Genomic DNA, 47,459 nt, shown 5'->3' with positions numbered 1-47,459 from the left:
TTTCGTTCTCCTCAGACAGCGAAGCCAGTCGCTTTTCCATCGCTTTAATTTCGTCTGGCGATTTACCGGATTGAGTTTTGGCCTGGCCCTGGATCCACTTATGAACGGTTGAATAGCCAATGCCATATTCTCTGGCCAGTTGGGCGGCTGATTCGCCTTGCTTATATAGGTTGATAATGTTTGGTTTGAATTCTTTGTCGTAACGAGTTGGCATGTAAAAATTCCTTCCTTTTGAGAGACGATTTATTCATTATACGCTCTCTTAAAAGTTGTCTCAGGAATCAGCTTACATCCAAACCTGAATGTCGATGAACGGCTGAAACAATTTGCCCGAAATCTGGATCCAAAGCAGGTCAAAGAAGTCTTTTTGTTTGGGACTTCCGGCAGTCTGTTTACGGTTGGTAAGCAGTTGACGAAGATTTTGGATCAAAGGGACATTAAGGTTGCCAAGGATCATCTGTATCTACATGGATTGATGCCGAAGATGGGCAACATTAATCAGCATCAGCAAGCTGAGATTAAGGGATTTGCGAAGGAAACTGTTGTTGAGTGAGGATTAGTACAAAATTTTAGTGCCGGTCGTATAATAGTTTCATTTAAACCTTATCAAAATCGAAAATTAAACAGTGACAGAACAAAGGCGATTCTGCAGCAGATTAGCTGTTGAGAATCGCCTTTATTTTTTGTTAAAAAAGTTTTGTTTCCAAATGTTTGCTTTGATACAGGCCCAAGAACGAGATTATACACCTGGTACGTAGTCCTGGTCAATAATCATGACCGGTTTGATAACCGACCCGTCATTTGAAGCCTTGTTAGCTTCGTTGACTTGATCAAAAGTGTAGAATTTTTCAAGCTTATCAAATGGGAATTCGCCTGCCTGCCAGAAATCAATTAAAGTCTGAATCCCGATTTGTGGAATTGCATCGCCCATTAAAACACCGTCAATGTGTTTTTGGAGAGCAGTAATTTCATTTCATGGCATGAATTCCAATGTCTTGGCCGTCACAGCAATGGGAGCCAGGTGGCCGCCTGATGCCAGGGCAGTAATCGCCTGGTGCATAATGGCCGAAATGCCAGTGGTATCGATTGTGAAGTCGACACCTTCACCATTGGTGATTTCATGGACTTTATCAACCCAGTCCTCGTTCAGACTGTTGATGGTATCGGTAGCGCCAAGTTCTTTAGCCATTTCCAAACGTGAATCGTGGATGTCGACACAGATAATCTTTGAGCAGCCCTTAATTTTGGCAGCCATCAGAGCAGCTGAGCCCACGGCACCGGTTCCGACAATCGCAATAGTGGTGCCTTCTTTCGGGTTTAAGCCGTTAAAGACGGTTCCCGATCCGGTTGCAAAACCGCAGCCGAGAGGGCCGACCTTCCGTAGATCAATATTCTTGTTGATCACCGTAACATTACGTTCTTGAACCAACGTCTCAGTAGTAAATGAGGATTGGTTAAAGAAATTATGAATTGGTGAGCCATCTTCACGGGTAAATGCGACTGAGCCATCAGGACGGACACCATCCATGTTTAGTTTCGCCCAATTAACACAAGAAGATGGATGCCCCGTCAAGCAGTGGCGACAAGTCCCATCGTAATCATATGACAGGATAACGTGTCGCCTTGTTTAACAGTTGTGACCGATGAGCCAATTTTCTCGACAATACCGGCACCTTCATGTCCTACAACTCCGGGATATGGGTATTCACCGGCAGACCCATTCCGAACGGCTTCATCAGAGTGACAAATGCCGCTTGCAACAATATGAACCAATACTTCATGTGCTTTTGGCTGATCATCGACTTCAAGGGTTTCCAACTTAAACGGTGCGTTTAATTCTTCAATCACCGCACCAGTAATTTGTCGTGACATAATAAAAACTCCTTCCGAAAATAACCTGGCTGTCTCTAATCAATTCGTGTAAGCCCTTCCATGGTTGAAGAATACTACGGATTTTATAAGCATTCAAGGAAGATAACTTATTATTTTATACACAAATAAGAAGAATAATCGAAGGAGTATTCGTTGTAGTGCTAATTGCTATTTTCGGTCGGCCTTATCATTCGAACAACCGCATTAATGTTATTGTCATTGGCAATTTTGGCCGCTGATTTCTCAATCTGATCAACTTTTCGGCCGCCTTGATTGGAGACTTCAATGGCAATTAGTGAAGTGGTGTGATTGGCTTTATCTTGAACCTGACCCACGAAAACGTTATTGATCTGTTTTGGATATTGTTTAATGATGTCGTTTTGGACATTGGCTAACGACTCATTATTGTTCGAATTAACGTTATCCATATTGCCATTGGTGTTTGATTGTTTCATATAATCTTGAAATTCCCTGGGCGTGATGTAATTTCCCTTGGTCAGCTGGGTGAGTGATAGCTGGTAATTGCCAAGATGATAATCCTTCAGCGACTGCTGCAGCTCGTTAATTTGCTTTGTGTTCAAACGTTGGCCGATGACTGAGATCGAAATGGTCTTATCGTTGACAGTTTGTTTGGCAATGTATTGATTACTCAGCTTTTCGTTGATAAATTGTGAGAGTTGTGTGTCGACGAAGGATTGGTGGACAATGTTGTAGGCTGAGATTGAACTTGGGATAACGACAATGATTGAAATGATCACGATCAGTACCTCTTGACGCAGAGACACATTCAGCCGTTCCCCGCTGCGGACACGGAAAAAGATGGTTCCAACCGCGGTGGCCAAAGCAATGAAAAAAGCGTTAATCAAAAACAGGTAGCCTGCTCCCAGAATAAACGACAGATCAAGGTGACTAATGCCATACCCAACCGTACATAGCGGCGGCATTAATGCGGTGGCAATGGCAACCCCGGGAACAACATTGCCGCCATCTTTTTTCGCCGAGCTGATGACGCCGGCAAAACCACCAAAAAAGGCTACCAGTACGTCAAAAAGCGTCGGTTCTGTTCGGGCAAGCAACTGGGATCCAGCAGTATTTAGCGGCGAAATGAAAAAATAAATCGTCGCCCCGGTCACCCCGATGATGACCTGAATCAAGAATAGTTGAGTGGCCTTAGATAACAGCTTGGGATCACTATTTCCTAAGCCGTAACCAATCCCGACAATCGGGGCCATTAATGGTGAGATCAGCATTGCGCCAATAACTACGGGGGCTGAATCCACGTTGAGACCAATGCAGGCAATGATGATGGCGCAGAAAAGAATTGCTTGGGTGGACCAAGTAAAGTTTAGCCCTTTTTTGACGTTTATATTTAAAGTGTTCGTGGAAATCTGTTGCATTGTCCTCACCCATTTCTATAAAATTTCAATTTTAGAATAGCATAAATAAAGGCTTTTCTGATGAATTTTGTCGTCGACAGCTGGTGAAGGCAGATTTTGATCTGGGGATGATTAAAGACAACGCCACATTTTTTTCGTATACTATATTATGCGACTAATTTGAAAAGAGGACTGAACAGGTTGACGCCCGAAAAACTATTAAAAACTAAATTTGGCTATGACAGCTTCCGGCCTGGACAACAGACCGTTATTGATGATATTTTGGCCCACAAAAACGTTTTGACGATCATGCCGACCGGTGGTGGAAAATCGCTGTGCTATCAGATTCCGGCAATGCTTGAAGATGGCTTAACCCTCGTTGTTTCGCCATTGATTGCCTTGATGAAGGATCAAGTGGATGCACTAAATGAAAATGGCATCCCGGCGACTTTTATCAACAGTAGTCTAGATTTTGACGAAGTCGACCAGCGGTTTGAACTGGCGCGCAATGGCGAAGTTAAGCTGTTGTACGTTTCGCCGGAACGCTTGGACTCTGGGGCCTTTAACCGTTTAGCCGGCCTGCCAATTGATTTGGTGGCGGTTGATGAGGCTCACTGTATATCCCAGTGGGGTCACGACTTTCGGCCGAGTTATTTGGCATTGACTGATCGGCTTCATGACTTGCCAACTAGGCCGACAATTGTTGCGCTGACAGCGACTGCAACGCCGCAAGTGGCCGAGGACATTAAACAACGCCTTGATATTCACGAAGAAGTTAAGACCGGCTTTGCCCGGGATAACCTGGCCTTTAAGGTAATTCAAAATCAAGATAGCGATCGATATATGCTGGATTATCTAAAATTGAATGCCGGTGAATCAGGGATCATTTATGCCAGTACCCGTAAAGAAGTGGAGCGGGTCGTAAAGCTGCTGGACAAACATAAGTTTTCGGCGACTATGTATCACGGTGGTATGAGTAAAGATGAACGTCGGAAAAATCAGGACGATTTTCTCTATGATCGGGCGCTGGTGATGGTTGCTACCAATGCCTTTGGAATGGGGATTGACAAGAGTAACGTTCGTTTCGTGATTCATGATTCGGTTCCCGGCAGTTTGGAAGAATACTATCAAGAAGCTGGTCGAGCTGGACGAGATGGATTGCCAAGTGAGGCCATTTTGCTGTTTAAGCAAAAAGATGTTCAAACCCAGCATTTCTTTATTGATCAATCAGGGCGTGATGAACAAAGCAAGCATCAAGCGTACAAAAAGCTCCAGGTAATGACTCAGTATGCGAATACCCAGAAATGCCTGCAGCAGTTTATTTTGAACTATTTTGGTGAGCAGGACGGACACCCCTGTGGTCGTTGCAGCAGTTGCCTTGATACCAGAGAATCCCAAGATATCAGCGTTGATACTCAAAAGGTTCTATCCTGTGTTCTCCGGATGAAAGAACGTTTCGGCAAGAGTTTGGTGGCCCAAGTGCTGACCGGATCTAAAGTTCGAAAGGTGACGACTTTTCACTTTGACCGATTGTCAACTTATGGGATCATGAAAAGCGATTCACAAAAATCAGTTGTTTCATTGATTGATTACTTGACAGCTACCGGATTCTTGGCGGCATCCGGGGGCCAATTTCCTGTGTTAAAGGTGACTGAAAAGGGCGCAGCTGTCCTCCAAGGCGCAATGAAGGTTAGCAGAAAGATTTCCGCCAAGGCCACTAAGAGTCTTACTGAGAATAACGATTTGTTTGAGTCCCTGAGGCAGCTTCGTCGTGAATTGGCCGAGAAACAGAGTGTTCCGCCATTTGTCATTTTCTCCGATAAGACCCTCCATGAGATGAGTGCGGAAATGCCAACGACTGACGCACAAATGCTGGACGTAAAGGGTGTTGGAGAGAGCAAGCTTGAAAAATACGGGGAACAGTTCATGGATATAATTATGAATTATCAATCAGAATCAAAGGCTGAAGCCAAAGTTTGAAGCGCCAAGTAGATGAATAGAATTAGTAAATGGGCTTTCACTTGAATTGCGTAATTCAAGTGAAAGCCCATTTTTTTGTGATGAATGCCATGTTACCTGTAGGACCTTGATTGAAATGTGTTCTACAAGTCAGCTTGTTCCACACTCTTTTACCGCAAAACGCCGCTTTCCAAAAGCACATAAACGCCAATTGCGATGAAAACAAGCGGGATGACGATTTGTTTTGATCGCTCTAATTTATTTTTGATGATCGGTAGATTGGCAATTTGGTAACCAATGTAACACCAAAGACCTGTCATAAGTGAGAAGACCAGAACGGTGATTCCTAACTCAGCCGTGCCATATTCTGTAAAAAGGGGAATGTAGACGGTTAGATTGCCGGCACCGTTGGAAATTGTTATCAATGAGACTGCCAATATTTCTGGCTTGAACCATGTTTGTCGCCGCAATTTTCCTCGTTCGGCTTTTAGCTCTTGTTTGAGTTTGCTTTTAATATGGGCAGTCTCATGCGGCTCAATTAATCGATGTCGGTACTTTAGCCATTTGCGAATCCCTAAAATAATCGGCACCACGCCGAGCCAGCCAACTTGATCCGTTGGCAGAAAACTGAGCCCATATGCTGCGAACACACTAACCAACACCAGCAATTCAAATCCCAAGAACTGGCCGATAACGATATCCCTGCGCTTTAAAGAGCTGTCGGCCTGGGAGAACCAGACTGCCAGGACGAAGGTATCGTCAATGTTGGTTCCAACAAATAAGAAAATGCTGGTGATAATTGTTGTGAGCATCGAATCACCTCCGAAGGACAGTCGTTAGTGTTAGTATAACCGATTCACGGGTGTCATGGGGAAGGCTTTACGAGTGAGGTGAGACACAGATTGCGGTGGCGTTGGCATGGTCTTTAAAGTTAATAAAAAGGTCGTCAGATCCAACCTTTTTCCCGCATAGTGTTATAAATAAGACTGAAAGCTAAAGGAGGGATATTATAGCTGATAACACAACAAGTCAGGGGAAAAATTATTCGATTATTGCAGTGTTGGGGATGTTTTCATTTTTAACGGCATTGTCCGGCCCCAGCACCAACCTGGCAATTCCTAAAATTGCGATTGACATGGATATTTCAAGCAGTATGGCCACTTGGATCGTTCAAATTGGCTTGATTACAACCGCCATTCTGCTGGTCATGTTTGGCCACATTGGTGATATCTTATCGAAAAACGTGGTTTTCTTAGCTGGCGGGATTGGCTTTTTGATTGGGTCGGCGATTACTGGATTTGCACCGAATTTTTCAATCATTTTATTTGGCCGGGTGATTCAAGCCATTGGGGCGGCCATGATTATGGCTAACTCAATGGGAATTGTAACTCAGTATTTTCCTGATAAACGGCGGGCAGAAGCTTTGGCCGTCATTTCGATGTTTATTTCCGTTGGATCAATTTCCGGCCCCGGAATCGGTGGGCTGATCATTTCTGCGTCCAGTTGGCGGTGGATTTACTGGATTAACATCCCACTTGGAATTGTCATTCTTTGGCTGGGCTTTAAATTCCTACCAGTCCCCAAAGAATCGTGGTCCCATGTTCGCCAAGTCACCCGGGGTGCTAATTGGACCGGTCAAAACCTGTTTACCATTGGGATCATTATTTTCTTCTTAAGTGGTTCATTCTTTCAAGCAGGGCGTTCAAAGCTACTGACGGGAGTTATCTTCTTTGTGATTGGGGGGATCATTGCCGTATATGCTTTTGTTCAAGATGATAAGGCCAACCTACCATGGATTGCCCCGGAAGTTATTCACAACCGTGGCTTCATGACGTCAATTGCCGCTTTGGCACTGGTAATGCTGGTTAATTCAGTTTCAAACATTTTACTGCCATTTTATTTTCAAAGTTATAACGGTATGAGTGCCTTTTACAGTGGCTTGATTATCATGCTGCAGTCAGTCACGATGCTTTGCACAACACCGTTTGCCGGATACCTGGCCGATCGAATTAATCGAGAATTGATGACCGTCGTCGGCTTGGTCATTTTGATGGTTTCCCAGGTTGGTTATGCATTCTTCCCCAGTAATTTGGACATGTGGAAAATTATTCCACCAATTGTGCTAAACGGGATTGGGATGGCTATTTTCCTATCACCAAACAACGCTTTAACCATGGGATTAGTTGACAAACGGCTATCGGAAATTGCCGGATCATTAAATTCGTTTGCCCGAACCCTTGGAATGACGATTGGCATCAGCTTTGGTTCCTCCTTACTGTTCTTCCAGCTGCCGGGGGTCAAACGGGTTACCGCAAGTGTTGGGTTGCCATTCATTCACGCCTTTGCCAACGTCTTTTGGACAGCAACCGCGATTTCTGCAGTTGCGTTAGTGCTGGTATTGGTTCGTTATCTTGGCTCAAGGAGGAAACTGGCTGCCACTAAGGAGTCTGCTTAGGGGAAGGAGACGTCAAATGGCACGTTCAAAGATTAAACAGTTGAGTTTTTTGAGCGTCTTTTTGCTTGGAGTTGATGGAATCGTTGGCTCGGGGATCTTTTTGATGCTTAGCCGGGTCTATGCCAAAGTTGGCGACCTAAGTGCGGGGTTGATGCTGCTGGCGGGCATATCGGTACTCATGATTGCGCTGTGTTTTGCTAACCTCGCCAGCAAAATCCCCGGCGACGGTGGTGCGTGGTTATATACCTACACCGCATTTGGACGTTTTGCCGGATTTGAAATCGGCATTTTTACCTGGCTGTTGGGAATCATCACGATGGCAACGGAAATTTCGGCGTTTGTCACCAGTCTTCGAAGCGTTTTTCCAAGTTTAAATCAGCACAGCCACTATCTGGTGGTCGCACTGGGGATTCTGACAGCTCTGACGATTCTCAATTTACTTGGCCCCAATTTAATGGATTGGGTAGATAACATTTCGACGGTCGCTAAAATTGGTGTTTTGGTCGCTTTTGTTGTGATCGGGCTATTCTTTCTTCACCCGGCCAATTTGGCCAATTTCAGCAGCGGGGGTTCGATTGGATCATCCTTATTCAGCCGGATTAATGCTGGTTTTGGAATGGTCTTCTATATGTTTACCGGTTTTTCATTTTTGCCGATTGCGGCTTCCAAAATGAATCATCCTGAAAAAACATTACCCAAAGCGCTTATTAGTGTGCTGTTAACATCTGCCGTACTTTACATGATTGTTCAGTTAACGGCGATTGGGGTTTCCGGCAGTGGATTAGCCAATGATAACGTCCCGATTGCCGCTTCATTTTACCGGATTGCCGGCTCAATTGGGTATGATTTGGCGTTGGCGGGGATGCTGATATCGATTCTTGGAGTGGCTTTATCGGTGTCATTTTCCACGCCGACCATTGCCAGCTCACTGGCTTCGGAGCATCAGTTATTACCAAGAATGTTGGGCAGACAAAACAAGCGCGGTGTGCCAATTGTGTCGTTGCTGTTGTCCTGCGGTCTTTGCGCACTGATGCTGTTTTCCGGCAATTATTTATTCTTAGCCTCGGCAATCGTGTTTACGTCTTTTATTCAGTATGTGCCGACAATTTTAGCAGCGATCAAATTGCGCAACCACAGCAAGCTCCCACAGGGTTTCAGACTGTGCGGCGGTAATCTAATTCCAATTATTGCGTTGTTGGTGACCCTTTATTTGATTCTAAGCTTCTCGCTGGAATTAATTGTGGCTGGGGTCCTGGTCTTTTTACTGAGTGCTGTCTGGTACTTCTATGATGATCGGGACCGCCAGGCCAACGGGTTGCGACGCGATATTGTGGAGGGGGATAAGGCATTTTAGGAGTGTGGAGAAATAAGCTGCTAACTTCCCCACGATTCAGCTAAATAACAGTGAGAATAAAAGAGTGGTCTGAACAAAAATTGACTCGTTCTTGTTCAGACCACTCTTTTGAGTTTATTCAATTCGGCGGACAATCCCATTAGCTTCGTTGCGCCAGCCCGGGGCGTTCAGAGTTGAGACCCCCACGCCGCCGGTATCTGATTGACCATGGTCGTGTAAAAACAAATTATCTCCTAAGTAAATGGCAACGTGGGAGTTGACCTGACCGCGTGAATTGGAGAAAAAGAAAAGATCACCGCGCTTCATGTTTTGAAAATTCACCGGCCGTCCCATTTTGACCAGCGTGTAAGTGGTCACGCTATCCAGATTCCCCAGTGTGATGCCAGCTTGACTGAAACAGTAGCGGACGAATGATGAGCAGTCGAACTTGTGATTTTTGATGTCACTCAAATTTCGACCGCCACCGTAATCGTATTTGGATTTGCCGACGAGTTCAAGTCCGGCGTTGATTGCCGCTTCAATTTTAGGGTTATTGCCCTTGAGCTTGTTTAGGTTTCGAAAAGAAACATTTTGAGCACTTACCCAGTACGTTTGCTTATTTTGTCTAAAAGCAATGTAGCCCTCGGCACGCCTGTGGTTCAGATCGGCACGCTTTTGGCCCACAATTTGGCGGGACACATGATTCGATTTGACGGTCCCGACATATTTAGATCCCTTGGTGCCAGCGGGAGCGGTGTATAGTTTTACGTTTGAGTCAATTATTCGGAGGTCATAGGGATACTTGTATGATTCGAAAATTTGGTTAGGGAAGACGTCCTCCTTGACGGCAGTAACCGCATTCGGGGTCTTGTCCGGACTAAAGGTGGCCTTGACAAACACAAAAGCCATAATGGCGATTACGCTCAAAAGGCCAAGCGTTATGAATAATTTGCGATGATGTAACATAATTTCCCCCTGATTGAAGTTAATAATTTCATTATGAGCATCCCCGGACACAGATGCGCCGAGCAATTGATATTTTATCCGTTTCTTAACCAGTGGGAGCTCGATTGGTGAAAAATGAGTGAGTGGTTTCTTGACATTTTGGTTGAAACTTGTAGAATAAATGCCAAGTCAATTAAAAGTATTTTCTACTTTTACTTAAAGGTGAAAGATACTTTTATAGTAATTAAAAATAAAGGAGACAATTATGAAAACAGAACCGATTCATCGTACCAGTATGTGGAAATTTAAGTTAAGTGCGGCAACTATGACGCTCATTCCAGCAGCTGTTGGAATTAATTATGTTGCCAAAGCATTAGCCGAGGGGTTAAAGTTGCCTGTCTGGCTGGGGTCTTTAGGAACCTTTCTTGCCAGTATGCTCGCTGGTCCAGTTGCCGGTGCCATCAGCGGGTTCATCAATAATGTCATCTATGGATTGACCTTGTCGCCAATCTCGACAGTGTATGCGATTACCAGTATCGGCATCGGGATTGCAGTCGGGGTCCTGCATGCCAATGGGTGGTTCTCATCAGCACGACGGGTATTTGTTTCAGCTATTATTATTGCGATTGTTTCGGCGGTGATTTCGACCCCGCTCAACGTTATTTTTTGGGGTGGTCAGACTGGGATTGCTTGGGGTGACTCATTGTTTGCGGTGATGGTTGCCAATCATGCACCGGTGTGGCTGGCCTCATTTACGGATGAATTTGTCCTGGATATTTTGGATAAAGTCTGCGTGGCCTATCTGGCATTCTTTATTTATCGTCAGCTGCCGCAGCGGATGGTGCACTTTTTTAGGGATGATAAATGATGACTGATCAAACACTGATTTCCGGGACGCCACAGGTCAAACGTAAGTGGTATCAGGTGATCGATCCGATTACCAAGCTCTTATTTATCTTGGATATGACATTGTTGAGCTTTGCCAGTCCGAATTTATTGCTGCAGGTGGGGCTGATTCTGGTCGCCACACTGTTATTGTTGTTCTCCAAACTAAATTCGACGACTTTTAAAGCGCTGGGGTTTAGTCTCTTTTTGATTGTCACCATGCTGATCATTCAAGGGTTGTTCTACAGTCACAATCAAACGGTGTTATTTTCTGTGCTGGGGATCTCATTTTACAAGGAAGGACTCATCTACGCCACAATGCTTGGTTGTCGTGTATTGGTGATCATTTTAACCAGCGGATTCTTTATGGTGACGACGAGCATCTCAGAAAACGCCGCGTATCTGGAACAGTCTGGATTATCTTATAAAACTGTCTACGTCTTAATGTCCGTGTGCTATATTTTGCCGGAGATGATGCGCAATATGCGGAAAATTCAGCAGGCGCAGAAAGTTCGCGGAACCAATCCGCAGAAAACGCTGATTCAGAAATTAAAATCGGTGCTGCCAGTTCTAATCCCCTTAGTGATTAAGACTTTGGATCAATCGATGGCACGATCAATTTCGCTCCAGCTAAGAGGTTTTGATAATCCCAATCGTACCGTCAAGACCTCACAACAATATCATCTGTCACGAATGCTTCACATTAGTTTAACTGGATTAGCAATTCTATTGATTGGGTGGAAAATATGGACGAAGATAAACGGATTGTAGTTGATAACTTAACTAGCCGCTATCCTGGCACTACCCAGCCACAGTTACGCGGTATCAACGCGGAAGTTCAGGCAGGCCAAGTGGTTGGGATTATTGGCAATAGCCACTCGGGTAAATCAACCCTGTGCCGCGTGCTGGCTGGGGTGATTTCCAAGATTGTTTCGGCTGAGGTAGAAGGTCAGTGGCGTCTGTTCGGCCGGCGGGTGGACGATTGGCCGGCCTATAATGCCATGACAGGCGTTGTGCTGCAAAATCCCGCTGGTCAATTGAGTGGTTTGTCTGACACAGTTGCTGATGAAATCGCCTTTGACTTAATCAATCAAGGGCTCGCTGAAAATTTGATTCAAAAGCGGATCGAAAAAGTGGCAGCCCAAATGGGATTAAGCGCCCAGCTTCATCTGCATCCTGAAAGTTTATCCGGCGGTCAGATTCAACGACTGGCGATTGCAACTGCGATCGCCACTCATCCGACTGTTTTGATTTTAGACGACCCAACCAGCGAGATGGATCCCTTGGGCCGCCGGCAGTTCTTCCACTGGCTGGCCGGGGTCAAAGACACCACCGTGTTGATTGTTACCAGTGAAATTGACGATCTTTGTGAAATAGCTGACAGTGTGTGGGTGATGCACGATGGTCAACTGGTGTCAAAGGGAACGCCAGGAGATGTGTTCAACCATTTGGCGACTGACTGGCAGATTCCAGCACCCACCATCACTCAGTTGGCACAAAAAATGAATTGGCGAATGGCTGATGGGCAATACCCAGTGAATGCGGCTGAGTTAAAGGAGGTTCGGTATGCGCACAATTGAACTGAATCACCTGACGTTCACCTACCCGGGGCGATCTTTTAGCCTATCAATTGAAAATCAGATCTTGGCTGACCCGATGGTGGCAATTGTCGGTCAAAATGGTGCTGGCAAATCGACGCTCTTCAAATTATTGACTGGCCTGCTAACGCCGCAGGCTGGGGTGATTAAGATCAATGGGACCGATTTTAACAACCTTAAGCCAATTGAGAAATTAAGACAAGTTGGCATTACTTTTCAAAATCCCGATGATCAACTCTTTAACCCAACTGTTCAGCGAGAGGTTGAGTGGAGCGTCGCCCAAGTTACCGATGACCGGGATAAGATTGCCACGCAAGCTTTGAATGCCCTGGTAAGAGTGGGGCTGGATGCAAGAATAGCTGAGAATCCATATGACCTATCCTTATCGGAACGTAAGCTGCTGAGTGTTGCGACGGTTTTGGCAGTTGATCCGGCGATCTATTTGTTTGATGAACCGATGATGTCGCTTGACTGGGAGAGCCGCCGCAAGCTGACAGCTATTTTTCATGAGTTGGCGGATTCAGGCCATCAAGTGGTCACGATTACTCACGACATGGATTGGGTTGCTGCCGAATTTGAGTCGGTGTATGTTATGGAACACGGAAAGTTTGGTTTTGCCGGTAGTCCACGGGAGCTGTTTAGCGATCACGAACTCGTTGATCGAGTTGGATTACTGCCGCCACGGATTATGGCTGTGGCTGAACTGCTGGGTGACTCCCAGACGTATTTAAGTGTTGATGACTACTGGCAGAAAAATCACGATGATTAAAAAAGGCGCCTCTCTGTCTTCCTTCCAACGGTCAAGATCGGTCTCTCAATTGTTGTGAAGAACGCAGATAGGCACCTTTTTGTGTTTAATATCGTTTCATGATCATGGGATGCTTTCTCAAATCACTCGGTTTGATCTTGTTTTGTTTCATGGTCATAACCATGTACCACTTTTTCTGGATCTTTTGTTTGACGAGCACGAAATAGGTCTTGGCATTTTTAGAGCCGATTCCGGTTCCAAAAATAACCCCGGCTTCTTGCGGATCTTTTTTCCAAATGACCGGCTTCCAGTAAACACCGTCGTTTTTCACCTGAAGCATCACCTCATTACGACGAATGCCGACGTACACATTTTTGCCATTAACTGCCTGCCAGTTACCTAAATACCAGTTTGGAATTGACCCGGCAGCATCAACCCGTGGATTCTCCGTAAATAGTAACAAGCATGCACAACTGGCCAATGCCAGCAACAACCATTTAATTTTTTTCATGATATGTATCCCCCTCATATATATTTATACCACAATCGGAATCATTCCGAGCATGTAAGCTTGGTTTAATTGATTGATTATGATTTTCAACATGAAGTTTAAATTTAGCGTTTCATGATCAATCTTTTCGCGGTAAACTGAGAATCATGATGAGAAAAGAGATGGTGGGATGTTTGGTGAATTTATGATTGTTTGCCCGTTGGTTTTTCTGGCTGGTTTCGTTGACGCAATTGGTGGCGGTGGCGGCCTTATTTCATTACCAGCTTATTTGATGGTCGGGATTCCAGCTCACTTTGCAGTTGGAACCAATAAGTTATCCTCAGCTATGGGGACGACAGTTGCCACTTTAGAGTTTATGCGCAGTGGTTATGTTCGGGTTAAACTGGCTTTGTTCTCTGTCTTAGCCGCGATTGTCGGTTCTTCATTTGGCGCCAATCTGGCTTTACATATTTCTGATTATTATTTTCGGCTCATTTTATTAGTTGTCCTGCCAATAACGGCACTGTACTTGTTATTAAATCGGCACTCACTTAACTCGCAGTTGACTAATTCTGAGCCGTTGTCCTGGTCACAGTTTGTCGCCACAATTTTGATTTCCGTTTCTCTCGGTGTTTGGGACGGCTTTTATGGGCCAGGAACGGGGACTTTCTTGATTTTGACACTGGTTGGGATTGCCCATTTACCCATTAACCTAGCTGCTGGTAATACCAAGGTGATTAATTTGACGACGAATGTTTGTGCGTTAGTGGTTTTTTCATGAATGGCAAAGTATTGATCTGGTTGGGGCTGACTGCTGGGGTCTTTAGTATTTTGGGTAATTTTCTCGGGGCGTCTTATTATAAAAAGTATGGTAGTGCAATTGCCAGACCAATCATTATCATTGTTTTAGTTATTTTTTTTGCCAAAACGGTTTGGCAGTTTTTAAATTAATTTCACTAGTGGATATGATTTGGAGTATGATTGAATTACCTTGGCAGGGGCACTAGATGCTCAAAGAGCCGGCAGCTGCAGTTCACGCAGTTGCCGGCTCTTTTATGATGTCGCTTATTAATCGTCGTCCATTTTGACGGTGTCGTTGAGTTCCTTTGCTTGATAAAAGTCTGGAAAGACATGCGCCGTTTTAATGCCCCAATAATAGAACAATAGTGAAGCAAGGGAAATGACCAAAAAGTCCCATGGATAGTGAATCCAGTTAATGCCATTAAACTGCTCACTCCCAATGTAAGACATGATTGAGATGACGATGAGATAAATAATCATCCACATGCTTGAATAGAAGGCTTTCCTAGTGTCGACATAACCTGCTCGGTATTCGTAATAGAAATAAAATGGCAGGCCAATTAAAATGACCAAAATGACTTCGATTGTCGTTGGCCACATTGCCCAGTAGATGGCTAGTGATGCCAGTACAAAGGACAAAGGGGCCATCCAGCCAAGATTCTTTAATCTAACTGGGCGCTTGAAATTAGGCGCTAATTTTCGAAAAGCAACCGCTGTTACAGGGCCAGTCAAGTAGGCAATCAAGGTCGAAGTTGAAATGACAGTGGCCAGTGTTGACCAAGATCTAAACACCGAGACCATTAACATACTTAGTACCAGATTAACGATCATGGCCACTCGTGGGATGCCGTATTTTTTGTTAATTTTACCAATGAAACTAGGGATATGTTGGTTACTTTCCATCGCATAGAGTGCGCGGCCAGTCGAAGCGGCAAAGGAAACGCCGGTTCCAACAGGCGAAACAAAAGCATCCATGTAGAGTAGAACAGATAGCCAACGAATGCCAAGCAAAATGGCTAAATCAGCAAATGGTGAATTAAAGTTGAAGCCACTCCAGCCGGTTGCGGCAAGGGAGTCAGGCTTCATAGCCGTAATGTAGGTGCTTTGAAGCAAAATATAGATCACACCGCTAATTAGAAGTGAAATAAAAATGCCTCGGCCAATATTTTTTCGGGATTTTTTAATTTCGCTGCCCATATTTATGACCGTTTGGAATGCATTGAATGAAAAAATAATTCCGGCAGCAGAGGTGGCAGCAAAAATGGGGGCAGAGCCATATGGCATAAATTCGTGAATAGAATGACCATAGTTTTGTGGGTAAAACCCAGAGATTGTCAGCATCACAATCGTAAGGGCAGGAACACCAATTTTTAAAATGGAAATTAAACTTGTGAAACTGGTCAATAATTTAACCGACCAAAAGTTTAGCAATGTGAACACCAAGATGAACAAGAATACGACCATTAATCCTGAGGTGGTAATGGTGCCATCCTTTAAGAAAGAATGCGTCCAGTTTGCCCAATCCCAGGGCCAAGAGCTCATATACTGAACCGCAGCAACGGCTTCGATGGGAATCAAAGTGATCAATGAAATCCAATTTGCCCATGAGGCAATGAATCCGAGTAATGGTCCATGAGAGTATTGGGCATAGCGGCTCATCCCGCCAGCCTCTGGAAACATTGCACCAATTTCGACGTAGTCATAGGCAATGGCAGCAATTACAATTCCACCAATGATCCAAGAAATGATTGCCGTTGGGCCAGCGATCTTGGTGGCTTCCCAAGAACCGAAAAGCCATCCAGATCCAATTAAAGAGCCCAGTGTCAGCATTACAAGTTGAAAAAGTCCAATCTTTGTTGTGTTTTTTGAATCCATGTATACCTCCTGTTAACGATGACAACTAGTTTACCAAAGATAAAAATGAATGCAAATGAATGAAAGCTTGCAGTGGCAGACGGTGGTTGTCATAGCAGGAGGTTGGGGAAATTTGATGAATTTAGACATTGGCTTTATATTGCTAGTTAGATGTTTGAATCTATGTAGAGGGAGCAACTGTGCTCCCAAAAAATGTTACTGTGCCAAATTTGATTTAACAGGTGTTTCGGTAGTTGGCTTAGTTGGTGTCTTTGGCGTTGCTGCCGTTAACTCATCCTTAGTCAGCCTGCCTAATGATATTTGGCTACGGTCGACGTATCCTGATACCTTTCCATCCAGGGTGCGAACTAAAAGCTGTGTGGCTGGACTTTCGTCGCATAGTGCAACTTTGATCGGGGTTCCAACAGTGATTGTCGACGAGATATTATTTGCGACGAGGTTGCCATCCCGCCATACTTTTTCATAAACGACTGCTCCTTGTTTCACATTCAAAGGTCTTGGTGCCTTTTTACCGGGTTTTACTGGTACCTCCACAATACGACCAGTTGTATAAGTGCTGAAAGGGTCTGTTGTTGGGAGGGATGTTTGTGAGCTTGAAGTGGTTGGGTAATGACTGACAGAAGTAATGGATGTGGAATTATTAGTAGAAGAAGGTGCATTTTGCGAAGGCTTAGCTGAGACTTGATTATTTGTCGTATCTTCATAATGAACAATATTTTGAACTGATCCAGTAGGCTGGACAAAAGTGGCACCTGTTGTTTGATCTGTGGGTGTCGCAATGCCATTCTTAACTAACTTCACACTATTTTTATTAATCCAGCCACTAATCTTGCCAGCTTTGACAAAATAATAAATATTACCATTCTTAATTTTCATGTGGCGAACGGTGGTCAATACCAACCCTTTCTTATGGGAAAGTCGATAGGTAATCTTTGAATTTTTAGCAGTCTTAAATGGCTTGTTCCAAATAATTCCCCTGCCATTTTTCAAAGCAACCTTTTGATGTGACATCGGTTTATTCCAAATGATCCGTTGGTAATGATTATGACTTGCAGAGGCAGTCAGGCTGGCACCTCCCAATACCCCAAACGAGATAAGCGATGCTAACGCGATTCTAGAAATATTCATAAAATGTCCCTCCAAAAAATATTTGCACTTAATTATGCAATAAGTTAATTTTATAGAGCAAATATGAAAAAGCGGGGTAAAAATAATGGTGATTTCATTAACGCAAAGTTAAATTAATCTAATAATAGTTCTCTAAAATGAAAATATGTACCAAATAATAAACGATATGGTAAAATAAAAAAGCAGGAAAACTTTCCTACTTTACTTATTTAGACTCTAATCGCGATGAATCGTCACTTTCACCATCTTCTTCAGTTATTTTATTGGACATTCGTTCAACTTGATTGACGATAGTAATGAAAGAACTCACTTTCTGATTGTATTCAGAGTCAATGCTGGTTAGATGTTCTTGATAATCATTTCGCAATTGTTTCAAACGATCAAAATCCGCGTTCAATTGATTCAACCGATTCCTCAGCATTTTTAGATTTGCGACGGTTGGTGCTAGGTAATCCGGATTATCACCCTTTGAATTCAAATAATCGACGTAGTCAAAAGTATCCAAGTCAAGATCCGGTTCGGAGATTACAGTCGTTCCACCATCTAATAGCGCTTTGTTACCGCTTAGTTTGGTTAGGACGAGCGATTTCCCCGTATCCATATTAACGACTTTGACATAGCCGTACGAACTCTCGTTGACGTCTGGACTAACCGTGAATCCTAAGTTAAAGATTAAATGCAGCGCATCATTTTGTGGTGCAGTAAATTGATTCTTCATAAAATTTTGCTGGTAAATTTTCAGGACTTTTTTAACAGCAGTATTTGGACTTAATTTGCGTGGCATATCATCACACTCCCATCTACATATATTATACGTTGATGTTTCAGAAAAAGGGGGTTAAATGGACATTTTGTCCAAAAAATCCCCTTTTTGTTGATTTATTATTCTTCAATCATCGTCGCATTAATCCCCTTGCCCGCCAAAACACGAGTTGCATTGTACGGGCCGAGACCCTTCCGGAAGGTAATATAAACCTTTTTATCCTTAGGAATTTCGTCAATCCGTTCTCGGAGTTCGGAAAGCGGGATGTTCAAAGTTGGTTTGATCGATCCGGTTGCCGATTTTCCAGCCTCCCTGATATCCAAGAACACCGCAGTTTTCAGGTCATCGTCCGGAATATCATCAATTTTAATTGTGGCAGATTGATTGGTTAATTGATTGATGGCAACGTAGCCAGCGATATTCAGCACATCACGGGTAGAAGAATATGGTGGTGAGTAGGGGATCTCAAGCGATGGCAGGTCAAATGCCGTCAGGTTGCCGGTAATTGCGACAGACAATTCAGCGATTCGTTTATCAATCCCGTTTCGGCCCACCGCTTGACCACCGAGAATTTTGCCGGTTTTATCTTCATAAATCAGCTTGAAGTTGACTCTGTCGGCATTTGGGTAGAAGTAAGCCCGGTCAAATGGCGTGATGAATACCGTTCGATAATTGTTGATGCCCATCTGTTGAAGTGTCTGCTCAGTAAACCCGACAAAGCTGGCTGTTAAATCAAAGAATTTGGAAACGCCTGCACTAATGAATCCCTTATATTCTAAAGGACTTCCGTTCAGCATATCGGCAAGCAAATGGCCCTGGCGATTGGCAGCACTTGAGAGCAAACTTGGAATTGGTTTGCCAGTTATTAAGCTGGTCGTTTCGATGACGTCACCAATCGAATAGATGTCGGGGATGTTTGTCTGCAAGTGATTGTCCACGATGATGTGGTGATCATCAGATAGTGAAATCCCAGCTGCATCGGCAATTTCACTATTGGGTTTGACTCCCGTGCCTAAAAATAGCATGTCAGTTTGATGGACTGAACCATCATCCAGGATTAAGGTATGACCATTATCTTGAATTTCTTTAACGCTTTCATTCAGAATCACGTTGACGCCCTGTTTTTTGAGCTCGTCGGCAACAATGTCGGTAATTTCGGGGTCAAATGGTGCCGCAACATGCCCGGTCTGTTCAATGATTGTGACGTCCATTTGGTTATCAACAAAGGCTTCTGAAACTTCAATCCCGATTGAACCAGCCCCCAAGACGGTTATGGACTTTGGATGCTTCTCCTCAAGAAATGATTTGATCTTATCAGCATCCGTGACGGCTCTTAATACGAAAGTATTGTTGGCATCGTGGATACCCGGAATTTCGGGCACAGTCGGGCTGGACCCTGTGGCGATAACTAATTTGTCGTAATCTTCGGTATAAGTCTCGCCCGTTTGCAGGCTTTTGACGGTCACACTTTTATCCTTGGGATTGATTTGAGTGACCTCGTTAAATAACCGGACGTCGATATTATTCTTTTGTTTCAAAATTTCAGGCGTTCGTTCAATCACGGCCGAGCGGTCCTTAATTAAGCCTCCCAGGTAATAGGGCAGGGCACAACTGGCAACAGAAATTGCAGCGCCCCGCTCGAAGATGATAATTTCGGCTTCTTCATTGATTCGTCGTAGCCGGGTGGCAAACGACGGTCCGCCGGCAATTCCACCAATTACAAGTACTTTCATGGTTGATTCTCCTCTCAAAATACAGCGCTTACATTCATTGATTTAATCATACCTTGTTGACCGGTGACGTCAATGAAAGGCTCTTGTTGAGAACAAAAAAAGCATTCATTGCTGAATGCCGAGGCTTGATTAATCTTTTGGAAATGGTACGTATGGTTTATTTTCAGTATTAGTACGAATCACCATGACATCACACTTGGCGTTTCGATCAACGAATGACGATACTGATCCTTCAAGCACTCGCTGCAGTCGACTCATACCGGTCGCACCAATAATAATTAAATCAGATTTGTGGTCTCGTGGGAATTCCATTGAAATAACGGTCTTGGGGTTACCAAAACGAATATGGATTGAAATGTCATCAAGTCCAGATTCCTTCTTAATCCGATCGACCAGTTTGTTCAGGTAATCAGTGGTATCTTCAACAAGGTTGTTAATCACATCCCCGTCGACCATTCCACCATAATTATAACCGTATTGCTGCGTACTCAAAACATGAAGAACATCGAGATGGGCATCATTATTTTTTGCAAATTGTGCACCTTTAGCCAACGCATCTTCAGACTGATTAGACCCGTCAACAGGTACTAAGATGGTTTTATAATTGGATTCCATGAAGAAACCTCCCACAAATTAATTTAAGTTCATTATATCACTAATTATTCAGCCGAATAACGCTTAAAAACTGAAATCCTGAATCATTTTCAGAAAATCATGGCTTACTAGGAATAATAAACTCGGCTGTTTCGAGAATATGGCCACGCATAGCGTCCTGCAACTCGTTTAACCAGAAACCGTCTTTCAAGGCTAACTGCGTATCAAGCGCAAAGACTGATAGGTGATAATTGTGAATTTTATCAGGTGGGTTAGGACCATTATAATGCCAAGCTGAGGTGTGATCGGTATTGCCAATCAAGCCGCCAGCGATACTGTTACGTCCTTGGATCATTGCAACTCTTAGTTGTTGACTATTATTTTCAGGAATTTCAGTTACATCGGGCGCAATGTTGGCCGCAATCCAGTGAATCCATGGAAACCCGCTGACAGGAACGGCATCCCAATCCAGCAGCGTCAACGCCAATGACTGCGCACCTTCTGGGACATTCGTAATTTGAATTGGAAATGAAACAATCGGCTTTCCGTCAAGAATGTCATTTTTGGCAGCATACTTACTGTACTTATCCGCTAACAGGCCCTTTGTTAATGGTACTCGAATATCCATAACGATCCCTCCTCCATCTCAATGATATGTCTTTTAATCATAGAATAAAATAATATCGGTTCAATTATTTGATAAATTGCAAAACATAATATCCTTGTCCGTTTGAGGTAATTGTGTAGTTGACATAGCCAGCCTTCAACCACTGTTGCTTGGTAGCATTCGCCCAGTTCTTGGCATCCTGAACGGAAGCGAAAGTGTGGGTGCTTGAGAATTGATCGGGGGCTTTCTGTGGCTTTGCGGGCTTGTCACTTTTGACGCCGTTCAAGAGATTCTGTTCCTGAGATTTAACAGATTGGTTCTGCTCTTCGTTAATTGTTTGTTGGAACTGCTGTCGTTCCTTGGGATTGAGGCCACTTTGCTGGGCATCCTTAAGCTTACTGCTAAAGTCGTTTACCCGATTTTTCTCAACTTGGGTGGTCAGTGACCCCTTTTTGGCGTTTCCGGACAATTCTTTCTCGGACTTTTTGATGGTCTTACTGATCGAGTTGGTTGAATTGTTCTGTCGATGATTACCGGAAGTTACGAACCAATTAATCGAAAGAGCCAAGACAATTCCAACAATTAGGATTAGCAGGGCAAACCACCAGCCGCTATACTGTTTGCGCCGTTGCCGACGCCGATTTTCTTCGGAATTGAAGTCATATTTTTTATATTGTGGTTCATCGTCATGCCTATTCAAATTAATACCTCATTTAGATTCTCTTATTGCATGTTGATCTAGTTGAATATATTATAACAGATAGCAAAAAACTTGTATTTTTTACTACAAAGGATGGCAGATATGGACAGAAATGAAGTTAAGACATTTCCTGAATTGACGACTCAAGAATTGTTTCAAATTTATAAATTGAGAGTGGCGGTTTTTGTGGTTGAGCAAAAGTGCTACTACCAAGAAGTTGATGATGACGATTTAATTGCCTATCATTTAATGTTTAAAGACAGCCAGAATGAGCTTACCGCTTATGCGCGGATTATTCCCGAGAAAAACGCCACAATTGCCCGTATCGGCAGGGTGGTTGTCAATCCCAATCATCGTGGCGGCGGTCTGGGCCGTGAGCTGGTTCAAGCAGCCCTTGACCGTATCCCGTCGTTAATGCCGCATACGGCCAAGATTGTCCTGGCTGGACAGGAATATCTCAACGAATTTTATAAGTCGTTTGGGTTTAAAAATGTCAGTGATGTTTATTTAGAAGATGGGATTCCCCATATTGACATGGAGATGCCATTGACAGATTAGATTGACAAGCAATCACGGTATATTATAATGATGACAATGAATGAATCTTTAACTCTGGTCCCGTGAGGCTGGTAAGACGACGATATTGAACGAGTGAATGCTCTAATTGGTGTCTGCCTTGCCTAACGCTTGGTGGATGCCTTTTTTGGATTATGTTAGTCCAACAGAATTTGCAGTAATGCATTGGGGCAGCCGCTAGGATATCTGAGTTGAGAGATTTAAATATTTTTGAGGGTGGCAAATATTTATGGCAGACAAGAATGAATTTCATGACGATCGCGCGATTCTGGATATCCACGACATGCCCAAGTTTTTCCCGTGGATTGGATTGTCATTGCAGCATATGTTCTCCATGTTTGGATCAACGGTGATTGTTCCACTATTAGTTGGATTAAGTCCAAGCATCGCGTTGTTCGCATCCGGTGTTGGAACACTGTTACATATTATGATTACGCAACGCAAGATTCCGGCATACATGGGATCCAGTTTTGCCTTTATCACACCGATGCTAGCACTCATGAAGACGACCGGTTATCCCGGAATTGCCCAAGGAGTGATTGGGGTTGGGATTGTCTACATGATCGTCGCCGCCATCATTTGGGCAGTTGGATCGGATTGGGTCGATCATATTTTACCGCCAATTGTGGTGGGGCCGATTGTGATGGTGATTGGCCTGTCGCTTGCCGACAGTGCTGCGCAAGACGCGATGATGAAGAACGGTAAGTACAGCCTGTTATATTTTGTAATTGCCTTAGCCACTTTATTCTTAGCTATTATCTTTAACATGTTATTCAAAGGCTTCATTGGGTTAATTCCAGTTCTACTGGCGATTGTCTGTGGTTACGTTATTTCAGTATTCTGTGGAATCGTTGATCTAAATGCGATTGCTAATGCGCCATGGTTCAAAATTCCAGCTTTTGACATTCCAGGGATTGATTACAAATTCCACATCGATTGGGCAGCTATCTTAGCGATTACGCCAATTGCCTTCGTGACGATGACCGAGCACATGGGGCACATCATGGTCTTGGATGAACTGACCGGTCGGGACTTCTTTAAGGATCCTGGCTTGAACCGAACTTTGGCGGGCGATGGGGCTGCTTCACTATTTGCCGGCTTAGTTGGTGCACCTGCTATGACCAGTTATGGTGAAAACATTGGGGTTATGGCGATTACCAAGATTCACAGTGTTTACGTGCTGATGGGGGCTGCCATGTTTGCAATCCTGTTTGCCTTCGTTAACAAATTAAACGTTTTGATTATGCAGATGCCGATGCCGGTCATCGGGGGGATTAGTTTCCTGCTTTTTGGAACGATTGCGACTGCCGGAATTCAAGTGATGGTTGAAAACAAAGTTGATATGGGCTTGAAGCGTAACTTGATGATTGCTTCAACGGTCATGGTCATCGGTGTTGGGAATGCCTATCTCCAGCTCGGCAAATTTCAGTTTACCGGATTGGCATTTGCCACAATTATCGGGATTGTTCTCAACTTGGTTCTGCCGCAAAAAGCTGCCAGTGAGCGGGAACATGAGCAGAAATTAGCTGATAAGGCTGCCGAGGAAGAAAAGCAGCGTTTGCTTCACCAACGTCGTTTGCATAAATAACTCAAATTTTGTACACTACTCCTAATTGTCAGGAGGGATGCAAGCAGAACAGGCACAACCGAAGTATAAGCACGCAAGCACCCAGGCAGATTTTGAAGCTGCCAAGCAACTTTTTGTGGAATATTCACAGTCTTTAGGATTTGATTTAGAATTTCAAGACTTCAAGGATGAGTTGAAAGAATTGGCAACGAGATATAAGCAACCCAAAGGCGATCTCATTCTCGCGTATGTCGATAACCACTTGGCTGGGGCCGTTGCCGTCCATGAATTCGAACCGAAGATTGCGGAAATGAAACGGCTTTACGTTCGAGACGACTTTCGAAAATTAGGAATTGGCCAGGAGTTGGTCGCCAGAATTTTAGTGAGTGCCCAGCATTTAGGCTATCAGGCTATTCGTTTGGATACCCTAAAATCGATGGTCGGTGCTTTGAAAATTTATCACGCAGCCGGTTTCAAACAAATCGATCCATACCGCTTTAATCCCTTAGATGGAGCGGAGTATTTGGAGTTGGACTTTAACTAATTAAACATAGAATCATGATGATTTAAGAATTTGGCAAAGACAGGCAACCACCTCGCAGTTTGAAGTGGTTGCCTGTCTTTTTTAACCCCGTAAATATAATCTGTTTCTACGAACAACCGGCTGCTTGAGGAGGGCCAGCAGCATTGGAATAACTAGCGCGATCGTTACTTTCACGGCAACATTTTCAATGCCGGCCTGCTCCGCCATATCCAGCAGAGCGCCGTGCAGATACATAATAATCATTGTGTGCCGACCAATTGTTGAGAGTAATAGACCAGAAGATAACTTACTGGTTAGTGCTGAAAGTCCCATTACACCAAATGAAAAGATTAATGGAATCGTGGCCAGCATCAAAACTTTAGGTTCTGATGATTGAATGAGATGAGACTTCATCGAGAATTCAAAGCTGAACTGCTGATTCACATACAGCCAAATAATGATTAATGAGGCACTTATCAGTATCGCAATCGATAGCGGCTTTTCAATCCAGTGCCAATTGGTGTGGAAAAATAGATAACCGATATAGGTAAAGAAAGCGGCAATCAAGACGATGTCCAAGTTCCAAGGCATCGTTTGATAACTGTATAAGTTCAACCAGTCAATTTTGTCATAGCAGGTGGATAAAAGTAATCCCAACCCAACAATTATTAGTTGGCCGATCCGGGATTTAATTGTTGAAATCAATAGGGTGACCGCCGTAATTGAAAGCAGGTAGACGTTTACAAACCAGAAGGTTGATGTGTACAGGTTCAATGTCCGGCCGCCGACTAGTAGCCTTGATAAGTGGTTAATCAAGTAATCCCAATTTTTATTATACAAGATACTGTATAACAGGATCAGGCCGATTCCAGCAATGAAGTAAATCAGCAGGTCCCGGTAGATCCGTTTATTAAAGAACTTTTTCCAATGAGCTAGTTTAGTTGCATCAATGGGCTTTAAGAAGAACCCACCAATAATGAAAAACAGGGGCATGTGCCACCAATAAATAATGTTGGTGGTCGTGCCGCTTGCCAATGCGTGGCCAAACACCACCGCGATGATACCGTATGCTTTGGCGATATCAATCCATTCAATTCTCTTTTTCAACATAGTTGTTTTGCAGTCACCGTCCTTTGTAAAAATAAACTATTTTATTTATACATTATTGACCTTAAAACAGACTTAAAGCAAAACTGAGGTCTGACATTTTCTGATAAACAAAATAAGAGCAAAGGCAGACGCCTGAGCTCTCTTGGATACGGTGATTAGTCAACACTGGTAATGAAATGTTGAAAGATTCTATTTTTAGTAATTTTGCCGACCACCTTAGTAGGTTGTTGCTTATCTACCACTGGCAGCGAATCAACTTTTCGATCCAATAAGAGTTGCCCCGTCTGAAGAACCGACATGTCTGGCGTGACGGTGAAAATGTTGGGCATTCGAGTCATCACAGTACTGGCCAGTGTTAGAGAGGCATTGGTATTATTCAAAGTTGCCCGCAATAAATCCTTGCGGGAAATTAAGCCGACTAAGTCTTGGTGATCACCAATCACGTAAAGCGAACCGACATCCTCGATAAATAGGGTGTTGACGGCTTCGGTCAGGGTTGCGTCTTCCCGAATTTCGGTCGGCTTCTGCAGAATGTTTTGGATTGGTTCGGAGTAAAGTTTGGTATAATCTAAAGATTTGGCCTGAGAGTTATTGTAGGTGTAGCCGACTTTTGGTTTGGCTTCCAAAATGTTAAATGCCGTCAGGAGTCTGAGGTCAGATCGAATGGTTGGCATGCTTAACCCCAGCTCAGCGGCAATTTGTCGACTGGTGATGGGATGATGTGCCCTAACAATTTCGGTAATCTGGTTTTGCCGGTCGGATAATTTCAAGTCAATCGCTCCTGCTCTTTATAGTCGTTGGTCCGTACCACTAATCCAATTCTACCATGTTTGATTAGGTATGTATCTAATAAAACGTCTTATTTCGGCAGATGGTTAAGATATAAAATTCTTTTTGACCGACTCAATCGCCTTAAAAACAAGCATTTATCACTCGGTAATAAAACGTTCTTTAAAAATTAATTTGCATTATTAAGACGTATCATATATGATAAATGCACCCAATAAAATATACTAATTAGTTCAGAAAGGACGTTATGATATGAAATATATTTATCGTTTTGAAGAAGGTAACAAGGATATGCGCGGTTTATTAGGTGGTAAAGGCGCCAATTTGGCACAAATGACTTCTCTGGGCTTCCCGGTCCCCAGTGGTTTCACGATTAGCACCGAAGCCTGCCAGGCATTCTATGATAATGGCAATCAGTTGAATGGCGACACACTCAGCCAAATTGACGAAGCCCTTGCTCAGTTGAGTAATAAGGTGGGTAAACAATTCAACAGCACAGAGAACCCACTGTTGGTTTCCGTTCGTTCGGGGGCGGCAATTTCAATGCCAGGGATGATGGATACGATCTTGAACATCGGGTTAAATGATCAAACCGTTAAAACCTTAGCTGCAATTACCGATAATGAACGGTTTGCTTACGATAGTTACCGCCGTCTTTTAGCGATGTTTGGCAATGTGGTGTATGAAATTCCCGAAGACATTTTCGACCAAATCTTGGAAGATACTAAAATCACCAATCATTATGCTTCCGACGTTGACCTGACCGTTGAGGATTTGCACACAATTGTCGGCAAGTTTAAGGAGCTTTACATAGCCCAAGCTGGCAAAGAGTTCCCACAAGACCCTAAAGTTCAACTGCTGGCTGCGGTGAATGCAGTATTTGAATCTTGGAACAATCACCGCGCCCAGGTCTATCGCCGCGAGAATCATATCCCCAGCGATTTAGGGACCGCCGTTAATGTTCAAATGATGGTCTTTGGTAATGCCGGCGAAGACTCCGGTACCGGGGTTGCCTTTACTCGGAACCCTGCAACTGGCGAAAATAAATTATTTGGTGAGTACCTGTTAAATGCGCAGGGAGAAGACGTTGTGGCGGGGATCCGCACACCGCAGCCAATCAGTACGCTCGCTGAGACGATGCCCGATCTATACAACGAGTTTGTCGCAACTGCCAACAAGTTGGAAACCCATTACCGCGATATGCAGGATTTGGAATTTACAATTGAACATGGCACGTTGTACATGCTCCAAGCAAGAAATGGTAAGCGAACCCCAACGGCTGCAGTTAAAATTGCGGTTGACTTGGTCGAAGAAGGCCTGATCTCCCGAACTGAAGCACTACTTAGAATTAACCCGGATTCAGTTGGTGCCATTCTTTATCCAGAATTTGATGAACAAGCTCTCAAGAAAAGCCAGCCGGCTGCCAGTGGTCTGCCAGCTTCTCCAGGGGCAGCATCCGGCCAGATTTATTTCACCGCTGAATCTGCCAAAGCCGCGCATGATGACTTGGAACAACAGGTGATTCTGGTTCGTCAAGATACTTCACCAGAGGACATCGAAGGAATGGTAATCAGTGAAGCCATTGTGACCTCTCGTGGTGGGATGACTTCACATGCGGCTGTTGTTGCCCGAGGGATGGGGACTCCAGCAACAGTTGGTGTAAATGGCTTGCAGGTTGATTATCAAAACGGGATGGCAACCATTGCCGGAACTGAGCTGCATGAAGGCGATTGGCTTTCAGTTGATGGGACCAACGGTAATCTGTATTTGGGGAAGATTCAGACAAATGATTCAAAAGTCAACGATGACTTATCGACCATTTTGGATTGGTCCAAGCAGGAAGGGGATCTTGGTGTGTATGCCAACGCCGACACGCCGGCTGATTTTGCCCAAGCACTAAAATTTGGTGCAGATGGCATTGGCCTTACCCGAACAGAGCACATGTTCTTCAAACCGGAACGGCTGCTGGAAATGAGACGATTAATCATCGCTGAAGATGTTGAAGAACGAAAAGCACCGTTGGCAGAATTACTGCAGATGCAACAAGGAGATTTTTACGAACTCTTCCGCTTATCGGAAGGTCGTTCGGTCACAATTCGTTTGTTGGATCCACCATTGCATGAATTTTTACCTCATGATGCGAAGGAAATCGCCAAGGTTTCCGACCAGTTGGGGATTGATCCAGGCTACCTGGTTCGCCGGGTGGATGCCCTTAAGGAGATCAACCCCATGCTCGGCCATCGTGGTGATCGATTGGCGGTAACCTTCCCTGATATTTATGAGATGCAGGTACGGGCAATCATTGGGGCTGCCCTGGAACTGCACACTCAGGGACTGGAAATTCAACCACACATTATGATTCCGCTAACCGGGTCAAAGGCCGAGATGAACTGGGTTCGAGACATTGTGGTTAACCAGGTGGAAAGCTTGTTCGACGAGCGGGGAACCAGATTGAAATACACCGTTGGAACGATGATGGAAATCCCGCGGGCTTGTCTGACCGCCGATAAAGTTGCAGAAGTATCTGACTTCTTTAGCTTTGGCACCAACGATTTGACCCAGTTGACCTATGGGTTCTCCCGGGATGATGTTGGCTCATTCATGCCGGAATACATTGAAAAAGGGCTGCTCAAAGCAGATCCATTCCAAACGGTTGACGTTGATGGCGTCGGTGAGTTGATGAAGATGGCTGTTGAGAGAGGTCGAATGACCAAACCTGACTTGCCAATCGGTGTTTGTGGGGAAGTTGGCGGTGATCCAAAGTCCATTGAGTTCTTTGAAGCCATTAATGTCTCTTATGTCTCGTGCTCACCGTACCGAGTACCGGTTGCACGGCTCGCTGCCGCCCAAGCGAGGATTAGGCGGAGTCAAACACAGGATGTCATTGCGAGTTTTGTGAAGAGTTAGAACATTTTATGTATGCAAAAGGCTGCAAAAACGGCAGCCTTTTGTGATTTAAAATGATGAACGTCTAGTCCTGTGGGAAGAATCCCATTGGGCCATGGCCCCTAGGATCGCCGTGTGGGCCGCCAAATCCATGACCATGATGGCCATGAGGGCCACCGCCAAATCCACGACGAGGGAAACGGTGTCCCCAGTGTGGTTCGTCGTCTTGGTCAGGAAGCTTCTCTTTCAATGAGGTGTTTAATTTACTCAACAGTTCATCTAATTGAGCCAACTCATCCTCTGAAAGCCCGGCAAAAATCTGGTCGAGCATGTCATCAGTAGAATCATCATCTTCGATGGCTTGCTTGCCTGCGTCGGTGATGGCCACATTAGTGACTCGTTTGTCGTTTTCGTCAGGCGTTCGGGTGATCAAGCCGCGCTCTTCTAACTTGGACAACAATTCAGTCATTGATGACGGTCGGATATCCATGATCTCAGCCAATTGACTCTGAATGAGTGTCCCTTCCTTTGACAGGATTACCAGGACTCTGTTTTGGCCACGTAAATGGTAAGGCCGTTCTTGGTGTCGGGCGAATCGCTGGGTTCCATGAAGGAAGCCGAAAAATTTGCCTAATAGTTCTCTTTTATTGGTGTCTGCCATAATCATTCTCCTTTGATTGTTGTATTTAGGTACCTAACAAAGAGAAGTATACACTGAATTTTTTTGATGGCAAGCAAAATGATTCGGTACCTAACTACCATAATAAATCTCAACTTATTTTCACAGCTAATCAGTTATCGTTATCATCTTGAACATTAAAAATGTAAATTCTTGAATTTATACTCGCGCGTTTTTACACTAATGATAGTCGTAAATAGCTGACTAGGAAGTGGTAGAGACTTAAAAAGTAATGAGTAAAACGTTTACATTTCAAATGGAAGAGCTTACAATATGTAATCGTTCAACAAATTATTCCCGGGGGAGGGACGTATCTTGAGAGCAAGACATTTGAGTACATTCTTTATTTTCTTCTTTGGTGCCTTAGGTGGCCTATTATTTGGATTTGATACTGGTATTATTTCAGGTGCCTCACCATTGATTGAAAGCAATTTTAATTTAGGCACTGAACAGACTGGCTTTATTGTTTCATCCGTTTTGATTGGTTCGTCGGTAGGGGCCTTATCGATTGGGTCATTATCTGATAAATTTGGTCGAAAACGTCTATTGATTTTAGCCTCAATTCTGTTCTTGATTGGTTCTGGGCTATCGATGTTTGCCCAAGGATTTGTTTCGATGGTCATTGCCCGAATTATTTTAGGGTTTGCCGTTGGATCTGCTTCAGCTTTAACCCCTGCCTATCTGGCAGAATTAGCTGATGCACCTCATCGTGGTTCATTGGGAACAATGTTTCAGCTGATGATTACTTTGGGGATTCTACTGGCATATGTTTCCAACTTAGGATTCCTGCATCACAATTTGTTGGGGTTACGTGATTGGCGTTGGATGCTTGGTTCGGCTTTGATTCCGGCATTGATGCTGTTCATTGGCTCCATTATTTTACCGGAATCACCGCGGTACTTGGTTGAAAAGGGCAACATTGACGAAGCCCGCGATGTTCTTCATGAACTGCGGGCCAAGACCAATGAAGATCCTGACAAAGAACTATCCGATATTCAGATGGTTGCCAATCAACCTAAAGGCGGTTTGAAGGAGCTATTTACCTTTGCCCGTCCTGCTGTGATTGTCGCAATTCTATTGATGTTACTGCAGCAATTGGTCGGCATTAATTCAGTGATTTACTTCTTACCACAGGTCTTTATCAAAGGGTTTGGCTTCCCTGAAAGCAATGCGATCTGGATTTCGGTTGGGATTGGGATTGTCAACTTCCTTTGCACGATCTTGGCGTACAACATTATGGATCGATTTAATCGAAGGACCATTCTTTTATTTGGTTCAATCGTGATGGCATTGTCAATCGGGATTCTCTCAATTTTGAACTTCACCTTAAAGGTTCAAGATGCCGCTGTTCCAACTATGATTTTGATTGGGATTTATATCTTCGGATTTGCCGTTTCATGGGGGCCAATCTGCTGGTTGATGATCGGTGAAATCTTCCCACTCAACGTGCGTGGCGTCGGAACCTCAATTGGTTCAGCTGCCAACTGGATTGGAAACTTTATCGTTTCACAATTCTTCTTGGAATTACTCCATATGTTTAGAAACAATGTTGGCGGTCCATTCGCCGTCTTCACATTCTTTGCCATTGTTTCAATCTTCTTCGTTATCTACATGGTGCCCGAAACCCGTGGTAAGACGCTGGAACAAATTGAAATGGATATGAGAAAGAACGCTGCGTTAAAGTCTGCAGCTAAGGCCGCACAACAGAAATAAAGATCGTTACGGATCAAAAAAGTCTCGGAAAAATTTTCCGAGACTTTTTTAGTCCAATAACCTTAATCAACGCAGAGGCGCTTAACTGCTTCAGCATAGATATCCATTGCCTTAAACATACTTTTGAGCTCCCAATTTTCATTGACTTGATGCATAAAATCAGGGGTTCCTGGCAGCATAGCACCATAGGCCACGCAGTTGTTCATGGTCCGGGCAAAGGTGGCGCCACCGGAGATTTGCGGCTGAGTGTCATCACCAGTCAGATCCTTGTAGGTTGCCATCAATGTTTTGACCAGATCACTGTCAGTTGGGACATATAGTGGTGCAACATAGTCAAATGCCTCGTAGTGCAGGTTATATAGTTCAGCGGCCTTCTTAAGCTTTTCAATCAATTCATCATGATCAACGGTTACTGGGATCCGCATGTCGACTTGCATGCGGGTTTCCTTTTGATCAATCTTGAGACTTGAAATATTCATAGTCAAATGACCAGAAGCCTTATCTTCGACATCACCAAGTAGATTGGTGCCAGTCGCATCCTCTTGGAATTTCTTGCCAAAGAAGTCAAGCACGGGACTGTCAAAGACGTCGTCCAGGGCAATTGCCAACCGCAAGACTGCGTTGGTACCTTGAGGAGCGTTCATGGCATGAACGGCTTTACCTACGACGGTGATGCCATCGTCGCCGTGATCTTCGTACTTGAAACCGTGTTTGTCCAGTGAGGCTTTGACTTCATCCAACTTTGGCCCGTTGTAAGGGGCTTTGGCAGGAACGGCATTAAAAGCATTTTCCAAATCAAGGGACAAGTTATCCATACCAGGGCCAACCAGGTAAGATTGCTCCAAACCTTTTTCAGCGTAAATCAGCGGGAATTCAGCGTCAGGCGCGATTCCAAAATCGATTGGCGATTCTTTTTGGTTGTACACGGCGATGCCACGCCAAAGGGTTTCCTCGTCCGTGCCGAAAATGAATCGAATCCGGCAATTAAATTTGTATCCGCGATCAACCAGGGCCTTAACGGCAAACATTGCTGCCATTGATGGTCCTTTGTCGTCTTGAGTCCCACGGCCGTAGATGTAGTCGTCTTTGACGGTTGCAGTAAATGGATCAGAATCCCAATCGTTTGGATCACCGACTGGGACGACATCTACGTGGCCGATAATCCCGAAAATCTTATCACCGGAACCAATTTCGGCGTAACCATAGTGACCTTCAGGATCCTTAAAGGTCTTGAAGCCATTTTCTTCGGCAATTTTTAAGACTTCGGTTAAGGCATCATCGATTTCTTGACCAAATGGTGTGGTTTTGGAAACGGTAGCCGGATCATTAACTGAGGGTTTGCTGACAAGACGTTTTAAGCCTTCAACAGCTTCGTTTTGTTCTGATTCTGTGACTAATTTTTCAGACATTTTTGTTGGTGCCTCCTAGGTTGAATTTTGTGGTTTTGGTTGGTGGTTTTTCTTTGAGGTATATGGTTGTTTGTGGATTCCTTTTACCGAGTGGAAACGCGCTCCGACGGGCCAGACGCTAACTTCCAAGGGTACTTCAATTAAAGTTCCAAACCCAGGAACTTCAATCGAAGTATCCTTGGAAACCGCGTCAACCAGCCCTCGTCGCGCTCTCTACAACAGTGCCATTACCCCTAAGAAAATCGCAGTGGCCAAGAACAGGTAAATCATCAATTTAAACATGAACTTCCACCAAGTGGTGATATTGACGTGGGCAATTGTCAAAGCGCCCATCACAACCCCTGATGTTGGTGTGATTAGGTTCACCCAGCCAGATGCACTCTGGTACGCAGTTACCACCAAGCTTGGGTCGACGCCGGCGAACTTACCCATTGGTCCGATGATCCCCATCGTTGCAGCTGCTAGGCCTGACGTTGATGGAATCAAGAAGGACATTGGGATGTAGAAGACGTATGCCAAGATGATGAAGACGACCGAGCCGAGGTTGGACAAGCCCATTTCACCCCAGTGGAGGACGGTTGCGGTGATATTACCATCATTCATGACAACTTGAATGCCACGAGCAACGGCAACAACAATTGCAACGCCCATGAAATCGCTCATTCCGGCTAAGAATGATTCAATAAATGTTGACTCCTTCATGTGGAAGACAAACATGACCACGATTGCCATTAAGAAGAAGAGGGTCGTAATTTCCGTGAAGTACCAGGAACCAAACGGTACCAGGTTGGAGCCTACCAGACTTCCGAGAAATGGGACGTCTTGAACCCATTTAGTGAAGCTGGTAAAGAAGGTCCAGTTCTTGTTAATCTGATCCCACGGAATTAAGCCCATGATCATGACCAGGAAGGTTAGTCCAAACATCCAGAGAACGGCTTTTTGTCGGCCGGTCATCTTGGTGCCAGGTTGGTCTTCATGGTTTAAAGCAAACCGTTTCAAATCTTCCTCACGCTGCTCAAACACGTAAGACCTTGAAGGATCTTTTTCAATTTTGGCTGCGTATCGGTAAACAAACAGAATACTAATTGCCACAACGATGACGAATAACACTGCCCGGGAGATAATGCCGTCTCCGGGTGAAATATGCAGCGTTTGTGAGGCAACACCGGTCGCAAATGGGTTAACCGTTGATGCCAGACAACCGACTTGCGAACCAACCAGGACAATTGCGACGGCCACCAGTGAATCGAAGCCGACACCAATCATCACTGGAATTAACAGTGGGTAAAAGGCAATGGTTTCTTCGGCCATACCGTAAGTCGACCCACCAAGTGCAAACAAAATCATCAGCAGGGGAATCAAAACTTTTTCCTTGCCTTTGTATTTTGAGACAACAGTTGCAATTCCATCGTCAAGTGCCTTAGTCTGATTGACGACTCCCAAGAAGCCACCAATCACTAAGATGAACAGTGAAACGGAGATCGCACCTTCCGTCGTATCATTTCCGACCATTCCATAAATCGGGGCGGAGAAGACGTCCCAGATTCCCTGTGGATTGGAAGCTACCGCTTTGTAGGTGTGGGCAATAATATTGCCGGCCTTATCGGTGTTGTACTGTCCGGCAGGGATGATCCAAGTTAAAATAGCAACAAAAATGATGATCAGAAATAAGATTGTATAGGCTGAAGGCATCTTAAATCGACGTTTCTTTGGAGTTGATTGTTGATTTTGCATAATGTTCACTTCCTTTTCCTTTACTGACTATAGTTTACAAAAAATCTATAAAGATTCTGTGAAGAAAAATCGAATTATTTACATAAGTTACGAATATATACTTCTTCACAATCAGGAATGGCAATAGATAATTTGTACGCCCCCATTATAAATAAGAAGATATAAAATATAAAAAGAAAGCGCTTTTAAAACTCTCATAATCCAAATTATTTAAGATATTTAGCCGACTTTTCAGGATTTCAAACGTATTTAAGAAAAATTAGCGCAAAAAAGCCGGCACCCGCAAGAATTGCTTGTACCGACTACATTGACATTTCATTTATAAAAGCCATCGTGCATTACTCTTCAATATCATTAAAGAAACTCAGTAATTCTTCTTTCGTAAGGTTATCTTTCTCGTCACCCGCGATATCGTAAGTGATTCGACCATTATCCAAGACAATTAGGCGATTACCATATTTCAGGGCATCATCTAAATGGTGGGTAATCATCAGACAAGTTAAATGGTTGCGGGTAATTTGATCGTTAGTGGCAGTCATTAGCTCCTGTGAAGTCTGCGGGTCAAGGGCAGCGGTATGTTCGTCCAACAAGAGGATGTCGGGGCGCTTGATGGTTGCCATTAAGAAGCTGAGGGCTTGACGCTGGCCGCCGGAGAGCTTACCAGTGGCAGTGTTTAGTCGATGCTCCAAGCCGTTATTCATCACCGAAGTAATTTGTTTGAATTTGTCCATGTGGGTCTTGAGGTGACACGGGGCAAATCCACGCCGCTGACCTCGTTTTTCTGACAGGAGTAAGTTTTCTGCTACGGTCATTCGTGGCGCAGTTCCCATCTTTGGATCCTGGAACACCCGACTCAAGAACCGCGTCCGCTTCTCGACAGACATGTTGGTGATATCTTTTCCATTCAGTAAAATTTGGCCGCTGGTCACTGGGAGATTACCGCCGATGACGTTGAACAAAGTTGATTTGCCGGCACCGTTTGACCCCAAAATCGTAATGAAGTCGCCTGGGAAGACGGATAGATTCACGTGGTCCATGATGTTAATCTGCTCAGGAGTCCCGTGGTTGACCGTAACGACAATATCATTAAGTTCAAAGATTGGCTCAGTCATGCTTGGTCATCCCCTTTGCTAAAGTATGCCGGATTCGGAACCGTTTTTCCAAAACCGGGAACATCATGAATAATGCCAAGACAATGGCTGAAATGAGGTTCAAGTCATTGGCGTTGAAACCTAACTTGAGGACCAGTAAAATCACAAATCGGTACAAGATGCTTCCGATCGTGACTGCGATCAGCCGCTGGTTCATCGTTAAATCACCAAAGACGACTTCGCCAATAATGATCGAAGCCAGGGCCACCACGATGACCCCGATGCCCATATTGACGTCGGCAAAGCCGTTATTTTGAGCAACCAATGCCCCGCCAAGGCCAATCAGACCGTTGGAAACACCCAATCCCATAATTTGCATGGCATCGGTGCTGATTCCAAGCGAACGGGCCATGTTGGGATTGTCACCGGTAGCAATGAATGCCTGGCCAAGATTGGTCTGCAAGAAGTAGACAATCAGTGCGGTGACAATCACCACCACGATGATCCCGAGAACGACACTATCAAAATATGGCGGCAGTGATTCTAAGAAGTGGTTCTTCAGCATGGTTGGCTTGTCGAACAGAGATAAATTGGCTCTGCCCATGATTCGTAGGTTAACTGAGTAAGCAGCGGTCATCACCAGGATTCCGGCAAGTAACACCGGAATCTTACCCTTGGTATACAACAGACCGGTTACCAAACCAGCCAGCATGCCGGCAACAAAGGCAATCAAGGTGGCAACTAATGGTGAAGCACCCGAATAAATAGCGGCCACACAGGCGGCTGCGCCCATTGGAAAGGTTCCTTCAACGGTCATGTCTGGGAAATCCAGGATTCTAAAGGTTAGAAATAAGCCAATCCCGACAATTCCCCAGGTTAATCCTTGGCCGATGGCTGAGACGATAATACTCATTTGATCAATTCTCCTTTTTGTTGGGCTTCTTTTAAGAGGTTTGCTGGAATTTTGATTCCCAACTTAGTAGCCTGCTTTTCATTGATAATTAGTTTTCCGTGACGGAAGAACTTAATCGGGGTGGTTGATGGTTTCTTCTTGCCCTTCAAGATCTGGGCGCTCATCTTACCGGTTGCGACCCCTAATTCATACTGATCAATGCCGTAAGTAGCGACACCGCCTTGTTTGACCATCGTATCGACGGCTGGGAAGACCGGCACTTTGGCGTTATTCGCTGCGCCAACCAATGTCTGCATCGCCCCGGCAATCGTGTTATCGGTTGGGACGTAGATGGCATCGACTGAGCGAACCGCTTGTTCAGCTACTTGGGTCAGGTCATTGGTGTTGGCAATTGAGTAGGCTTTCAAACGGACATTTTCCTGCTTGCAGAGTTTGACAAACATCTTGTACTGGGCCACGGCAGAGTCATCACTGGAGGTGTAGATAATCCCCAACGTCTTCATCTTAGGCATGAATTGCTTGATCAGATTTAATTGCTCTTTTAATGGGGCCTGGTCGGAAACGCCAGTGATGTTGCCGCCGGGCCTTTCATTATTCTTGACCAGACCAGCACCTTTGGGATCAGTGATTGCCCCCAGGATAACCGGCTTGTGAGTAATTGTGTTGGCTAATGCTTGGGCAGAAGGGGTAGCGATCCCAATTGACAGGTCGGCATCTTCATTGGCAAATTTCGTGCTCATGGTTTTCAAATTACTTTGATCATTTTGAGCGTTTTGAAAATCAATTTTGATGTTCTTGCCAGGTTTATAGCCCTCTTCGTCAAGACCATGGATGATGCCCTTATGGATGGCATCCAAAGCTGGATGCGACATCAACTGGAGAATCCCAACCGTTGGCTTTGCTTGGGGCTTTTGCTTCTGGTTGCCTTGGAAAAATGCGACGCCCAAGATAACGACAAAAATTAATACAACACCTGAAATTAAATATTTTTTCTTCATAATAGCTGTCTCCCTCAATTTGAATGAATATGTAACGCCATCAGTGATGCGAACAAAAAACGAGCATTCCGGTCTGACCGAAATACTCGTGATAAGTCGGCCTGCCGAAATCATCTGCCCAGGCCGTTCGTTTTCCGAAAGATTGCCGGCACAGATGCGCTCATGATCGCATGCTTAAGATCAAGTCGCATCTGTGTCGATGTGACTTGTTACCGGCTTTGCCAACTGCGATTAACAAGTGAACTCATAGCAATCTTTCCTTTCGTGATAGAATACCTATAATTTTAAATGATTGTTTATCGTTCGTCAACACGTCGGTCTGAATCTATTACAAAAATGAATGCGTGATTTAACACTGCGGTAACCTAATCATGATATTCTGCTAGTGAAAGAGGGGGTTCATTTCATGAAAAAAATCATTAAGTTCATCGGTGTGATGCTGGCTTTTGCGACTTTAGCAATCGTGGCCAATTCACAACCAGCACAGGCTGCACACAATAATTATCGGGTCAAAACACTCAAGACTTACAAGAATTATACCAATTATACTGAGGATGTGGCTTTTTACGCAAAGCCAAATACCCAAGCTTCTGTGTGGAATAATCAATATTTTGATAAAAGTATCAAAGCAAATGCCTTCTATAAAAAAGGGTATAAGCTTGCTAGCCATAAAGCGACCACGTGGTTTGTTGAGAAGAAGGTCCGTATTTATCATAAGCTAAAAAGTGCTACTTACTATTATGTTGCTAACCGCACGGGGCACATGCAAGGCTATGTTCGAACCAATGCATTGCGCCGTGGCTTTAGTCCTTATGGTTATCAGATAATCAGTACAAAATGGTATAACAAATACGATTATTTTCACGTTAAGGATTCTTACAAGGCCAAAAATGTGTACGTATGGAATTATACCCATACGACAAAGCGGGCGAACTTGAAGGATTATCCTGGAGCTGTGTTTAACAAGACGCACACAGTTGTTATGCGTCACAACGGTAAGGACACCAAGTACGTTTACCTTGTCGGTACCTTGAATGGGACAACCAAAGGTACTCGTGGGTATGTTGCAGAGTCTGCCATTACCGGCGGGTTGAATCCAGATCATACTGGAATGAATTATGTGGATATGCGTTATTTCGTGAACAATACGGATTTCAATCATTATCTCCAAACTGGGAAAAATCAGAAATTAGCTAGAGAAATCACAAAGCTGTTCCCTAACTCCCAGCCTGATTTGGGACTATCAAAGATTGCCGCTTACAACTATGATAGTTTCGATAATGATGTTGATGGCGATCCAAACCCGATCAGCACAGAGGGTTACACCGATATCAAGGCGTTCCCGGCACTTCAAAAATGGTTGTATACCAACCATAAGTCTTCGAACGCGACCAAGATTGCTGGGATTAAAAAGTTATTGGATAAAGAAGGCTACACGGATAGCAAACGTGCTTCAATGTCAGGCTATAAGCTTGGTATCCAGATTGTTAATAATATTGTGATGCCAAGTGGTTAATCAGGCGATTTAGCAAGTCGCTATGGCTATGTCTTCATTTTAGGACGAGCTGACAATTAGACTAGACATAAAGGCGCCAACCTAAATTGGGCTTACAAGTTAGGTTGGCGCCTTTATTGTCTAAATTTTTGAACCTTTCATCATTGGCAAAATCATCGTCAAGGTTGTGATGCCAGTAATCACCAAAGTGAGGATTAGAACAAAAAATGACACGATCATTCCAGCAACCATCCCACCATATAAGACCAGCCGGAATTGGAATAACGATGTCCGATCCTTTTGTGCGGTCGGATTGTCGTGCCTAATTTGGATGTCCATGATTTGAAACGTGACTGACCACAACAGCAAAACAAGGGCGTAAATGAATTCCGGCAGCGTATCGTTGGGGAATTTGCCGATCCAGGCTGTTGTAAATGGTGCCAGGGTGAGAAAAAACAGCCACACACCGTTCAGCAGAAATGTTTTGGTTGATATGTAATCTGCCTTTTCAAAAATATTGTGATGCGAATAACAAACAATGTAAATCAAGGCAAAACTAACAATGTAGGATAAGAACACAGACCACAATTCACCGAGCCCCTGAATTGTCGCTTCCTTTGGTGTCTGCAGTTCCAGGACCATAATGGTTGCTGCAATGGCAATGATTGCGTCTGTAAAGGCTTCTAGCCGTTCTTTGTTCATGGTATCACCTCGCGATAAGTATAGCATTGAGGAGAAAAAATGTGGTGAGAAAAACGAACATCAAAGTGAAAAGATGCTTTTCTGAGCTCGGTGGCAAACAATATTCGCACGAAATAAAGAAGCCATACTAGGCTTCTTCGTTATCCAATCGTACATCTATTAACTTCTGCAGTGCACGAATATCTCCAAGCGTCCCATATTTGGTGATAAAGGTTTTTGCAACCGTCCGCTTATTCAAATAATTCGTCCGCTCTCTGTGCTTGCTTCGATATTTTTTGGTCGCTCTTCTCTGTGCGTCCGTGTATGTTACTGCCATTTGTTGATTCCCCAGAAGATCAGGCCTAGGCCCAACCAGCCAATCAGGCCCTTGACGGCTTCCTTTGCGGTTGTCCTTTTGGCTTCAATTGTTACATGTTTGGCCTTTAACAGAATCATCAGACACACTCCCTCAGCTAGTTGGCAACAAATCTATATCACTATAAGAAGTACCGTAAAACGAAGATGATTTTGCATTTCGAAGCTGGCAAACAATCAATCCTTTTGGAAATAATAGTCATCCAGAGTGAACGTTTCAACCGGCGTGACGTGTAATTGATACTTGGCGACCAGTTCAGCAATTCGTCGACCGTCCACCAACGTTACAGACTTCGATCCCTGAACCGCTTTTTTCTTTGCTGAATCTGTGAAATAGCTTGTCGTAATGAAGATGCCATATTCTGCGTTAAAGCTATCCATCACGCCCCTGAACTTATCAATATCAGGTTCTGATACGGAGTTGTTTGCAAACTTTTTGGACTGAATGGCCACACGGGTCGTTCGAAATTCATCGGACTCAAAATAACCGAAACCATCAATCCCATGGTCATGGAATTCGATCTTACCGCGTTTCTCGTCAATTTTAACGCCCATTTTAGAGATTAGTAATCGGGAAAAGCTTTCGAACTTGCCCGGCGTAAATGAGTTGAGTTGATCAATCAGCTCGGACTTCCAGTTTTCGTTATCCGCATTATCTACATCCTCGGTTTCATCCACTGGATCGGTTACGTCCTTTGCCTTGGAGTTTCTTTCTCACGATTAATGGCGATCCGCTTTTTCCAATAACGATCAATAATGGCCTTTTCTTTATCGGTGGGGAAGTTGATCGACTGTCTTAGCCGTCCCTGTTCAGTTAGAATGATATCTTTCATCCGTTCGGGTTTTTCGACGTAACCCGTTGCATAAAGATTGTTGATTCCAAAATTAAAATCAAAATCAAACGGGTTGTATTTTTTACCATTTCGAGAGGCGACCCGGTTGAAAACATCTTCATATGTGAAGCCACTTTCGGTATCTTCTGCAATAGAATCTCTAAGTGCATCTCTAGAAGCGGAGCCGCCCAAACTTTTTAGTGCCCGTAATATTGCTGCCTCAGCATTTCTTCGTCTATATTTTGCCATTTAAATTACTCCCATTTCATTACTAGTTAAATTTTACCATTCGGATAAATAAATACGTAAAAAATATGGCAAACATTCAATTAACTCTTACCTAATCAGCTACCTCTGTCTTGGGTTGGTTGCACAAAAAATGTCCGACTAGTCATATGCACTGGTCGGACATTTCAAAGCCTGCGATATTAACTTACTTAACAATTGACTTCGCCAACGCGTACCCCAGCTTCTGAGCTGTTTGAGCTGTCGGGTGAATTTCATGGTCTTTTAAAGCTACGTCCTTGTTGCTGTTAGTAATGGCATTTGGCGCGCTTTGCTGGAAGTTCACCACTTTGGCGCCCATTGACTTGTATAGCTTGGCTTCAGCTGCTCTTAAGTCGTGATAGGTGTAGCCATACATATCACTCATACTGTCGCGGTTCATACCATTGGCGTCAAACCTGGAAATTGGCAGGATCCCGTAGATTTTTGCCGATGGATTCAGCTTTTGAAGAAGCTTAATGTTGTAACGCAAGTGACGCATCACGTTCTTCAAACTGCCCGAACCGGAATAATTGGTATAATCGTTGGTCCCAATATGAACAAAGATTACATTCATCTTCTTGATGTCATTTCGGTGAGCCTTGATTGCGGCGGACAAGTCTTGTGGAACCAAGGTTGTTCCCAGATAAGCATAACGGTGGCCGACAATTCGACCGCTCGGGCAGGCGAAGTTTTCCACGGCCGTATTGGTGCCGAGATACTTGGCTGTCCAGTCAGGGTATGAGCTATTCAAATAAAAGTGATAGCCGTCCCAACCGGCCGGAATCGAGTCACCAAAGACGCCGATTTTTTCACCAGTGAATTTATTACCGGCAGCAGCCAATTTGACATTATAAGACTTCGATGTAATATCCTTCACGGCAGAACTCAATACCCAGAATTTGTCCGTTTGATTGGCGTTGCTGATCCGATAGACAACCTTGCTCTTACCGCCGTAAATTAACTTGGCAGATTGACTGCGATACCACGCCGTCTTCAAGAACTTCTTGGCACTAACCGACTTCTCCAAATAAACGTCCGTGTACAACTTGGCGTTTTTCTTCAACGCAAAGGCGTGTGGATGTGTCTGCGTGGTGTATTCAACTTGAACGCTGGCTTTGTCTGCGGTTGGGTGACTATAGATTCCAAATGAAATCGATGCCACAACGAAGGCCGCAAAAAACAGCTTGATGTGTTTATTAAAGAAATTAATCATTGAATTTTCTCCCCAGAAAATTGATATTTATGAACCATTCGGATAATCATTAGATACCGTTCCCCGCATCTATGATAATATATCGACTATTAACTTTCTAATTATACGACAAAATATTTTTGAAGGTTATAAAAAATTGCAATAAGTAAATAAAATATTCCAATATGCGATTAAAACCCAGTCTCAACAAGCAATCCGACGATAATTAATTGTTTTTCCAATGGCAATTTTGCCAGTCACCACTTATCATAGAAGAAGAGGTGATTGGATGAATTTTAAACAAGTTGTATTTGATAAAGATAAAGAGATCAAATTAGACATTTACGATGCCGAAAGTGATGTTTCATTGCCAGGAATCGTGATTTTACCCGGCGGTAGTTACAAAACATTTAAAGAACGGGATGCTGCCCGCGTTGCGCTGACTTTTCTAACCAAGAGTTATCAAGCGTTCGTTGTGAAATATCCAGTTAATGAAAAGAAAAACTACCAGGATGCCAAGCAAAGCATCTCTATGGCATTTGATTATATCACAGACCACGCCAAAGACTTGAATGTCGACACCAACAAATTAGGGGTGATCGGCTTCTCTGCCGGTGGTCAACTGGCAGCGGCTTATTCCAACCAACCAGATACTAAGGCCAAGTTTGCCATCTTAGGCTACCCTGTTCTCACACAGGCACTTGATGAAAAAATTGGCATCCACAGTGAAGATGTGACCAAACAAGTCACCAAGAACACGCCGCCAACCTTCCTGTTTGGCGCCCGTGGGGATGAATTAGCACCATACATCGAACACATTTACCCATACACAGAAGCGTTGTACAAGAACGGCATTAACTTCGAAGTGCATGAATTTGCCACTGGCGGCCACGGCTTCAGCTTAGCCAATCAATTTGTCGGCGTCGTTAATCGCGATCGGACTGATGAACACTTTGCCAAGTGGTTCCCATTGTGTCTGGGATGGCTTCAGTCATTATAGTAAGGTTGTTAGCTTAAATAGATATTAAATGAGCACCAAACTCTTTGATCAGTGGAGTTTGGTGCTCATTTTTCATTAGATAGGTCTAATCAATCATAGCTTTTTTCAATCAGAAATCTCCTGGACAACTCGACTAAAATGGGCGTCATTGGCGTTGAAAGCTCGTTCCAGTTGCGGTCGACGAATGGCTTGAATTTATTGAGGGCGCCCTTGTCCAGCTTTTTAGTGTCTGCGAGTAAGTGACGCAACTCAAGGGCAAATTCTTGGAGGGTCACCTTTTCAGATTGACTCTTGAGTGAGTTTTTAACTGAAGTCAGCTGGGACAAATACCCGTCAAACTGGGTGGCTTCAGATACGGCATCTTCGTGAGGAAGGTCAATTTTGTCGGCGGTACTTTGCTGATGCTTGAGTTCCTGAAGGTAGGCGGATCCTTTTTCCGTCAGCCATTTAGTTGCATGGTTGTCGAACAATTTCACCCCATCAACGAAATCCACATCGAAGGTCGTGGTCAAAACTTGTTCATGTTTTTGATCCATCTTTGCTAATTCGTTTAAAATCTTTGGTGCCCGATAATAATTGTTTTTACCATAATCAATCAACGTTTGCACGGTTTTTAAATTCACATGATTTGGTTGAGTTTCCAAAAAGCTTAGGATAAATTCTCACATTCGATCTTCAAACTCCATCAATAATCGCCATCCTATTCTTATGTCTATTAGCTATGAAAAAGCTTCATCTGAATATCTTGATCATAATTGCCAAATCCATGGCCAAAAATGGTGCAGCCACCCTTGTGCTTAGCATTATCCTTGATTGCAAAGCGCACGGTTACAGTTGGCTTCTTCCAGTCGATATCATCGATGGAAACATCGGTGAACGGCTGGCCATCCAAGTAGCTGCCGTGATCCGTCACTCGCACAACTTTTAATTGACCATATTGGTTAACGTTATCGGGCACCCAATCCGGGGTGTATTTCCCGCGAATATCGGAAAAGTCTCCCGGACTGGTCCACGTTCCAATCTCGACGTCATTGATATAAAACGTGATGTCAGATGGCCAGACATTGTTGGAAAATGGGAATTCTGACCCCAATTCCATTGAGAGATCCAGCATTTCCAGCTTATCTTTATCTTCCAAATAATTTGGAAATTGGTACTCGACAAAACCGTCTGTCCACCAGATCATGCCTGCCTTAATTCTGTCAGGGCTCATGAAATACTTGGGATTATCAACTTTACCAATGTAGTCGTTTTTCCCGGCCAGCCCACAGGAAGGGGTAACCGAATAATCTGTAAATTGACCCACTGGGACCTGTGTTTGATACTCCGCAAAAGCGGGGTAAATAGTCGTTGGAAAATGGACGTTGATATTGTCGACCTTTAGATAGGAGATTTTACTGTGACCCTGCCGCTCAAAGCCGATAATGCCAGCGTCAGCGAGCTTATTTAAATGCATGAGAACAATGGTGCTGCTTAATTGTAGCTGTTTGGATAATTCTTGGACGCTCATTCGCTTTGACGACAGCGTCTGAATAATTTGTATCCTGACCGGACTCGCTAAAGCCTTATAGACCTCAAGCGAGTCATTGGAGATATTTAAATCCACCCTTGTGCCTCCTTACTCAATTCTGGTGTTTTAACTAATGGGTATTTGTTCACTTTGAGTATATTTAAAATATTGAATCAACATAAATGTTTATCTTAAAATTGAAACCGTTTTCGACACGCCTTTATATTAGCAAAAGTATGCTTTTAAGTCAAAAAGTGACAAAACATTTATATATTAGCTTGTCTAAACGGTTGACCGGAAATATGATAAGTATGTGCACAGGTGATCGAATGACTACGTAGGAACTAGAGAAAAGGAGATTTTACATTGACAGTCTATACGAACCCGCTCATTGTTCAGCGAGCTGACCCATATATTTACAAACATACAGACGGCTACTATTACTTTACTGCCTCAGTACCGGCATATAACCTAATTGAAATTCGTCGTGCCAAAACATTGGAAGGACTTGCTCATGCTGCACCACGGACAATTTGGCGCAAACACGAAAGCGGTCCCATGAGTCAATTGATTTGGGCACCGGAAATTCATTACATTGATGGCAAGTGGTTCATCTACTTTGCCGCTGCTGAAACCACTGCTTTGGATCAGAATGGCATGTTCCAGCACAGAATGTTCTGCATTGAATGTGATAATGCTGACCCAATGCGCAGCGAAGATGATTGGATAGAACATGGCCAAGTTGAAACTGGCATGGATAGTTTCTCACTTGATGCCACTTGTTTTGAGGCTAATGACAAGCTCTACTATGTTTGGGCTCAAAAAGATCCTGACATCAAAGGTAATTCCAATTTGTACATTGCTGAAATGGAAAACCCATGGACACTGAAAACTAAGCCAGTCATGGTGTCAAAACCTGAATTCGATTGGGAAACGATTGGTTTTTGGGTGAACGAAGGGCCCGCCGTTATCCATCGTAATGGTCGCTTCTTCTTGACGTACTCTGCTAGTGCGACTGACGAACATTATGCAATGGGGATGTTGAGTATTCCAGACGATCAAGATTTACTGGATGCAAGTAACTGGTCTAAGTCCAAGACACCTGTTTTCCAGAGTGATATGGCGACTCACCAATATGGACCAGGGCACAACTCATTTACGGTTGGTGAAGATGGTCAGACCGATATTCTGGTTTACCATTGCCGAGACTACACCGAAATTAAAGGCGATCCATTGTATGATCCGAACCGTCACACCAAGGTTCAGGCGTTTACCTGGAATGCAGATGGGACCCCGAACTTTGGTAAACCCGTTCCTTATAACTATGATTAATAAACTTCAGGAGGCATTTGATTATGCAAAATAGTGCAGAAGCACCCAAAAAACAGGAGAGTAAGCATTTCTGGGGATTCCCATTTACCCACTTCACTTACTTCTTCATGTGGCAGATTATCTTTGGATATTTAACCCTGTGGATGGAACAAGTTGGCCATATGAATGGCGCCGAGGCCGGAATCGTGTTCTCAGCGATGTCTGGTTTGTCCTTGTTATTCCAACCAGTTTTTGGTATTTGGTCAGATAAATTAGTTTTTAAAAAGAATTTGCTATTTATGATTTCGATTGCGGCCATGTTAATTGGACCGTACTTCCAGTGGGTCTTTCTCCCATTGATGCATATTAACTCGTTGTTAGTTGCGCTCATCACCGGTGTCTTTTTATGCTTCATTTTTAATGGTGGTGTTTCAGTTATTGAACAGTATGTTCAACGTGCCAGCCTAGCTAACCGGTTTGAATACGGTCACTCACGGATGGGTGGCTCATTAGCTGGAATGTGTGCTTCATTCTTAGGTGGTCAACTCTTCATTTGGCAGCCAAATGCGATTTTCTGGGCATGTTCAATTTCAGCAACCATTCTGACTGGCTTACTGTTGTTCAGTGATAAAATCGATATGGATAATGCCGCTGCTGCTGGTGACACCTCCAACAAGCTTGACATGAAACAAATTGGCCAGATCTTCAAGATTAAGAACTTCTGGTACCTATCAATCTTCTACATTGGGGCCTCAGCTATTTATGATGTTTTCGATCAACAATTCATCATTTTCTTCAAGACATTCTTCAATACCGCTGCTCAAGGTACCCAAGCATATGGTAGATTGTAAAATTAATCCGAACGCTGTTCGGACAAAAAAGATCAGCTTCCTTTAAAATGGTGTTTACCACAAACCCATCTTTTAGGAGCTGATCTTTTGTCTA

Annotated in this window: 44 protein-coding genes and 3 pseudogenes; 19 read left to right on the top strand and 28 right to left on the bottom strand. The window is 43.9% G+C overall.

Going from position 1 to position 47,459, the window contains the following annotated elements; genetic code table 11:
- Positions 1 to 214: transposase (locus tag LPKJCM_RS05795; protein ID WP_165758573.1), on the bottom strand; the 214-nt coding region annotated here is incomplete at its 3' end.
- Positions 215 to 367: 153 nt separating this feature from the next.
- On the opposite strand from LPKJCM_RS05795, the gene LPKJCM_RS05790 reads away from it, so the two are divergent.
- The gene (locus LPKJCM_RS05790) at positions 368 to 553 is read left to right on the top strand and encodes a hypothetical protein (RefSeq protein ID WP_225364139.1); all 186 of its coding nucleotides are present in this window, start codon (positions 368 to 370) and stop codon (positions 551 to 553) included.
- A gap of 186 nt (positions 554 to 739) precedes the next feature.
- Here the strand turns inward: LPKJCM_RS05790 and LPKJCM_RS05785 are convergent.
- Positions 740 to 1,872, bottom strand: a pseudogene (locus LPKJCM_RS05785) (NAD(P)-dependent alcohol dehydrogenase).
- A gap of 161 nt (positions 1,873 to 2,033) precedes the next feature.
- Positions 2,034 to 3,269, bottom strand: coding sequence for a DUF389 domain-containing protein (locus tag LPKJCM_RS05780; protein WP_057961286.1), 1,236 nt, complete (start codon positions 3,267 to 3,269; stop codon positions 2,034 to 2,036).
- Positions 3,270 to 3,449: 180 nt separating this feature from the next.
- On the opposite strand from LPKJCM_RS05780, the gene recQ reads away from it, so the two are divergent.
- The gene (gene recQ / locus LPKJCM_RS05775) at positions 3,450 to 5,228 is read left to right on the top strand and encodes a DNA helicase RecQ (protein WP_057961285.1); all 1,779 of its coding nucleotides are present in this window, start codon (positions 3,450 to 3,452) and stop codon (positions 5,226 to 5,228) included.
- A gap of 149 nt (positions 5,229 to 5,377) precedes the next feature.
- Here recQ and LPKJCM_RS05770 read toward each other — a convergent pair whose 3' ends face one another.
- Positions 5,378 to 6,019, bottom strand: coding sequence for a cadmium resistance transporter (locus LPKJCM_RS05770; RefSeq protein WP_057961284.1), 642 nt, complete (start codon positions 6,017 to 6,019; stop codon positions 5,378 to 5,380).
- A gap of 254 nt (positions 6,020 to 6,273) precedes the next feature.
- Between LPKJCM_RS05770 and LPKJCM_RS05765 the strand changes: the two genes are divergently transcribed.
- Together LPKJCM_RS05765 and LPKJCM_RS05760 are read left to right on the top strand one after the other, a co-directional pair.
- The gene (locus LPKJCM_RS05765; protein WP_057961283.1) at positions 6,274 to 7,662 is read left to right on the top strand and encodes an MFS transporter; all 1,389 of its coding nucleotides are present in this window, start codon (positions 6,274 to 6,276) and stop codon (positions 7,660 to 7,662) included.
- A gap of 16 nt (positions 7,663 to 7,678) precedes the next feature.
- Entirely contained in the window at positions 7,679 to 9,016 is a 1,338-nt protein-coding gene (locus LPKJCM_RS05760; protein WP_057961282.1) for an APC family permease, read from the top strand.
- 114 nt (positions 9,017 to 9,130) lie between these two features.
- Here LPKJCM_RS05760 and LPKJCM_RS05755 read toward each other — a convergent pair whose 3' ends face one another.
- On the bottom strand, positions 9,131 to 9,961 hold the full coding sequence (locus LPKJCM_RS05755) for a C40 family peptidase (RefSeq protein ID WP_057961281.1): 831 nt from the start codon (positions 9,959 to 9,961) through the stop codon (positions 9,131 to 9,133).
- Between the two features lie 244 nt (positions 9,962 to 10,205).
- Here LPKJCM_RS05755 and LPKJCM_RS05750 point away from each other — a divergent pair, with 244 nt between their 5' ends.
- Genes LPKJCM_RS05750 through LPKJCM_RS05735 form a run of 4 tightly spaced genes read left to right on the top strand, consistent with a single transcriptional unit; the run spans position 10,206 to position 13,192 of the window.
- Positions 10,206 to 10,808 (top strand): hypothetical protein, encoded by a 603-nt coding sequence (locus LPKJCM_RS05750; RefSeq protein WP_057961280.1) that lies wholly within the window; start codon positions 10,206 to 10,208, stop codon positions 10,806 to 10,808.
- On the top strand, positions 10,808 to 11,596 hold the full coding sequence (locus tag LPKJCM_RS05745; RefSeq protein ID WP_174659014.1) for an energy-coupling factor transporter transmembrane component T: 789 nt from the start codon (positions 10,808 to 10,810) through the stop codon (positions 11,594 to 11,596). The genes LPKJCM_RS05750 and LPKJCM_RS05745 overlap by 1 nt, the downstream gene beginning before the upstream one ends.
- Entirely contained in the window at positions 11,572 to 12,405 is an 834-nt protein-coding gene (locus tag LPKJCM_RS05740) for an ABC transporter ATP-binding protein (protein WP_057961278.1), read from the top strand. The genes LPKJCM_RS05745 and LPKJCM_RS05740 overlap by 25 nt, the downstream gene beginning before the upstream one ends.
- A complete protein-coding gene (locus LPKJCM_RS05735; protein WP_057961277.1) occupies positions 12,392 to 13,192 on the top strand; it encodes an energy-coupling factor ABC transporter ATP-binding protein in 801 nt (266 codons plus the stop codon). The genes LPKJCM_RS05740 and LPKJCM_RS05735 overlap by 14 nt, the downstream gene beginning before the upstream one ends.
- A gap of 85 nt (positions 13,193 to 13,277) precedes the next feature.
- Here the strand turns inward: LPKJCM_RS05735 and LPKJCM_RS05730 are convergent, their stop codons facing one another.
- Positions 13,278 to 13,682: a hypothetical protein gene (locus LPKJCM_RS05730; RefSeq protein WP_057961276.1), complete on the bottom strand. Its 405-nt coding sequence runs from the start codon at positions 13,680 to 13,682 to the stop codon at positions 13,278 to 13,280.
- Positions 13,683 to 13,851: 169 nt separating this feature from the next.
- On the opposite strand from LPKJCM_RS05730, the gene LPKJCM_RS05725 reads away from it, so the two are divergent.
- Together LPKJCM_RS05725 and LPKJCM_RS13530 are read left to right on the top strand one after the other, a co-directional pair.
- Positions 13,852 to 14,442 carry a sulfite exporter TauE/SafE family protein gene (locus tag LPKJCM_RS05725; protein ID WP_225364138.1) on the top strand — a complete coding sequence of 197 codons (591 nt, stop codon included), beginning with the start codon at positions 13,852 to 13,854 and terminating at the stop codon, positions 14,440 to 14,442.
- Complete coding sequence (locus LPKJCM_RS13530) at positions 14,439 to 14,612, top strand: hypothetical protein (RefSeq protein WP_225364137.1); 174 nt, start codon at positions 14,439 to 14,441, stop codon at positions 14,610 to 14,612. Before LPKJCM_RS05725 ends, LPKJCM_RS13530 begins: the two co-directional genes overlap by 4 nt.
- A 117-nt stretch (positions 14,613 to 14,729) precedes the next feature.
- On the opposite strand, the gene LPKJCM_RS05720 is transcribed toward LPKJCM_RS13530, so the two are convergent.
- From LPKJCM_RS05720 to LPKJCM_RS05690, 7 genes are all read right to left on the bottom strand, one after another.
- Positions 14,730 to 16,337 (bottom strand): APC family permease, encoded by a 1,608-nt coding sequence (locus LPKJCM_RS05720; RefSeq protein WP_057961275.1) that lies wholly within the window; start codon positions 16,335 to 16,337, stop codon positions 14,730 to 14,732.
- Positions 16,338 to 16,532: 195 nt separating this feature from the next.
- Entirely contained in the window at positions 16,533 to 17,465 is a 933-nt protein-coding gene (locus LPKJCM_RS05715) for an SH3-like domain-containing protein (protein WP_057961274.1), read from the bottom strand.
- A gap of 205 nt (positions 17,466 to 17,670) precedes the next feature.
- Positions 17,671 to 18,249, bottom strand: coding sequence for a hypothetical protein (locus LPKJCM_RS05710; RefSeq protein ID WP_057961273.1), 579 nt, complete (start codon positions 18,247 to 18,249; stop codon positions 17,671 to 17,673).
- A 98-nt stretch (positions 18,250 to 18,347) separates the two neighbouring features.
- Positions 18,348 to 19,961 carry an FAD-dependent oxidoreductase gene (locus LPKJCM_RS05705; protein WP_057961272.1) on the bottom strand — a complete coding sequence of 538 codons (1,614 nt, stop codon included), beginning with the start codon at positions 19,959 to 19,961 and terminating at the stop codon, positions 18,348 to 18,350.
- Between the two features lie 129 nt (positions 19,962 to 20,090).
- Complete coding sequence (locus LPKJCM_RS05700; RefSeq protein WP_057961271.1) at positions 20,091 to 20,576, bottom strand: universal stress protein; 486 nt, start codon at positions 20,574 to 20,576, stop codon at positions 20,091 to 20,093.
- A gap of 97 nt (positions 20,577 to 20,673) precedes the next feature.
- Positions 20,674 to 21,183: a YbhB/YbcL family Raf kinase inhibitor-like protein gene (locus tag LPKJCM_RS05695; RefSeq protein ID WP_057961270.1), complete on the bottom strand. Its 510-nt coding sequence runs from the start codon at positions 21,181 to 21,183 to the stop codon at positions 20,674 to 20,676.
- A 64-nt stretch (positions 21,184 to 21,247) separates the two neighbouring features.
- A complete protein-coding gene (locus LPKJCM_RS05690; RefSeq protein ID WP_057961269.1) occupies positions 21,248 to 21,862 on the bottom strand; it encodes a hypothetical protein in 615 nt (204 codons plus the stop codon).
- A 102-nt stretch (positions 21,863 to 21,964) separates the two neighbouring features.
- On the opposite strand from LPKJCM_RS05690, the gene LPKJCM_RS05685 reads away from it, so the two are divergent.
- The 3 genes from LPKJCM_RS05685 (at position 21,965) to LPKJCM_RS05675 (ending at position 24,549) form a co-directional block, all read left to right on the top strand.
- A complete protein-coding gene (locus LPKJCM_RS05685) occupies positions 21,965 to 22,420 on the top strand; it encodes a GNAT family N-acetyltransferase (protein ID WP_057961268.1) in 456 nt (151 codons plus the stop codon).
- 247 nt (positions 22,421 to 22,667) lie between these two features.
- Positions 22,668 to 24,026, top strand: a complete 1,359-nt coding sequence (locus tag LPKJCM_RS05680; RefSeq protein ID WP_057961267.1) for a uracil-xanthine permease family protein — start codon at positions 22,668 to 22,670, stop codon at positions 24,024 to 24,026.
- 37 nt (positions 24,027 to 24,063) lie between these two features.
- Entirely contained in the window at positions 24,064 to 24,549 is a 486-nt protein-coding gene (locus LPKJCM_RS05675) for a GNAT family N-acetyltransferase (protein WP_057961266.1), read from the top strand.
- Positions 24,550 to 24,630: 81 nt separating this feature from the next.
- Here LPKJCM_RS05675 and LPKJCM_RS05670 read toward each other — a convergent pair whose 3' ends face one another.
- Together LPKJCM_RS05670 and LPKJCM_RS05665 are read right to left on the bottom strand one after the other, a co-directional pair.
- Entirely contained in the window at positions 24,631 to 25,638 is a 1,008-nt protein-coding gene (locus LPKJCM_RS05670; protein ID WP_057961265.1) for an acyltransferase family protein, read from the bottom strand.
- 155 nt (positions 25,639 to 25,793) lie between these two features.
- Positions 25,794 to 26,408, bottom strand: a complete 615-nt coding sequence (locus LPKJCM_RS05665) for a CBS domain-containing protein (RefSeq protein WP_057961264.1) — start codon at positions 26,406 to 26,408, stop codon at positions 25,794 to 25,796.
- Positions 26,409 to 26,679: 271 nt separating this feature from the next.
- Here LPKJCM_RS05665 and ppdK point away from each other — a divergent pair, with 271 nt between their 5' ends.
- Positions 26,680 to 29,334, top strand: a complete 2,655-nt coding sequence (gene ppdK / locus LPKJCM_RS05660) for a pyruvate, phosphate dikinase (RefSeq protein WP_057961263.1) — start codon at positions 26,680 to 26,682, stop codon at positions 29,332 to 29,334.
- A gap of 64 nt (positions 29,335 to 29,398) precedes the next feature.
- Here the strand turns inward: ppdK and LPKJCM_RS05655 are convergent, their stop codons facing one another.
- On the bottom strand, positions 29,399 to 29,974 hold the full coding sequence (locus tag LPKJCM_RS05655) for a MarR family winged helix-turn-helix transcriptional regulator (protein ID WP_057961262.1): 576 nt from the start codon (positions 29,972 to 29,974) through the stop codon (positions 29,399 to 29,401).
- Positions 29,975 to 30,307: 333 nt separating this feature from the next.
- Between LPKJCM_RS05655 and LPKJCM_RS05650 the strand changes: the two genes are divergently transcribed.
- Complete coding sequence (locus LPKJCM_RS05650; RefSeq protein WP_057961261.1) at positions 30,308 to 31,705, top strand: sugar porter family MFS transporter; 1,398 nt, start codon at positions 30,308 to 30,310, stop codon at positions 31,703 to 31,705.
- Between the two features lie 62 nt (positions 31,706 to 31,767).
- On the opposite strand, the gene LPKJCM_RS05645 is transcribed toward LPKJCM_RS05650, so the two are convergent.
- The 5 genes from LPKJCM_RS05645 to trpX all read right to left on the bottom strand — a co-directional run bounded on the left by LPKJCM_RS05645 (position 31,768) and on the right by trpX (position 37,850).
- A complete protein-coding gene (locus tag LPKJCM_RS05645) occupies positions 31,768 to 33,114 on the bottom strand; it encodes a M20 family metallopeptidase (RefSeq protein ID WP_057961260.1) in 1,347 nt (448 codons plus the stop codon).
- A gap of 213 nt (positions 33,115 to 33,327) precedes the next feature.
- Positions 33,328 to 34,848, bottom strand: a complete 1,521-nt coding sequence (locus LPKJCM_RS05640) for a YfcC family protein (protein WP_057961259.1) — start codon at positions 34,846 to 34,848, stop codon at positions 33,328 to 33,330.
- Positions 34,849 to 35,186: 338 nt separating this feature from the next.
- Positions 35,187 to 35,960 carry an ABC transporter ATP-binding protein gene (locus tag LPKJCM_RS05635; RefSeq protein ID WP_057961258.1) on the bottom strand — a complete coding sequence of 258 codons (774 nt, stop codon included), beginning with the start codon at positions 35,958 to 35,960 and terminating at the stop codon, positions 35,187 to 35,189.
- Positions 35,953 to 36,852 carry an ABC transporter permease gene (locus LPKJCM_RS05630; protein WP_057961257.1) on the bottom strand — a complete coding sequence of 300 codons (900 nt, stop codon included), beginning with the start codon at positions 36,850 to 36,852 and terminating at the stop codon, positions 35,953 to 35,955. The genes LPKJCM_RS05635 and LPKJCM_RS05630 overlap by 8 nt, the downstream gene beginning before the upstream one ends.
- A complete protein-coding gene (gene trpX / locus LPKJCM_RS05625) occupies positions 36,849 to 37,850 on the bottom strand; it encodes a tryptophan ABC transporter substrate-binding protein (protein WP_057961256.1) in 1,002 nt (333 codons plus the stop codon). Before trpX ends, LPKJCM_RS05630 begins: the two co-directional genes overlap by 4 nt.
- A gap of 406 nt (positions 37,851 to 38,256) precedes the next feature.
- Here trpX and LPKJCM_RS05620 point away from each other — a divergent pair, with 406 nt between their 5' ends.
- Positions 38,257 to 39,366 (top strand): hypothetical protein, encoded by a 1,110-nt coding sequence (locus LPKJCM_RS05620; RefSeq protein WP_057961255.1) that lies wholly within the window; start codon positions 38,257 to 38,259, stop codon positions 39,364 to 39,366.
- A 120-nt stretch (positions 39,367 to 39,486) separates the two neighbouring features.
- On the opposite strand, the gene LPKJCM_RS05615 is transcribed toward LPKJCM_RS05620, so the two are convergent.
- The 5 genes and pseudogenes from LPKJCM_RS05615 to LPKJCM_RS05600 all read right to left on the bottom strand — a co-directional run bounded on the left by LPKJCM_RS05615 (position 39,487) and on the right by LPKJCM_RS05600 (position 42,714).
- Positions 39,487 to 40,047, bottom strand: coding sequence for a TMEM175 family protein (locus tag LPKJCM_RS05615; RefSeq protein ID WP_057961254.1), 561 nt, complete (start codon positions 40,045 to 40,047; stop codon positions 39,487 to 39,489).
- Positions 40,048 to 40,174: 127 nt separating this feature from the next.
- The gene (locus tag LPKJCM_RS05610; protein WP_057961253.1) at positions 40,175 to 40,363 is read right to left on the bottom strand and encodes a hypothetical protein; all 189 of its coding nucleotides are present in this window, start codon (positions 40,361 to 40,363) and stop codon (positions 40,175 to 40,177) included.
- Positions 40,354 to 40,482, bottom strand: coding sequence for a hypothetical protein (locus LPKJCM_RS13745; protein WP_263851680.1), 129 nt, complete (start codon positions 40,480 to 40,482; stop codon positions 40,354 to 40,356). Before LPKJCM_RS13745 ends, LPKJCM_RS05610 begins: the two co-directional genes overlap by 10 nt.
- Before the next feature lie 96 nt (positions 40,483 to 40,578).
- Positions 40,579 to 41,483, bottom strand: a pseudogene (locus tag LPKJCM_RS05605) (restriction endonuclease).
- A gap of 184 nt (positions 41,484 to 41,667) precedes the next feature.
- Positions 41,668 to 42,714, bottom strand: coding sequence for an SGNH/GDSL hydrolase family protein (locus tag LPKJCM_RS05600; RefSeq protein WP_057961252.1), 1,047 nt, complete (start codon positions 42,712 to 42,714; stop codon positions 41,668 to 41,670).
- A 268-nt stretch (positions 42,715 to 42,982) separates the two neighbouring features.
- Here LPKJCM_RS05600 and LPKJCM_RS05595 point away from each other — a divergent pair, with 268 nt between their 5' ends.
- Positions 42,983 to 43,693, top strand: a complete 711-nt coding sequence (locus tag LPKJCM_RS05595) for an alpha/beta hydrolase (protein ID WP_057961251.1) — start codon at positions 42,983 to 42,985, stop codon at positions 43,691 to 43,693.
- Between the two features lie 89 nt (positions 43,694 to 43,782).
- Here the strand turns inward: LPKJCM_RS05595 and LPKJCM_RS05590 are convergent, their stop codons facing one another.
- Positions 43,783 to 44,316, bottom strand: a complete 534-nt coding sequence (locus LPKJCM_RS05590; protein ID WP_225364136.1) for a hypothetical protein — start codon at positions 44,314 to 44,316, stop codon at positions 43,783 to 43,785.
- 92 nt (positions 44,317 to 44,408) lie between these two features.
- Positions 44,409 to 45,299 carry an ArsR/SmtB family transcription factor gene (locus LPKJCM_RS05585; RefSeq protein ID WP_057961250.1) on the bottom strand — a complete coding sequence of 297 codons (891 nt, stop codon included), beginning with the start codon at positions 45,297 to 45,299 and terminating at the stop codon, positions 44,409 to 44,411.
- A 270-nt stretch (positions 45,300 to 45,569) separates the two neighbouring features.
- Between LPKJCM_RS05585 and LPKJCM_RS05580 the strand changes: the two genes are divergently transcribed.
- Entirely contained in the window at positions 45,570 to 46,535 is a 966-nt protein-coding gene (locus tag LPKJCM_RS05580; protein WP_057961249.1) for a glycoside hydrolase family 43 protein, read from the top strand.
- A 23-nt stretch (positions 46,536 to 46,558) separates the two neighbouring features.
- Positions 46,559 to 47,353, top strand: a pseudogene (locus tag LPKJCM_RS05575) (MFS transporter); the annotation flags it as partial.
- Between the last annotated feature and the right edge of the window lie 106 nt (positions 47,354 to 47,459).

Source organism: Lentilactobacillus parakefiri (assembly GCF_002157585.1).
Taxonomy (GTDB): Bacteria; Bacillota; Bacilli; order Lactobacillales; family Lactobacillaceae; genus Lentilactobacillus; species Lentilactobacillus parakefiri.
The sequence above is the reverse complement of the archived record's forward strand: the minus strand, read 5'-3'. Positions and strand labels throughout refer to the sequence as shown.

Bases quoted from the DNA above. Each gene is read 5' to 3' on its own strand.
- LPKJCM_RS05780 (WP_057961286.1), bottom strand. From the start codon at position 3,269: ATGCAACAGATTTCCACGAACACTTTAAATATAAACGTCAAAAAAGGG.
- LPKJCM_RS05770 (WP_057961284.1), bottom strand. From the start codon at position 6,019: ATGCTCACAACAATTATCACCAGCATTTTCTTATTTGTTGGAACCAAC.
- LPKJCM_RS05765 (WP_057961283.1), top strand. From the start codon at position 6,274: ATGTTTTCATTTTTAACGGCATTGTCCGGCCCCAGCACCAACCTGGCA.
- LPKJCM_RS05760 (WP_057961282.1), top strand. From the start codon at position 7,679: ATGGCACGTTCAAAGATTAAACAGTTGAGTTTTTTGAGCGTCTTTTTG.
- LPKJCM_RS05755 (WP_057961281.1), bottom strand. From the start codon at position 9,961: ATGTTACATCATCGCAAATTATTCATAACGCTTGGCCTTTTGAGCGTA.
- LPKJCM_RS05750 (WP_057961280.1), top strand. From the start codon at position 10,206: ATGAAAACAGAACCGATTCATCGTACCAGTATGTGGAAATTTAAGTTA.
- LPKJCM_RS05745 (WP_174659014.1), top strand. From the start codon at position 10,808: ATGACTGATCAAACACTGATTTCCGGGACGCCACAGGTCAAACGTAAG.
- LPKJCM_RS05740 (WP_057961278.1), top strand. From the start codon at position 11,572: ATGGACGAAGATAAACGGATTGTAGTTGATAACTTAACTAGCCGCTAT.
- LPKJCM_RS05735 (WP_057961277.1), top strand. From the start codon at position 12,392: ATGCGCACAATTGAACTGAATCACCTGACGTTCACCTACCCGGGGCGA.
- LPKJCM_RS05730 (WP_057961276.1), bottom strand. From the start codon at position 13,682: ATGAAAAAAATTAAATGGTTGTTGCTGGCATTGGCCAGTTGTGCATGC.
- LPKJCM_RS05725 (WP_225364138.1), top strand. From the start codon at position 13,852: ATGTTTGGTGAATTTATGATTGTTTGCCCGTTGGTTTTTCTGGCTGGT.
- LPKJCM_RS13530 (WP_225364137.1), top strand. From the start codon at position 14,439: ATGAATGGCAAAGTATTGATCTGGTTGGGGCTGACTGCTGGGGTCTTT.
- LPKJCM_RS05720 (WP_057961275.1), bottom strand. From the start codon at position 16,337: ATGGATTCAAAAAACACAACAAAGATTGGACTTTTTCAACTTGTAATG.
- LPKJCM_RS05715 (WP_057961274.1), bottom strand. From the start codon at position 17,465: ATGAATATTTCTAGAATCGCGTTAGCATCGCTTATCTCGTTTGGGGTA.
- LPKJCM_RS05710 (WP_057961273.1), bottom strand. From the start codon at position 18,249: ATGCCACGCAAATTAAGTCCAAATACTGCTGTTAAAAAAGTCCTGAAA.
- LPKJCM_RS05705 (WP_057961272.1), bottom strand. From the start codon at position 19,961: ATGAAAGTACTTGTAATTGGTGGAATTGCCGGCGGACCGTCGTTTGCC.
- LPKJCM_RS05700 (WP_057961271.1), bottom strand. From the start codon at position 20,576: ATGGAATCCAATTATAAAACCATCTTAGTACCTGTTGACGGGTCTAAT.
- LPKJCM_RS05695 (WP_057961270.1), bottom strand. From the start codon at position 21,183: ATGGATATTCGAGTACCATTAACAAAGGGCCTGTTAGCGGATAAGTAC.
- LPKJCM_RS05685 (WP_057961268.1), top strand. From the start codon at position 21,965: ATGGACAGAAATGAAGTTAAGACATTTCCTGAATTGACGACTCAAGAA.
- LPKJCM_RS05680 (WP_057961267.1), top strand. From the start codon at position 22,668: ATGGCAGACAAGAATGAATTTCATGACGATCGCGCGATTCTGGATATC.
- LPKJCM_RS05675 (WP_057961266.1), top strand. From the start codon at position 24,064: ATGCAAGCAGAACAGGCACAACCGAAGTATAAGCACGCAAGCACCCAG.
- LPKJCM_RS05670 (WP_057961265.1), bottom strand. From the start codon at position 25,638: ATGTTGAAAAAGAGAATTGAATGGATTGATATCGCCAAAGCATACGGT.
- ppdK (WP_057961263.1), top strand. From the start codon at position 26,680: ATGAAATATATTTATCGTTTTGAAGAAGGTAACAAGGATATGCGCGGT.
- LPKJCM_RS05655 (WP_057961262.1), bottom strand. From the start codon at position 29,974: ATGGCAGACACCAATAAAAGAGAACTATTAGGCAAATTTTTCGGCTTC.
- LPKJCM_RS05645 (WP_057961260.1), bottom strand. From the start codon at position 33,114: ATGTCTGAAAAATTAGTCACAGAATCAGAACAAAACGAAGCTGTTGAA.
- LPKJCM_RS05640 (WP_057961259.1), bottom strand. From the start codon at position 34,848: ATGCAAAATCAACAATCAACTCCAAAGAAACGTCGATTTAAGATGCCT.
- LPKJCM_RS05635 (WP_057961258.1), bottom strand. From the start codon at position 35,960: ATGACTGAGCCAATCTTTGAACTTAATGATATTGTCGTTACGGTCAAC.
- LPKJCM_RS05630 (WP_057961257.1), bottom strand. From the start codon at position 36,852: ATGAGTATTATCGTCTCAGCCATCGGCCAAGGATTAACCTGGGGAATT.
- trpX (WP_057961256.1), bottom strand. From the start codon at position 37,850: ATGAAGAAAAAATATTTAATTTCAGGTGTTGTATTAATTTTTGTCGTT.
- LPKJCM_RS05620 (WP_057961255.1), top strand. From the start codon at position 38,257: ATGAAAAAAATCATTAAGTTCATCGGTGTGATGCTGGCTTTTGCGACT.
- LPKJCM_RS05615 (WP_057961254.1), bottom strand. From the start codon at position 40,047: ATGAACAAAGAACGGCTAGAAGCCTTTACAGACGCAATCATTGCCATT.
- LPKJCM_RS05610 (WP_057961253.1), bottom strand. From the start codon at position 40,363: ATGGCAGTAACATACACGGACGCACAGAGAAGAGCGACCAAAAAATAT.
- LPKJCM_RS13745 (WP_263851680.1), bottom strand. From the start codon at position 40,482: ATGATTCTGTTAAAGGCCAAACATGTAACAATTGAAGCCAAAAGGACA.
- LPKJCM_RS05600 (WP_057961252.1), bottom strand. From the start codon at position 42,714: ATGATTAATTTCTTTAATAAACACATCAAGCTGTTTTTTGCGGCCTTC.
- LPKJCM_RS05595 (WP_057961251.1), top strand. From the start codon at position 42,983: ATGAATTTTAAACAAGTTGTATTTGATAAAGATAAAGAGATCAAATTA.